38 protein-coding genes (1 of these 38 running past the window's edge) are annotated in these 42,114 nt (G+C 70.1%); 33 read left to right on the forward strand and 5 right to left on the reverse strand.

What is annotated here, in order from left to right:
* The 3 genes in view from miaB to dapF are tightly spaced (at most 9 nt apart) and all read left to right on the forward strand, a layout consistent with a single transcriptional unit that may run on beyond the window.
* A protein-coding gene (gene miaB, locus E3O48_RS06625) for a tRNA (N6-isopentenyl adenosine(37)-C2)-methylthiotransferase MiaB (RefSeq protein WP_134537824.1) crosses the window boundary here: on the forward strand, positions 1-1,457 show its 3' portion. The gene continues 154 nt to the left of window position 1, outside the view; only the last 1,457 of its 1,611 coding nucleotides appear in the window; its start codon lies off the left edge, out of view; it ends in the stop codon at positions 1,455-1,457.
* 4 nt (positions 1,458-1,461) lie between these two features.
* Positions 1,462-2,427 carry a tRNA (adenosine(37)-N6)-dimethylallyltransferase MiaA gene (miaA, locus tag E3O48_RS06630; protein WP_241982431.1) on the forward strand — a complete coding sequence of 322 codons (966 nt, stop codon included), beginning with the start codon at positions 1,462-1,464 and terminating at the stop codon, positions 2,425-2,427.
* 9 nt (positions 2,428-2,436) lie between these two features.
* The gene (dapF, locus tag E3O48_RS06635; protein ID WP_134510500.1) at positions 2,437-3,318 is read left to right on the forward strand and encodes a diaminopimelate epimerase; all 882 of its coding nucleotides are present in this window, start codon (positions 2,437-2,439) and stop codon (positions 3,316-3,318) included.
* Positions 3,319-3,361: 43 nt separating this feature from the next.
* Here dapF and E3O48_RS06640 read toward each other — a convergent pair whose 3' ends face one another.
* The gene (locus E3O48_RS06640; RefSeq protein ID WP_134510501.1) at positions 3,362-3,973 is read right to left on the reverse strand and encodes a class I SAM-dependent methyltransferase; all 612 of its coding nucleotides are present in this window, start codon (positions 3,971-3,973) and stop codon (positions 3,362-3,364) included.
* Between the two features lie 42 nt (positions 3,974-4,015).
* Between E3O48_RS06640 and hflX the strand changes: the two genes are divergently transcribed.
* The 3 genes from hflX to metE all read left to right on the forward strand — a co-directional run bounded on the left by hflX (position 4,016) and on the right by metE (position 9,313).
* The gene (hflX, locus tag E3O48_RS06645; protein WP_134537789.1) at positions 4,016-5,554 is read left to right on the forward strand and encodes a GTPase HflX; all 1,539 of its coding nucleotides are present in this window, start codon (positions 4,016-4,018) and stop codon (positions 5,552-5,554) included.
* Positions 5,555-5,818: 264 nt separating this feature from the next.
* Positions 5,819-6,802: a methylenetetrahydrofolate reductase gene (locus E3O48_RS06650; protein ID WP_134537790.1), complete on the forward strand. Its 984-nt coding sequence runs from the start codon at positions 5,819-5,821 to the stop codon at positions 6,800-6,802.
* A gap of 177 nt (positions 6,803-6,979) precedes the next feature.
* A complete protein-coding gene (gene metE, locus E3O48_RS06655; protein WP_134537791.1) occupies positions 6,980-9,313 on the forward strand; it encodes a 5-methyltetrahydropteroyltriglutamate--homocysteine S-methyltransferase in 2,334 nt (777 codons plus the stop codon).
* Positions 9,314-9,392: 79 nt separating this feature from the next.
* Here the strand turns inward: metE and lexA are convergent, their stop codons facing one another.
* Positions 9,393-10,097 (reverse strand): transcriptional repressor LexA, encoded by a 705-nt coding sequence (lexA, locus tag E3O48_RS06660; protein ID WP_134537792.1) that lies wholly within the window; start codon positions 10,095-10,097, stop codon positions 9,393-9,395.
* A 281-nt stretch (positions 10,098-10,378) separates the two neighbouring features.
* Between lexA and E3O48_RS06665 the strand changes: the two genes are divergently transcribed.
* The 8 genes from E3O48_RS06665 to E3O48_RS06700 all read left to right on the forward strand — a co-directional run bounded on the left by E3O48_RS06665 (position 10,379) and on the right by E3O48_RS06700 (position 20,271).
* Entirely contained in the window at positions 10,379-10,801 is a 423-nt protein-coding gene (locus E3O48_RS06665; protein ID WP_370249346.1) for a LysM peptidoglycan-binding domain-containing protein, read from the forward strand.
* A 64-nt stretch (positions 10,802-10,865) separates the two neighbouring features.
* Positions 10,866-11,975 carry a histidinol-phosphate transaminase gene (locus E3O48_RS06670; RefSeq protein WP_134510506.1) on the forward strand — a complete coding sequence of 370 codons (1,110 nt, stop codon included), beginning with the start codon at positions 10,866-10,868 and terminating at the stop codon, positions 11,973-11,975.
* Positions 11,972-12,595: an imidazoleglycerol-phosphate dehydratase HisB gene (gene hisB / locus E3O48_RS06675; RefSeq protein ID WP_134537793.1), complete on the forward strand. Its 624-nt coding sequence runs from the start codon at positions 11,972-11,974 to the stop codon at positions 12,593-12,595. Before E3O48_RS06670 ends, hisB begins: the two co-directional genes overlap by 4 nt.
* Positions 12,592-13,224, forward strand: a complete 633-nt coding sequence (gene hisH / locus E3O48_RS06680) for an imidazole glycerol phosphate synthase subunit HisH (RefSeq protein ID WP_134510508.1) — start codon at positions 12,592-12,594, stop codon at positions 13,222-13,224. The genes hisB and hisH overlap by 4 nt, the downstream gene beginning before the upstream one ends.
* A gap of 54 nt (positions 13,225-13,278) precedes the next feature.
* The gene (gene priA / locus E3O48_RS06685; protein ID WP_134537794.1) at positions 13,279-14,025 is read left to right on the forward strand and encodes a bifunctional 1-(5-phosphoribosyl)-5-((5-phosphoribosylamino)methylideneamino)imidazole-4-carboxamide isomerase/phosphoribosylanthranilate isomerase PriA; all 747 of its coding nucleotides are present in this window, start codon (positions 13,279-13,281) and stop codon (positions 14,023-14,025) included.
* A complete protein-coding gene (locus tag E3O48_RS06690) occupies positions 14,009-14,803 on the forward strand; it encodes an SseB family protein (protein ID WP_134537795.1) in 795 nt (264 codons plus the stop codon). The genes priA and E3O48_RS06690 overlap by 17 nt, the downstream gene beginning before the upstream one ends.
* 49 nt (positions 14,804-14,852) lie before the next feature.
* Positions 14,853-19,499: an ATP-dependent helicase gene (locus E3O48_RS06695; protein WP_134537796.1), complete on the forward strand. Its 4,647-nt coding sequence runs from the start codon at positions 14,853-14,855 to the stop codon at positions 19,497-19,499.
* On the forward strand, positions 19,492-20,271 hold the full coding sequence (locus E3O48_RS06700; protein ID WP_134537797.1) for a DNA-formamidopyrimidine glycosylase family protein: 780 nt from the start codon (positions 19,492-19,494) through the stop codon (positions 20,269-20,271). The genes E3O48_RS06695 and E3O48_RS06700 overlap by 8 nt, the downstream gene beginning before the upstream one ends.
* Positions 20,272-20,364: 93 nt before the next feature.
* Here E3O48_RS06700 and E3O48_RS06705 read toward each other — a convergent pair whose 3' ends face one another.
* Positions 20,365-20,712: a DUF1844 domain-containing protein gene (locus E3O48_RS06705; protein WP_134523172.1), complete on the reverse strand. Its 348-nt coding sequence runs from the start codon at positions 20,710-20,712 to the stop codon at positions 20,365-20,367.
* A 275-nt stretch (positions 20,713-20,987) separates the two neighbouring features.
* Between E3O48_RS06705 and infC the strand changes: the two genes are divergently transcribed.
* From infC to E3O48_RS06800, 18 genes are all read left to right on the forward strand, one after another.
* Positions 20,988-21,614 carry a translation initiation factor IF-3 gene (infC, locus tag E3O48_RS06710; protein WP_134510514.1) on the forward strand — a complete coding sequence of 209 codons (627 nt, stop codon included), beginning with the start codon at positions 20,988-20,990 and terminating at the stop codon, positions 21,612-21,614.
* A complete protein-coding gene (gene rpmI / locus E3O48_RS06715) occupies positions 21,607-21,801 on the forward strand; it encodes a 50S ribosomal protein L35 (RefSeq protein WP_134364955.1) in 195 nt (64 codons plus the stop codon). Before infC ends, rpmI begins: the two co-directional genes overlap by 8 nt.
* Before the next feature lie 28 nt (positions 21,802-21,829).
* Entirely contained in the window at positions 21,830-22,216 is a 387-nt protein-coding gene (gene rplT / locus E3O48_RS06720) for a 50S ribosomal protein L20 (protein WP_134510515.1), read from the forward strand.
* A gap of 136 nt (positions 22,217-22,352) precedes the next feature.
* A complete protein-coding gene (locus E3O48_RS06725; RefSeq protein WP_134510516.1) occupies positions 22,353-23,153 on the forward strand; it encodes an RNA methyltransferase in 801 nt (266 codons plus the stop codon).
* A gap of 71 nt (positions 23,154-23,224) precedes the next feature.
* Entirely contained in the window at positions 23,225-24,013 is a 789-nt protein-coding gene (locus E3O48_RS06730; protein ID WP_134510517.1) for an amino acid ABC transporter ATP-binding protein, read from the forward strand.
* Between the two features lie 55 nt (positions 24,014-24,068).
* On the forward strand, positions 24,069-24,959 hold the full coding sequence (locus E3O48_RS06735; protein ID WP_134510518.1) for a glutamate ABC transporter substrate-binding protein: 891 nt from the start codon (positions 24,069-24,071) through the stop codon (positions 24,957-24,959).
* Positions 24,960-25,064: 105 nt separating this feature from the next.
* Positions 25,065-25,712 carry an amino acid ABC transporter permease gene (locus E3O48_RS06740; RefSeq protein WP_134510519.1) on the forward strand — a complete coding sequence of 216 codons (648 nt, stop codon included), beginning with the start codon at positions 25,065-25,067 and terminating at the stop codon, positions 25,710-25,712.
* Complete coding sequence (locus E3O48_RS06745) at positions 25,709-26,572, forward strand: amino acid ABC transporter permease (RefSeq protein ID WP_134537798.1); 864 nt, start codon at positions 25,709-25,711, stop codon at positions 26,570-26,572. Before E3O48_RS06740 ends, E3O48_RS06745 begins: the two co-directional genes overlap by 4 nt.
* Positions 26,573-26,618: 46 nt before the next feature.
* The gene (pheS, locus tag E3O48_RS06750; RefSeq protein ID WP_134537799.1) at positions 26,619-27,659 is read left to right on the forward strand and encodes a phenylalanine--tRNA ligase subunit alpha; all 1,041 of its coding nucleotides are present in this window, start codon (positions 26,619-26,621) and stop codon (positions 27,657-27,659) included.
* Complete coding sequence (gene pheT / locus E3O48_RS06755) at positions 27,659-30,193, forward strand: phenylalanine--tRNA ligase subunit beta (protein WP_134537800.1); 2,535 nt, start codon at positions 27,659-27,661, stop codon at positions 30,191-30,193. Before pheS ends, pheT begins: the two co-directional genes overlap by 1 nt.
* A 179-nt stretch (positions 30,194-30,372) precedes the next feature.
* Positions 30,373-31,416, forward strand: coding sequence for an N-acetyl-gamma-glutamyl-phosphate reductase (argC, locus tag E3O48_RS06760; protein ID WP_134537801.1), 1,044 nt, complete (start codon positions 30,373-30,375; stop codon positions 31,414-31,416).
* Entirely contained in the window at positions 31,413-32,585 is a 1,173-nt protein-coding gene (gene argJ, locus E3O48_RS06765) for a bifunctional glutamate N-acetyltransferase/amino-acid acetyltransferase ArgJ (protein WP_134537802.1), read from the forward strand. The genes argC and argJ overlap by 4 nt, the downstream gene beginning before the upstream one ends.
* 116 nt (positions 32,586-32,701) lie before the next feature.
* Positions 32,702-33,547 (forward strand): acetylglutamate kinase, encoded by an 846-nt coding sequence (gene argB / locus E3O48_RS06770; RefSeq protein ID WP_241982432.1) that lies wholly within the window; start codon positions 32,702-32,704, stop codon positions 33,545-33,547.
* Between the two features lie 83 nt (positions 33,548-33,630).
* Positions 33,631-34,857 carry an acetylornithine transaminase gene (locus tag E3O48_RS06780; RefSeq protein ID WP_134537804.1) on the forward strand — a complete coding sequence of 409 codons (1,227 nt, stop codon included), beginning with the start codon at positions 33,631-33,633 and terminating at the stop codon, positions 34,855-34,857.
* 37 nt (positions 34,858-34,894) lie between these two features.
* Positions 34,895-35,827, forward strand: coding sequence for an ornithine carbamoyltransferase (gene argF, locus E3O48_RS06785; RefSeq protein ID WP_134537805.1), 933 nt, complete (start codon positions 34,895-34,897; stop codon positions 35,825-35,827).
* A 39-nt stretch (positions 35,828-35,866) separates the two neighbouring features.
* The gene (locus E3O48_RS06790; RefSeq protein WP_134537806.1) at positions 35,867-37,066 is read left to right on the forward strand and encodes an argininosuccinate synthase; all 1,200 of its coding nucleotides are present in this window, start codon (positions 35,867-35,869) and stop codon (positions 37,064-37,066) included.
* 9 nt (positions 37,067-37,075) lie between these two features.
* A complete protein-coding gene (gene argH, locus E3O48_RS06795) occupies positions 37,076-38,512 on the forward strand; it encodes an argininosuccinate lyase (protein WP_134537807.1) in 1,437 nt (478 codons plus the stop codon).
* Positions 38,509-39,114: a DNA-3-methyladenine glycosylase gene (locus E3O48_RS06800; RefSeq protein WP_134537808.1), complete on the forward strand. Its 606-nt coding sequence runs from the start codon at positions 38,509-38,511 to the stop codon at positions 39,112-39,114. The genes argH and E3O48_RS06800 overlap by 4 nt, the downstream gene beginning before the upstream one ends.
* 89 nt (positions 39,115-39,203) lie before the next feature.
* Here E3O48_RS06800 and E3O48_RS06805 read toward each other — a convergent pair whose 3' ends face one another.
* The gene (locus E3O48_RS06805; RefSeq protein WP_134537809.1) at positions 39,204-39,806 is read right to left on the reverse strand and encodes a hypothetical protein; all 603 of its coding nucleotides are present in this window, start codon (positions 39,804-39,806) and stop codon (positions 39,204-39,206) included.
* Positions 39,803-40,462 (reverse strand): sigma factor-like helix-turn-helix DNA-binding protein, encoded by a 660-nt coding sequence (locus E3O48_RS06810; RefSeq protein WP_134510530.1) that lies wholly within the window; start codon positions 40,460-40,462, stop codon positions 39,803-39,805. Before E3O48_RS06810 ends, E3O48_RS06805 begins: the two co-directional genes overlap by 4 nt.
* A gap of 136 nt (positions 40,463-40,598) precedes the next feature.
* Between E3O48_RS06810 and tyrS the strand changes: the two genes are divergently transcribed.
* The gene (tyrS, locus tag E3O48_RS06815; protein ID WP_134537810.1) at positions 40,599-41,900 is read left to right on the forward strand and encodes a tyrosine--tRNA ligase; all 1,302 of its coding nucleotides are present in this window, start codon (positions 40,599-40,601) and stop codon (positions 41,898-41,900) included.
* Positions 41,901-42,114: the final 214 nt, after the last annotated feature.

Raw genomic sequence — 42,114 nt, forward strand, 5'->3', positions numbered from 1 at the left:
CCGCCGCCGGCGAGGAGGCCGACATCGTCGTGCTCAACACCTGCGCCGTGCGGGAGAACGCAGACAACAAGCTCTACGGCAACCTGGGCCAGCTGGCGTCGGTGAAGCGGCGCCACGAAGGCATGCAGATCGCCGTGGGCGGCTGCCTCGCCCAGAAGGACAAGGACACGATCCTGGCCAAGGCCCCCTGGGTCGACGTCGTGTTCGGCACCCACAACATGGGGTCGCTGCCCAGCCTGCTGGAACGGTCCCGCCACAACGGCGAGGCCCAGCTCGAGATCCTCGAGGCGCTGGAAACCTTCCCGTCCACCCTGCCGACCAAACGCGACTCCAGCTACAGCGGCTGGGTGTCCATTTCGGTCGGTTGCAACAACACCTGCACGTTCTGCATCGTGCCGGCGCTCCGCGGCAAGGAGAAGGACCGCCGTCCCGGCGAGATCCTCGCCGAGATCCAGTCCCTCGTCGACGACGGGGCGATCGAGGTCACCCTGCTCGGCCAGAACGTCAACTCCTACGGCGTCGAATTCGGAGACCGTCTCGCGTTCGGCAAGTTGCTGCGCGCCGCGGGACGGATCGAGGGGCTGGAACGCATCCGGTTCACCAGCCCGCACCCCGCCGCGTTCACCGACGACGTGATCGACGCGATGGCGGAGACCCCGGCGGTCATGCCGCAGCTGCACATGCCCCTGCAATCCGGCTCCGACCGCATCCTCAAGTCGATGCGGCGCTCCTACCGCTCCGCCCGTTTCCTCGGCATCCTCGACCGGGTGCGGGCCCAGATGCCGCACGCGGCGATCAGCACCGACATCATCGTCGGTTTCCCCGGCGAGACCGAGGAGGACTTCCAGGAGACCCTCCGCGTGGTCGAACTGGCCCGGTTCGCGACCGCGTTCACCTTCCAGTACTCGATCCGGCCAGGCACCCCGGCCGCCACCATGGCCGACCAGGTGCCCAAAGAGGTCGTGCAGGACCGCTACGAACGCCTCGCCGCGCTCCAGGAACGCATCTCCTGGGAGGAGAACCAGGCCGTGATCGGCCGAGAGGTCGACCTCCTGGTCGCCAACGGCGAGGGCCGCAAGGATGCCGACACCCACCGGCTGAGCGGGCGCGCCCCCGATAGCCGGCTGGTGCACTTCGACGTCCCGGCAGGGTCCGAACTGCCCCGGCCCGGCGACATCGTCACCGTGACCGTGACCCAGGCCGCGCCGTTCCACCTGATCGCCGACTCGCTCGACGGCTCCCCGCTGCGGATCCGGCGCACCCGTGCCGGCGATGCCTGGGACCTGGCCGAGGCCGAGGCGTGCGGGGTGCCCAGCCACGGCGGTGCAGCCGCGACGGGCGGCGCCGTGTCCCTCGGAATGCCGACCCTGGGCCTGCCCTCCACCGTGCTGCCCGCCGCGGAGCGCAGCACGGTTTCCACGACCCCGATCTACGACGTCACCGACGGGGAGCGCTAACCGGGTGCACGACGTCGACACGGACGCCGGCCCCGGACTGGTGGTCGTGGTCGGGCCGACCGGCACCGGCAAGTCCGAGCTCTCCCTCGACCTCGCGGAACGCCTGGCCGCGCGCGGCCGGGCCGCGGAGATCGTCAACGCGGATGCCATGCAGTTGTACCGCGGAATGGACATCGGCACCGCCAAGCTCTCCGTGGCGGAACGCCGCGGCATCCCGCACCATCTCCTCGACGTGCTGGCGGTGACCGATGAGGCCACTGTCGCGCGGTACCAGGTCGAGGCCAGGGCGGCCATCACCGAGATCATCGGGCGGGGAGCCGTGCCCATCCTCGTCGGCGGCTCCGGGCTGTACGTGTCGTCTGTCGTGTTCGACTTCCAGTTCCCCGGCACCGACCCCGTGCTCCGGGCGCGGCTGGAGGCCGAACTGGTCGAGCAGGGCCCCGGCGCGCTCTACGCCCGGCTCAAAGCCGTCGACCCGGCCGCTGCGGCCCGGATCGGCGCGAGCAACGGCCGCCGGCTCGTGCGCGCGCTCGAGGTCGTCGAAATCACCGGAGCCCCGCACTCCGCGGCGCTGCCCGGTGACCCGGTCTACTGGCGGCCGACCGTGACCGTCGGGCTGCGCACGCCCCGGGACGAGCTGACGCCCCGCCTCGACGCGCGTGTCACCGCGATGTGGGCCGCGGGGCTGCCCGACGAGGTCGAGGCGCTGATCCCGGCGGGAATCGAAACCGGCGTCACGGCCAGCCGGGCCATCGGCTACGCGCAGGCGCTCGGCCAGCTTCGTGGCACCCTCACCCCTGCCGAGGCGATCGAGCAGACCCAGCAGTTCACCCGCCGCTACGCCCGGCGACAGGTCAGCTGGTTCAAGCGCTCCCCGCACACCCACTGGATCGACTCCGCCGCCGCCGACCGGGTGCAGCAGGCCGTCGATCGGATCGACGGCGGGATGCCGGCGACGCCGCTCTCCTAAACTGGACCCATGGGACTGGATCTGAACTTCACCAAGGGCCACGGCACGGGCAACGATTTCGTGTTGTTCGCCGACCCTGACGGCCGCATCGACCTCACCCCCGACCAGATCCGCGCTGTCTGCGACCGCCGGTTCGGCATCGGCGGCGATGGCATCATCCGTGCGGTGCGTTCGCGCAGCCTCGACGCGGGCGGCGCCGCACTGGCCGAGGACGACCAGGCCGAATGGTTCATGGACTATTGGAACGCCGACGGCACCGTCTCGGAAATGTGCGGCAACGGCATCCGCGTGTACACCCGGTTCCTGGTGGAGCAGGGCCTGGCCACGCTCGCCGGCGGCGAGACCCTGAGCATCGGAACGCGCGGGGGAGTGCGCGACGTGCAGCGCGGCGGAACCGGCTACCAGGTCGACCTCGGCCGGTGGAAGCTCGACGGCGGGGAACCGCTCGTGCGGGCCAAGAACCTGCCGGTCGCCCGCCCCGGCCTCGGCATCAACGTGGGCAACCCGCACGTCGTCGTGGCCCTCGCCGACGACGCCGAACTGGAGAACGCCGACCTCACCTTCGTGCCGCAGCTCGACCCGGAGCCGTCGGCCGGCGCGAACATCGAATTCGTGGTGCCCAACGATCCGTTGGTCGTCGACGGCGTCGGCCGCATCCGGATGCGCGTGCACGAGCGCGGCAGCGGCGAAACGTTGTCCTGCGGTACCGGCGCCGCCGCGGCGGCCCTCGCGACCCGGCACTGGGCCGGAGCCGGGGCACCCAACCAGTGGCGGGTCGAAGTGCGGGGCGGCGTGCTGGGCGTGCGGATGTTCCCGACCGAGGACGGCGAGCACGTGTCACTGTCCGGCCCGGCCGACCTGGTCTTCGACGGGGTCTTCCGCCTGGCCTGAGAACGCGCCGGACCGGCTCCGTGTCAGGCGTCGTGCCCGGGAGTCACTCGTGGCGCTTGACGCGGAGCACCCGGAAGCCCTTGCTGATGGCGTGCCGGCTGGTCGTGAACTCGTCGGGCAGGTCGCCGTCGAGCCAGCGCTGCAGCGAGTCGGAGCCGAGGTTGCGCTGCACGACGAGCCAGGCATCCGAGTCGGGCTCCAGGCGCGGCAGCCAGGTGTGCAGGAGGTTGTGCAGCTCGCTCTTGCCCACCCGGATCGGCGGGTTCGACCAGATCGTGCGAAAGCTCAGATGGGCCGGAACCTGGTCGGGCAGCACGGCCGTGACGTTGGTCAGGCCCAGCTTCTCCGCGTTGAGCCGCACGAGGTCGAGCGCGCGCTCGTTCACGTCGACCGCCCAGATGGTGGCCCGGGGCGAGGCGAGGGCCAGGTGCAGGCTGATCGGTCCCCAGCCGCAGCCGAGGTCGAGGAAGTCGCCGCCCGGCGGCGGGGTCGGAGCGTTGCCGAGCAGGACCTGGGTGCCGGTGTCGATGTGGTCGGGGCTGAAGACCGAATTGGCGGTCGTCAACAGCCGGTCCTGGCCGCCCAGCGAAACAGTGATCTGCCTGAGTTTCAGGGCGCTGTCGGGTGCCGGGGTGAAGTAGTGGTCTGAGGCCATAGTAGGGAACCTATCGTGCTTCGAGGAACTAAGGTTAAAGCAATGATTGAGCCAACCGAGCACGACAACGACGACGATGTGGTAGCGCGCGTCCTGGCCAGCGCCGAGAGCAAAGCCGCTGGCTATTCGCTATTCCGGAGCGGTTCCGCCCAGGCCCTGCAGGCCGACTCGTCCACCGCGGAATCCGACGAGGGCCACGACGGGGCGCAGCAGGATCGGGAGGACCGCAACGCGCTCCGCCGCGTGCCCAGCCTCTCCACCGAACTCGAGGACGTCACCGAGGTCGAATACCGGCAACTGCGACTCGAGAACGTCGTGCTGATCGGCCTGTACACCCAGGGCACCGTGGCCGACGCGGAGAACTCCATGCGCGAGCTCGCCGCCCTCGCCGAGACGGCGGGCGCGACCGTGCTCGACGGGCTGATGCAGCGCCGCGCCAAGCCCGACGCGAGCACCTACCTCGGCAAGGGCAAGGCCGAGGAACTCGCCGGCATCGTGAAGGCGATGGGCGCCGACACCGTGATCGCCGACACCGAACTGGCCCCCAGCCAGCGACGCGCACTCGAGGACGTGGTCAAGGTCAAGGTCATCGACCGCACCGCCGTCATCCTCGACATCTTCAGCCAGCACGCCAAGAGCCGCGAGGGCAAGGCGCAGGTCGAACTCGCCCAGCTCGAGTACCTCCTGCCGCGCCTGCGCGGCTGGGGCGACTCGATGTCCCGACAGGCCGGCGGCCAGGTCGGCGGCGCCGGCGCGGGCATGGGCTCCCGCGGCCCCGGTGAAACGAAGATCGAGCTCGACCGGCGCCGCATCCATACCCGGATGTCCCGGCTCCGCAAGCAGATCCTCGAGATGAAACCCGCCCGTGAAGCCAAGCGGGCCAACCGCAAGCGCAACTCCGTGCCATCCGTCGCCATCGTCGGCTACACCAACGCCGGCAAGTCGAGCCTGCTCAACCGGATCACCCGGGCCGGCGTGCTCGTGGAGAACTCCCTCTTCGCCACTCTCGACGCCACCGTGCGCAAGTCGACAACGGCCGACGGGCGCCTGTACACCCTCACCGACACCGTCGGCTTCGTGCGCAACCTGCCTCACCAGCTGGTCGAGGCCTTCCGTTCCACCCTCGAGGAAGTGGCCGACGCCGACGTCATCGTGCACGTCGTCGACGGCTCCCACCCCGATCCGGCCAGCCAGCTCTCCACGGTGCGCGAGGTGATCGGCGAGGTCGGCGCCAGGGACATCCCCGAGATCGTCGTCTTCAACAAGGCCGACCTCGTCGGCGAGGACGACCGGCTGGTGCTGCGGGGGCTGTGGCCGCAGGGCATCTTCGTCTCCGCCCGCACCGGCGAGGGCATCGAGGAGCTTCTCGCGGCCGTCTCCGAGCTCCTGCCGCGCCCCAAGATCGAGCTCAGGCTGCTCATCCCCTACGAGCGCGGCGACCTCATCGCCGCGCTGCACGACCAGGGACAGGTGCTCTCGACGGACTACGTCGAGACCGGCACCGAGGTGACCGCCCTGGTCACCCCCGACATCCAGGCCCAGTTCGGCCCGTTCATCGTTCGGCCCTCCGTCAGCGCCTGAGCCGGATCTGGGCAGGCTCGATCACCGGGGCCGGCTCTCGACAGGTTCGATCACCGCGGCCTGCGCGAAACATAAAGTCACAGTCTGGCGGCCCCCGAGCGGGGTTGCTAGAGTCTCATTCAATCGTTGCCGCCGAGGTTTCACGTCGGGGGCATGGAGCGACAGCCGAGCCCGGCATCCGCCCGCGAACACCCGCCAGGCCTGCCTGGCGGTCCGCGGCCGCCCGGCACCCGCCGGTGCGGGCAACTGTCGAATGAGGTGCACATGCAGAAGACGTCGGACCCGGCCTGTTCCGGTCGAATCCCGTTCTCCTTCGAGCTCTATCCGGCCAGGACGGATGCGGCCGCATCCGCTCTCGAGACGACGATCGAGCGGCTCGCCGCGGCCGGGCCGGACTTCCTCTCGGTCACCTACGGTGCCAACGGGTCCTCCCGCCGTTCCTCGCTCGACGTGCTCAGCCGGATCCTGCGCACCACGAACGTCGAGGCCATGGCCCACCTCACCTGCGTCGGCTCCACCCATGAGGAGGCGAACCGGCTGATCCGTGAGTTCCTCGACGCGGGAGTGCGCAGCTTCCTCGCGCTGCGCGGCGACCCCCCGGCGGGAACGAAGGAGGGCGAGGCGTTCCTCGGCGACTTCGGCAGCGCCGCCGAACTCGTGCAGCTCATCCACCGGGTGCAGGCCGAGAAATCGCCGTACCGGGAGTCGATCATCCCCGGCATCCCGGCCGCCCGCGCCGTGAAGCCCGGGCGCGAGAAGGTGCGCATCGCCGTGGCGGCGTTCCCGAACGGGCACCCGCGCTCCCGGTCCTCGGCGCAGGACATCGACACCCTGCTCGCCAAGCAGGCCGCGGGGGCGAACCTCGGCATCACGCAGCTGTTCTTCCATGCCGACGACTACCTTTGCTTCGCCCAGCGCGCCAGGGAGGCCGGCGTCCTCTTCCCGCTCCTTCCCGGCATCATGCCGGTGACGAGCCCGGCGAGACTGCGCCGCATCATCGAGCTGTCCGGCGAACAAATGCCCTCCGACCTCTCGATCCAGCTCGAGATCGAACCGACCAAGGAAGGCCAGCGTGAGATCGGCATCCAGCACGCCATCGACCTCGCCGGCCAGGTGATCGCCGGCGGGGCTCCCGGGCTGCACCTCTACGCCTTCAACGAGCACGAGACCGTGCTCGAGGTGCTCGGCGGCTGCGGACTGCTCACGGCTCCGGTCTCGGCGCCGACGAAGCTGCCGGCGACCGTGTAGATCGGCCCCGCGGCGGCTCGTCCCCGGCCGTCACCCTCTTCCTTTCCCCTCCCACCGAACGGCCCGCACGCGCCTCGGAGATACCGTCGCGCCCGAAATCGTGCGGGCACAGGCACTGCTCGCACCGAAAAGCCCCGCACCATCCGAGGCACGATCCCACCCCGCAAAGGACACCCCATGACCGCCACCTCCCCATTCCCTGCCGGCACCATCCTCGGCTACCCGCGGATCGGCCCCCGCCGCCAGCTCAAGAAGGCCGTCGAGTCGTTCTGGGCCGGCACGACCAGCGCCGCCGAGCTCGAGGACACCGCGGCCACCCTGCGCCAGGCCACCCGGGAGCGCCTCGTGGCCCTCGGCCTCGGCGCCGACGACTCGTCCATCCCCGGCTCGTTCTCCTTCTACGACCAGGTGCTCGACACCCTCTGCACCGTCGGAGCCGTCCCCGCCCGGTATGCGTCGCTGGTGGGCGCCGACGGGGGGATCGACCTGGCCGGGTACTTCACCCTCGCCCGCGGCGCGGGCGAGAACCTGCCGCTCGAAATGACGAAATGGTTCGACTCCAACTACCACTACCTGGTCCCCGAAATCGGCCCGGAGACCGTGTTCTCGCTCTCCAGCGATCGCATCGTGCGCGAGTTCGTCGAGGCGAAAACGGCCGGCTACCTCACCCGCCCGGTCATCGTCGGCCCGGTCACGTTCCTCCTGCTGAGCAAGGCCAGTGACGAGGCCCCCGCCGGATTCTCGCCGCTGGACCGCCTCGACGACCTGCTCCCCGTCTACACCGCCCTGCTCCAACGACTTGCCGAAGCCGGCGCCGAGTGGGTGCAACTCGACGAGCCGGCTCTGGTCAGCGAGAGCATCGACGCCCCTCGGGACAAGGCACTGACCGCGCTCGGCCGGGCCTACGCCACCCTGGGCCGTCTTGCCGCCCGGCCGGCCATTTTCGTCGCGGCACCCTATGGCAGCCTCGACGACGCCCTTCCCGTGCTCGCCGGCACGCCGGTCGACGCGATCGGACTCGACCTCGTGCGCGGCGCCCTGCCCCAGGACACCCCCGGCCTGGCCGGGAAAACCCTCGTCGCCGGGGTGATCGACGGGCACAACATCTGGCGCGGCGACCTGGCCGGCGCGCTCGAGAAGGCCGAACGGCTTAGCGCCCTCTCCCCGCGGGTAGCCGTGTCCACGTCCACCTCCCTGCTGCACGTTCCCCACGACGTCGACGACGAGTCCGCGCTCGGCGACGAACTGACGTCCTGGCTGGCCTTCGCCGACCAGAAGGTCGGCCAGGTCGCCGCAGTGGCCCGAGGCCTGTCGAAGGGCCGGGAAGCCATCGCGGCCGAGCTGGCGGCAGCATCCGCCGCGCTCGAATCCCGGCGCAGCGCGCCAGGCGTGCGAGACGCCGCGGTGCGGGCCCGCGCCGGGGCGCTCACCGAGGCCGACTTCAGCCGCGGCGACTATCAGACTCGGCTGGCCGCGCAGGATGCCGCCCTCGGGTTGCCCCTGCTGCCGACCACGACCATCGGGTCCTTCCCGCAGACCGGGGAGATCCGCCGGGCCAGGGCCAGGCACCTCGCCGGAACGCTGTCCGCCGACGGCTATCGCACCCTGATGGAGGCGGAGATCGCCCGGGTGGTCGCCTTGCAGGAGGAGATCGGGCTCGACGTGCTCGTGCACGGCGAGCCGGAGCGCAACGACATGGTGCAGTACTTCGCCGAGCAGCTCGAGGGCTTCCAGGTGACCGAGAACGGCTGGGTGCAGTCCTACGGCAGCCGGTGCACCCGGCCGTCGATCCTCTGGGGAGACGTGTCCCGGCCCCGCCCGATCACCGTCGACTGGTCGACCTACACCCAGGGACTGACCAGGAAGCCGGTCAAGGGGATGCTCACCGGACCGGTCACGATCCTCGCCTGGTCGTTCGTGCGCGACGACCAGCCGCTGGGGGACACCGCCCGGCAGGTCGCGTTGGCGCTCCGGGACGAGATCACCGACCTCGAGGCGGCCGGGATCGGCCTCGTCCAGGTCGACGAACCTGCCCTGCGCGAACTCCTCCCATTGAAGAAGAAGGACCACGCCGACTACCTCGACTGGTCGGTCGGCTCCTTCCGCCTCGCCACGGCCGGCGTGGCCGACGCCACCCAGATCCACACCCACCTCTGCTACTCGGAGTTCGGCGTGGTGATCGACGCCATCCGGAACCTCGACGCCGACGTCACCAGCATCGAGGCCGTGCGCTCCCGGATGGAGGTTGTCGCCGACATCGAGGCCGGCGGATTCGACCACGGCATCGGACCGGGCGTGTACGACATCCACTCACCGAGGGTGCCGAGCGTGGCGGAGATCACGGAACTGCTCGACCGGGCCCTCGAATCCATCCCGGAGCGCCAGGTCTGGGTCAACCCGGATTGCGGACTCAAGACCCGCGGCTACGCGGAGACCGCCGAATCGCTGCACAACATGGTGACCGCCACCCGCGCGGTGCGCGCGCGCATCGGTGCCGGCATCCCCGCCTAGCAGCGGCCGCGGCCTGAGCGCCACCCGAACGCAGAACGGCCCTGCCGGAACACCGACAGGGCCGTTCTGCGCGAGAAGATCAGACCGAGCGCAGCACCGCCACGATCTTGCCGAGAATCTCGGCGTGGTCGCCGACGATGGGCTCGAAGTTGGTGTTGCGCGGCAGCAGCCAGATGTGTCCGTCGCGCTGGCGGAAGACCTTGACCGTCGCCTCGCCGTCGAGCATGGCCGCGACGATCTCGCCGTTCTCGGCCGTCTTCTGCTGGCGGACGACGACCCAGTCGCCGTCGCAGATGGCGGCGTCGATCATCGACTCGCCGACGACCTTGAGCATGAAAAGTTCGCCCTTGCCGACCAGCTGGCGCGGGAGCGGGAAGATCTCGTCGATCATCTGGTCGGCCATGATCGGCACGCCGGCCGCGATCCGGCCGACCAGCGGCACCATGGCCGCATCGCCGACCTGCACACCCGACTGGTAGCTCTCCGCACCGCCGGCCGCCACGTCCTCCGGCGACTGCGGAATCTCGATCAGCACCTCGAGCGCCCGAGGCCGGTTCGGGTCGCGCCGGAGGTACCCGCTCAGCTCCAGCTGGTTGAGCTGATGGGTGACGCTCGACAGCGACGAGAGGCCGACCGCGTCCCCGATCTCGCGCATGCTCGGCGGATAGCCGCGCTCACTCACCGAGCGCTGGATCACGTCCAGGATGGCGAGCTGTTTCTCACTGAGGCTCTTGCGCCGCCTGGTTCCGCCCTTGTCGCGGGGACCGCTGCTGTCCTGCGTCACGATGTCGCTCCTCGTCTCGGTGAACCGGTCCTGTCGGCGGTCGAAACCGCCGTCAGACCCGAATGTCGGTGGCGTCTGGTTGATTCAATCCAGACAATCGAAACTGTATCCATCTCGAGCACGATAAACAAACATCTATTCGAGTGTGTCGTCACATTTTTTTGGGAAACAACGGAAATATTGCTTGATTGTTCGAAGAATCGAATATACATTCGGAACATAGGTTCGCATCCGGCTTTCCCGGCCGAGAGCCGGATGCGTTTTTACACAGGAGGTTCGACATGAGCACTGCAATCGGAATGACTGCCCTCGGAAGCAACGGGGCGCTCGACCTGGGCGCCGTCCGATCAGGCACCGTCCAGATGCCCTCCGTCCGCACCCGCCTGCACCTCACCCGACGCGGTCGAGTCGTCTTCACGACGCTCGCAGCGATCCCCCTCGCCGCCGCCGCGCTCGCCCTCGCCCTCAACGGCGGGATCGCAGCGGCGGAGGGCACCAGCGCCGGTGCGGCCACGGTGGCCGACGTCGCAACGGTCTTCGACTACGTCACCATCGCGTCGGGCCAGTCCCTGTGGCAGCTGGCCGAGACCATCGCCCCCACCTCAGACCCGCGCGACGTGATCGCCGAGATCGTCAGCCTGAACCAGCTGCCTTCCGAGAACGTGCAGCCGGGCCAGCGCCTCGCCCTGCCGGCCAGGTTCTGAATCGACTGGGGCGTGATCGGTACCGCCCGGGGGACACCCGGGCATCCCCGGTAGCATTGGGGGAGTGACCAGTCTCAACGACCTGCCCCTCCGCGACAATCTGCGCGGACTCACCCCCTACGGAGCACCACAACTGCACGTGCCCGTCGCGCTCAATGTGAACGAGAACACGCACGGGATCCCCGACGCCGTCGCGGGCGACATCGTCGCCGCGATGGCCGAGGCCATCCGCACCATCAACCGCTACCCCGACCGCGAGTTCACCGAACTGCGGGAGTCGCTGGCCCGGTACCTCGGCCACGGTCTCACCCGGGAGAACATCTGGGCGGCCAACGGCTCGAACGAGGTGTTGCAGCAGGTGCTGCAGGCCTTCGGCGGTCCGGGCCGGTCGGTCCTCGGCTTCGCGCCGACCTACTCGATGTACCCCCTGCTGGCCTCCGGCACCGGAACCCGGTGGATTGCCGGCACCCGCGACACCGACTTCGAGCTCAGCCCGGCCACCGCCAGGAGCTGGGTCGACGCCGAGTCGCCCGACCTCGTCTTCCTCTGCTCCCCGAACAACCCCACCGGCACCCCGCTGTCGCTCGACACGATCGCGGCGGTGTACGACGCGGCCGACGGAATCGTGGTCGTCGACGAGGCCTATGCCGAGTTCGGCCCGTCCGACGCGCCGAGCGCACTCACCCTGCTGCCCGGGCGGGAACGGCTCCTCGTCTCCCGCACCATGAGCAAGGCGTTCGCATTCGCCGGCGCGCGGGTCGGCTATCTTGCGGCCGACCCGGCGGTGACGGATGCCCTCCGCCTGGTGCGCCTGCCCTACCACCTGTCGGCCCTCACCCAGGCCGCGGCGATCGCGGCCCTGGCACACAGCCCCGAGATGCTCGCCATGGTCGACGACATCCGCGGTCAGCGGGACCGCCTCGTCACCGAACTTGCCGTCCTCGGCTACCGGCCACTGCGCAGCGCGAGCAATTTTGTGTTGTTCGGCGGGGTGGACGATCCCCGGGGCACCTTCGAGGCTTTGCTGGCGGAGGGCGTCCTGGTGCGCGACGTCGGAATTCCGGGGCACCTGCGGGTGACGGCGGGCACCGAGGCGGAGACGACCGCGTTCCTCGAGGCACTGGCCGGGCTCGGGCAGCACTCCGCCGCCCGGCCCAATAAACTGTCGGAATGAGCCTGACTCCCACGACCTCCTCGCCCCGCGTCGCCCACCTTCAGCGGGAGACCAGCGAGTCGAGCATCGACCTGACGCTCAACCTGGACGGCACGGGTGTCTCGGACATCCAGACCTCCGTCCCGTTCTACGACCACCTGCTGACCGCGTTCGCCAAGCACTCGCTGACCGACCTGACCGTGCGCGCCCGCGGTGACATCGAGATCGACGTGCACCACACGGTGGAAGACATCGGCATCGTGCTCGGCCAGGCGATCCGCCAGGCGCTCGGCGACAAGTCGGGCATCTCCCGTTACGGCGACGCCCTCGTGCCGCTGGACGAGGCCCTCGTGCAGGCCGTCGTCGACATCTCGGGCCGCCCGTACCTGGTGCACCGCGGCGAGCCGGCCGGTTTCGAGTTCCACCTGATCGGCGGTCACTTCACCGGATCGATGGTGCGGCACGTCTTCGAGGCGATCACGTTCAACGCCGGCCTGACCGTGCACATCACCGTGCAGGGCGGCCGTGACCCGCACCACATCGCCGAGGCCGAGTTCAAGGCCTTCGCGCGCGCTTTCCGTCAGGCGAAGGCGTTCGACCCGCTCGTCTCCGGCATCCCGTCGACCAAGGGTGCGCTGTGAGCCGTGTCGTCGTGTTCGACTATGGCACCGGCAACGTGCACTCGGCCGTCAAGGCGCTCGAATTGGCCGGTGCCGAGGTGACGCTGACCAGCGACCGGAAAACGGCCCTCGAAGCCGACGGTCTCGTGGTTCCGGGGGTCGGCGCGTTCAGCGCGGTGATGGCTGCCCTCAAGGCGGTGCGCGGCGACGAGATCGTCGACCGCAGGATCGCCGGCGGCCGCCCGGTCCTCGGGATCTGCGTGGGGATGCAGGTTCTGTTCGAACACGGCGTCGAACGCGGCGTCGACACCGAGGGCCTGGGCGAATGGCCTGGCACCGTCACCCGACTCGAGGCGCCCATCCTCCCGCACATGGGCTGGAACACCGTCACCCCCGCCGAGGACTCCGTGCTGTTCCGGGACATCGAAGAGGAGCGGTTCTACTTCGTGCACTCCTACGCCGCTCAGGAATGGACCCTCGAGGTGATGCCGCCGTTCCCGAAGCCCCGGCTGACCTGGGCCGAGCACGGCGTCCCGTTCCTCGCCGCGGTCGAGAACGGACCGTTGTCGGCCACCCAATTCCACCCGGAGAAGTCCGGGGAGGCCGGCATCCGCCTGCTCTCCAACTGGCTCGGCTCGCTCCGCGGTTAGCCGGTCCCTTCGCCTGACCCTGGGCCGCGCGCCCACCCCGATCTGAGGACTCCCATGACTGAGCAGCACCCCACCCCGCGTCTCGTACTCCTGCCCGCCGTCGACGTGGCCGGCGGCAAGGCCGTGCGCCTCACCCAGGGCGAGGCCGGCACCGAGACCAACTACGGCGACCCGGTCGACGCGGCCCTCGACTGGGCCAGGCAGGGTGCCGAATGGATCCACCTCGTCGACCTCGACGCGGCGTTCGGCCGTGGCAACAACACCGAGGTGATCAGGAACGTGATCCGCTCGCTGCCAGGCGTTCGGATCGAACTCTCCGGCGGCATCCGCGACGACGCGTCCCTCGCGGCCGCGCTCGGCGCCGGCGTAAGCCGGATCAACCTCGGCACCGCGGCGCTCGAGGATCCCGAGTGGGCGGCCCGGGTGATCACGGAGCACGGCGACGCCGTCGCGGTCGGCCTAGACGTGCGTGGCACGACCCTCGCGGCACGCGGCTGGACCAAGGACGGCGGCGACCTCTGGCAGGTACTCGCCCGGCTGGAAGACGCCGGCTGCGCCCGGTACGTCGTCACCGATGTCACGAAGGACGGCACCCTGCAGGGCCCCAACATCGAGCTGCTCCGCCAGGTGATGGAGCGCACCGACCGCCCCGTCGTGGCGTCGGGCGGCATCTCCAGCCTCGCCGACATCGCCGCGCTGCGCGAGCTCGTCCCGCTCGGCCTCGAGGGCACGATCGTGGGCAAGGCCCTCTACGCGGGCGCCTTCACCCTGGGCGAGGCACTGGATGTCGCCGGCGCGTAACCTCGGTTCGACCGGCGAACCGGCCGGTCCCGCCGATTCCGCCGGGCAGCCGTGGGCCGGCCGGGAATTCGAGGCGAACACCCATGCCGACGACGACGGGGCGGCGCCCGAGGCGCTGCTCGCCGCCCTCGCGCTCTTCCGGGCCCGCGAGACCGGGGAGGAGAGCGTCGTCGACGCCCTCCGCACGGCCCGGCTGCTCATCCCGCTCGTGACCGCGCTCGGCGACGCCGGCGTCGGCCCGACCGGTCTCGTCATCGACAAGACCCAGGAACTCTCGATCATCACCGTGGCCGGCCCCGACGGCCGTGGGGTGCTGCCCGTGTTCTCCTCGGCGGCCGCGATGCGGTCCTGGAACCCCGAGGCCCGTCCCGTCCCGTTCGACGGTGTGCGGGTGGCGCTGGCGGCGGCCCAGGAGAACACCGACCTGGTCGTGCTCGATCCGACCACCGACACCGAATTCGTCATCCGGCGCCCCGCGCTGTGGGCGATTGCCCAGTCGCAACCGTGGACGCCCAGCTATGCGAGCAGGCAGGTGGCGGATGCCTTCGCCGCCTCGATCGCCACCGAGCTGACGGTGCTCGACGCCCGGCTCAGCGCGGGGGACCCGCAGTCCCGGCTGGCCGGCCCCGAACTGGTCGTCCGGCTGGAACTGGTCGACGGGCTCACCCGCACCGAACTGGACGCCACCCTCGCCCGGCTCGCCGCCCGCTGGTCGGCGAGCGACGTCATCGCCACCCAGGTCGATTCCCTCCGGGTGCAACTCAGCGGGTCCGCATAGCCCCCGGTGGAATGCGGCGCCGGTCAGTCATTTCGGGCAAGATGGTGCCATGACCGAGGTGCTGCGACGATTCTCACCGGCCACCCGCGCCTGGTTCGGCGAGGCGTTCGCGGCGCCCACCCCGGCCCAGCTCGGCGCCTGGGACGCCATCTCCCGCGGCTCGCACGCGCTCGTCGTCGCGCCGACCGGCTCAGGCAAGACGCTTGCGGCCTTCCTCTGGGCCATCGACCGGCTGGCCTCCCGGGCCGGTGAACCCGGAGCGGGCGACGCGCCCCCGACGACGACCGTGCTCTACATCTCCCCGCTCAAGGCCCTCGGCGTCGACGTCGAGCGCAACCTCCGCGCGCCGCTCGTCGGCATCAGCCAGGCTGCTCTGCGCCTCGGGCTCGAACCGCCCCGGGTCAGCGTCGGCGTGCGCTCCGGAGACACCCCCGCCGCCGACCGGCGCCGCCTGGTCAAGGTGCCGCCCGACATCCTGATCACCACCCCCGAGTCCCTGTTCCTCATGCTCACCTCGGCGGCGCGGGAATCCCTGCGCGGCATCGACACGATCATCATCGACGAGGTGCACGCCGTCGCCGCCAGCAAACGAGGCGCGCACCTCGCCCTCTCCCTCGAACGGCTCGACGACCTGCTCGCCGCCCCGGCCCAAAGGATCGGACTGTCCGCCACCGTGCGCCCGGCCTCCGAGGTCGCCCGTTTCCTCGGCGGCTCCGCGCCCGTGGAGATCGTCGCCCCGGCCGCCGGCAAACGGTTCGACCTGCGGGTCGTGGTCCCCGTGGACGACATGAGCCAGGTCGGCCCGGTCGAGCCCCGGGAAGGCCAGGCCGCGGCATCCGCACCGCAGCCGGGGTCGATCTGGCCGCACGTGGAGGAGGCGATCGTCGACGAGGTGCTCGCGCACTCCTCCTCGATCGTGTTCGCGAACTCCCGGCGGCTGGCCGAACGCCTCACCGCGCGCTTCAACGAGATCTACGCCGGGCGGCTGCAGGACGCCGAAGCGGGCGAGGACCCGACCGGTCAGGCAGGCAACGACCGGCCGGCGGCACCGGATGCCCGTGCCGCCGCGCCGCCGGCGACCCGCCAACCCGCCGAGCTGATGGGGGCCAGCGGCCGGAGCGAGGGCGCGGAACCCGTGCTCGCCCGGGCGCACCACGGCTCGGTCAGCCGAGAACAGCGGGCCATGATCGAGGACGACCTCAAGAGCGGGCGGCTGCGCTGCGTGGTGGCGACCTCCAGCCTGGAGCTCGGCATCGACATGGGCGCGGTCGACCTTGTCGTGCAGGTCGAGTCGCCGCCGTCTGTCGCGAGCGGGCTGCAGCGGATCGGCCGGGCCGGCCACCAGGTCGGCGAGGTCTCTCGCGGTGTCATCTACCCCAAGCACCGGGCCGACCTCATCCACTCCGCGGTCGCCGCGGAACGGATGGTGGCCGGGCTGATCGAGTCCCTGTCCGTGCCGGCCAACCCGCTCGACATTCTCGCCCAGCAGACCGTGGCCGTCACGGCGCTCGAACCGGTGCAGGTCGAGGACTGGTTCGACACCGTGCGCCGGAGCGCGCCGTTCCACACCCTGCCGCGTTCCGCGTTCGAGGCCACCCTCGACCTGCTCGCCGGGCGCTACCCGTCCGACCAGTTCGCGGAACTCCGGCCCCGGATCGTCTGGGACCGGGAGGCCGGAACCCTCACCGGACGGCCCGGCGCCCAACGGCTGGCCGTGACGAGCGGCGGCACCATCCCCGACCGAGGCCTCTTCGGCGTGTTCATGGTCGGCGGGGAGCAGGCCACCGGCCGCCGGGTCGGCGAACTCGATGAGGAGATGGTGTACGAGTCCCGGGTCGGCGACGTCTTCGCCCTCGGCGCGACCAGCTGGCGCATCCAGGAGATCACCCACGACCGGGTCCTTGTCGTCCCCGCCTTCGGCGAACCCGGCCGGCTGCCGTTCTGGAAGGGCGACGGCCTCGGCCGTCCCGCCGAACTCGGCGAAGCCATCGGCGCCTTCATCCGGGAGGTCTCCGCGCTCCCGGCGGCGGAGGCCAGGGCCCGCTGCTCGGCCGGCGGCCTCGACGACCGCGCGGTCACCAACCTGCTCTCCTTCCTCGGCGACCAGCGCGCCGCGACCAGCCACCTGCCGACCGACCGCACCCTCGTCGTCGAACGGTTCCGCGACGAGCTCGGCGACTGGCGCGTCGTGATGCATTCCCCCTTCGGCATGCAGGTGCATTCGCCCTGGGCGCTCGCCGTCGCCGCCCGGGTGCGGGAGCGGTACGGGATCGACGGGGGCTGCGTCGCCAGCGACGACGGCATCGTCGCCCGCATCCCCGACACCGACTCCGAACCGCCGGGCGCCTCCCTCTTCGTCTTCGACCCCGACGAACTCGAACAGCTCGTCACCGATGAGGTCGGCGGGTCCGCCCTGTTCGCCTCCCGGTTCCGGGAGTGCGCCGCCCGGGCGCTGCTCCTCCCGCGCTACAACCCGGGCACCCGGTCCCCGCTCTGGCAGCAGCGGCAGAAGGCGTCGCAGCTGCTCGAGGTGGCCCGGGCCTTCCCGACCTTCCCGATCATCCTCGAAACCATCCGCGAGTGCCTCCAGGACGTCTACGACCTGCCGGCGCTGGTCGGCCTGGCCCGGCGGATCGCCGACCGGTCGCTGCGGCTGGTGGAGGTGCACACGGACACCGCCAGCCCGTTCGCCAGCACCCTCCTGTTCGGCTACGTCGCGGCCTTCATGTACGAGGGCGACTCCCCGCTGGCCGAACGACGGGCCACCGCCCTCTCGATCGACTCCAGCCTGCTCGCCGAGCTGCTCGGCCGGGTCGAACTGCGCGAGCTGCTCGACCCGGCGGTGATCGAGGCGACCGACCAGGAACTGCAACGGCTCCCCGACGACCGCAAGGCGAAGGGGATCGAGGGGATCGCCGACCTGCTCCGCGGCCTCGGCCCGCTGACCACCGCCGAGGTCGCCGCTCGGCTTGCCGTCGCCCAGGGGCCGGAGGCAACCCAGGGGTCGGGCGCGGCGGAGGGGCTGCTCGAACTCGCCGCCGCCAGGCGGGCGCTCCAGGTCAGTTACGCCGGTCGGGACTGGTGGGCCGGAATCGAAGACGCCGGCCGGCTGCGCGACGCCCTCGGCGTGCCGGTGCCGCTCGGGGTTCCCGCCGCGTTCACCGAGCCCGTGCCCGACCCGCTCGGCGACCTCGTCAGCCGGTACGCTCGCACCCATGGGCCGTTCACCACCGCCGACCTCGCCGAGCGCTTCGGCCTGGGCCCGGCCGTCGTCCTCGGCGCCCTGCGCCGGCTGGCCGGGGCCCGCCGGATCGTCGAGGGCGAGTTCCGTCCGCACGGCACCGGAAGCGAATGGTGCGACGCCGAGGTGCTGCGGCGGTTGCGACGGCGCTCGCTCGCCGCACTCCGGCACGAGGTCGAACCCGTCGACCAGGTCACGGTCGGACGGTTCCTGCCGGTCTGGCAGCATGTCGGCGGCCGGCTGCGCGGAATCGACGGCGTCGCATCCGTCATCGAACAGCTCGAGGGGGCGCGGATCCCCGCCTCGGCCTGGGAATCCCTCGTTCTGCCCGCCCGGGTCGCCGACTACCGGCCGGCGATGCTCGACGAGCTCACCAACTCGGGCGAGGTGCTCTGGGCCGGGGCCGGCACCCTCGCCGGCAACGACGGCTGGATCAGCCTGCACCTGGCCGAGACGGCGCCGCTCACCCTGCCCGCTCCGTCCCCGTTCGAGACGAGCCCGCTGCAACAGGAGATCCTCGGCACGCTCGGCGGCGGGGGAGGGTTCTTCTTCCGCCAGCTCGCCGATGCCGTCGGCAGCCAGGACGACACCGTCCTCACCGTCGCGCTCTGGGACCTGGTCTGGGCCGGGCTCGTCGGCAACGACACCTTCGCCCCGGTGCGCTCGCTCATCGCCGGCGGGCACACCGCCCACTCCACCCGCCGACCGGCCCCGCGGGCCCGGCTGCACGGCGGGCGCATCCTGGCCAGGCCGAGCCTGCCGCAGCGGGGCGGGCCGCCGACCGTCTCCGGCCGCTGGTCGATCGTGCCCGTCGCCGACGACTCGCCCACCCGCCGTGCGCATGCGCTCGGCGAGACCCTGCTCGAACGCTACGGCGTGGTGACCCGCGGGGCCGTGGCCGGGGAGGGGGTGACCGGCGGGTTCGCCCTGGTCTACCGCACCCTGCGCGGCTTCGAGGAGGTCGGCCGCTGCCGCCGCGGCTACTTCATCGAGGGGCTCGGCGCGGCCCAGTTCGCCACCGTCGGCACGATCGATCGGCTGCGTTCCTTCGTCGAACTCGGCCGCGGCGCCGGGGCGCCCGCCGAGCCGGTGGCGGTCACCCTGGCCGCCACCGACCCGGCCAACCCCTACGGCTCCGTGCTGCCCTGGCCGGCCCTGCCGGAGGGCACCAGCCACCGGCCCGGGCGCAAAGCCGGCGCCCTCGTGGTGATCGTCGACGGCGCCCTCGCGCTCTATGTCGAGCGCGGCGGCAAATCCGTGCTCGCCTACGCCGCGGGCGACGCCGTCCTCGCCGCGGCGGCGACCGCCCTGGCCCGCACCATCTCCGCCGGCCGGGTCGTCAAGCTCGGCGTCGAATCCGTCAACGGCCTCTTCGTGATCGGCACCCCGGCCGGGCAGGCGCTGCAGGCCGCCGGGTTCGGCGTCACCCCGAAGGGGCTGAAGCTGCATGCCTGAGGGCGACACCGTCTACCGCGCTGCCCGCACCCTCGACGGCGCCCTGCACGGGGCCACGCTCACCCGGTGCGACCTCCGCGTTCCCCGCTTCGCGACCGTCGACCTGACCGGCGAGACCGTGCACGAGGTGGCCAGCCGGGGAAAGCACCTGTTGATGCGGGTGGGGGAGGCCAGCATCCATTCGCACCTGAAGATGGAGGGTGCCTGGCACCTGTACCGACCGGGGGCGGCCTGGCGGCGGCCCGCGTTCCAGGCCCGCGCCGTGCTCGAGACGGCGGACTGGGTGGCGGTGGGCTTCGACCTCGGCCTGCTCGAGGTGCTCCCGCTGGCCGAGGAATCCGCCCGGCTCGACTATCTGGGGCCCGACCTGCTCGGACCCGATTGGGATGCGGCCGAGGCGGTGCGTCGCCTCCGGTCCCGGCCCGAGCGCGCGGTCGCCGTGGCGCTGGCCGACCAGTCCAACCTCGCCGGGCTCGGCAACGAGTACGTCAACGAACTCTGCTTCCTGCGCGGCCTGCTGCCGACCCGTCCCGTCGGCGAGGTGACGGATGTCCCGGCGCTGGTGGCCCTCGCCCGTCGCCTGATCTTCTTCAACCGCGACCGCACCGAACGGGTCACCACCGGCAACACCCGCCGCGGAGCCCAGGACTGGGTGTTCTCCCGCGCCGGCCTGCCCTGCCGGCGGTGCGGCACCCCGATCGAGCGGGGCCGGCTCGGCCGCAACGCCCTAGAACAACGGGACACCTTCTGGTGCCCGCGCTGCCAGACCTGACCCCGCACCCCCTGTCGCCGAACTGTGACTTCGGCCCCGTTTTTGGGCCGAAAAAGCCGCCGAACTCACAGTTCGGCGGCCTGGACGGGCCGGCTAGTTGACCGGGCCGGTGAACTTCTCGCCCGGGCCCTGGCCGATCGGGTCGGGGATCGCCGACGCCTCGCGGAAGGCGAGCTGCAGCGACCGCAGGCCGTCGCGCAGGCTCCGCGCGTGCATGTCGGAGATGTCGGGGGCGGCGGCGGTGATCAGGCCGGCGAGGGCGGTGATGAGTTTGCGCGCCTCGTCGAGGTCGGTCTGCGTCTCCGGGTCGTCGGCGAGGCCGACCTTGACCGCGGCCGCGCTCATCAGGTGCACGGATGCGGTCGTGATGATCTCGACCGCGGCCACATCGGCGATATCCCGGGTGGCTTGAAGTGCTTCCTGCTCGTTGCTACTCGTCACTGAATTCCTCTGTTAGACTCGACCGGGCTCCGAGATGCAAATCTCGGTACGAAAGTGGATAATCTCCCACCCGCGCATACCGCTTCATCAAGGTTACCGGGTTGTTTACACTCCGCCGTCGCGGCGCTGGATTTCCAGTTCGCGAAGGTAGACAGGGTGTCGTAGACGGTGTTCGAACGAAAAGTTCAGACCCGGATGCGCGATTTTCCTCTCTTCGTCTGCGGGCGACATCCGTCGTCAGTTGCAGTCACGATGCATGAGAAGAGGAGAGACGCATCAGCGATCCCCGTACAAATGACCGTATTCGCGTCCCCGAAGTCCGTCTCGTTGGTCCCAACGGCGAGCAGGTCGGGGTTGTGGCCATCGATGTTGCGCTGCGCCTGGCACAGGAAGCAGATCTCGACCTCGTCGAGGTCGCGCCGACCTCCAAGCCGCCCGTTGCCAAGATCATGGACTACGGCAAGTTCAAGTACGAGGCTGCGCAGAAGGCCAAAGAGGCCCGGCGCAACCAGGCGAACACCATCCTCAAAGAGGTTCGGTTCCGTCTCAAGATTGATAAGCACGACTATGAAACCAAGCGCAAACGCGCCGAAGGCTTCCTGAAGGCCGGCGACAAGGTCAAGGCCATGATTCTGTTCCGTGGCCGTGAGCAGTCCCGACCCGACCAGGGTGTACGTCTGCTTCAAAGATTTGCCGAGGATGTCGCCGAGTTCGGTTCCGTGGAATCGACTCCGATGATCGACGGTCGAAACATGGTCATGGTCATTGGACCTCTGAAGAACAAGTCAGAGGCCAAGGCGGAGGCTAACGCACACAAAGCTGCCGACAAGGCAGAAAAAGTTGCCGATAAGGCTGACAAGGTTGCCGATAAGGCAGCGAAACTGGAGGAAAAAGATGCCTAAGATGAAGACCCACTCCGGGACGAAGAAGCGCTTCAAGGTGACCGGTTCCGGCAAGATCATGAAGCAGCAGGCCGGCCTGCGACACAACCTCGAGGTCAAGAGCACTCAGCGTAAGTCTCGCCTCAACCAGGACCAGGTGCTGGCCAAGGCCGACATCAAGGTCATCAAGAAGCTTCTCGGTCGCTAGACCCCGTACCCCTTAAGGAACCAGAACAATGGCAAGAGTAAAAAGAGCGGTAAACGCTCACAAGAGCCGTCGCGTCATCCTCGAGCGCGCCAAGGGCTACCGCGGCCAGCGCTCGCGTTTGGTCACCAAGGCCAAGGAGCAGCTCACTCACTCCTTCACCTACAGCTACCGTGACCGCCGTGCACGCAAGGGTGACTTCCGTCGCCTGTGGATCCAGCGGATCAACGCTGCGTCCCGCCAGAACGGCCTCACCTACAACCGTCTGATCCAGGGCCTCGCCCTGGCCGGCATTCAGGTTGACCGTCGCATCCTCGCCGACCTCGCGGTCAACGAGGCGGCCACCTTCGCCGCCATCGTCGAGAGCGCCAAGGCAGCACTGCCCGCCGACACGTCGGCGCCGAAGGTTGCCGCGTAGCTTCCACCCCCAGCAACACGCACTCTTCACGGGAGCGGGCCGAGCGCCCGCTCCCGTTCTGCGTGCCCTGGAGCCGAGGCGAGCGCCATCCCGCGCGGCTGCTGCCGCCCGGCAGCGTGGCCGGTAAGCTGGTCTCATGTTAGATAATCCCCGTTCTCCGCGCGTGCGGGCTGTCGCGAAACTGGCGAATCGAGCCGCGCGCTCCGAGACCGGACTGTTCCTCCTCGAGGGTCCGCAGGCCGTCGCCGAGGCCCTCACCTACCGCCCCGAACTCGTCGTGGAGCTGTACGCCACCCCGACCGCCCTCGAGCGCTACACCGACATCGCCGACACGGCCGTCGAAGCCGGCGTCGACGTGGAATTCGTTACCGAACAGGTGCTCGAGACCATGGCCGACACGGTCACCCCGCAGGGTTTCGTGGCCGTCTGCCACCAGTTCCCCACCTCGGTCAAGGACATTTTCGCCAATGAGCCGCGCCTGATCGCCATTCTCGAAGAGGTTCGCGACCCCGGGAACGCGGGCACCATCATCCGTGCCGCAGATGCCGCCGGCGCCGACGCGGTCATCCTCACCGGCCGCAGCGTCGACCTCTACAACCCCAAGGTCGTGCGCTCGTCGACCGGGTCGATCTTCCACCTCCCCGTCGCCGTCGGGGTCACCCTCGAAGACGTGCGCGACCGCGCCCGGGAGGCCGGCCTGCAGCTGTTCGCCGCGGATATCAAGGGAACCGACCTGCTCCAGGCCCGCAACGAGGGGCTGCTCCTCGCCCCGACCGCCTGGCTGTTCGGCAACGAGGCGCGCGGGCTCAGCGACGAAGACCTCGCCAAGGTCGACCGGTCCATCTCGGTGCCGATCTACGGTCACGCCGAGTCGATGAACCTCGCCACGGCGGCCTCCGTCTGCCTTTACGAGAGTGCGTTCGCCCAGCGCAGCTAGCCACGAACGACGACGGCGGTATCACATGACGTGTGGTGGCGTCGTCTTTTTTTCTCCCCTAGGTTGGGGGTATGGAGCCTACTGAGTCAGCGCCGGCTACGTCCAACATCACCGTTCGCCGGGGTGAGCCGCTGGTCGTCGTGAAAGACGTCAACAAGAACTTCGGCGACCTGCACGTTCTCAAGAACATCAACACGGTCGTCACCCGTGGTGAGGTCGTCGTCGTCATCGGGCCGAGTGGGTCGGGCAAGTCGACGCTGTGCCGGGCGATCAACCGGCTTGAGACCATCGACTCCGGCAGCATCACGATCGATGGCCAGGCGCTCCCCGCGGAGGGGAAAGCGCTTGCGCGCCTCCGCGCGGATGTCGGCATGGTGTTCCAGTCGTTCAACCTCTTCGCGCACAAGACCGTGCTCGACAACGTCACCCTCGGCCCGATCAAGGTTCGCGGTCTCTCCAGGGCCGCGGCCGAGGAGAAGGCGATGGCTCTGCTCGAGCGCGTCGGGGTGGCGAACCAGGCCCACAAGATGCCGGCGCAGCTGTCCGGCGGGCAGCAGCAGCGCGTCGCCATCGCGCGGGCCCTGGCGATGAACCCCAAGGTCATCCTGCTCGACGAGCCGACGAGCGCGCTCGACCCCGAGATGATCAACGAGGTGCTCGAGGTGATGATCGACCTGGCCAATGACGGCATGACCATGATCGTCGTGACGCATGAGATGGGATTCGCCCGCAAGGCTGCCAACCGGGTGATCTTCATGGCCGACGGCGAAATCATCGAAGAGACCACCCCGGAGCACTTCTTCACCGACCCCCAGACCGACCGGGCGAAGGACTTCCTGTCCAAACTCATCACGCATTGACCTGAACGACAAATTCCGCGGTGGCGAATTGCCCCGCACCACGAAAGGAATTCACATGCGCAAGAGAATGACTCTCCTCGCCGTGATCGCAGCATCCGCTCTCGCGCTCACCGGCTGTTCCGGGCCCAACCCCGCGGGCGGCGGCGCCTCCGATTCCGCAAGCAAGTCCCCGTTCACGGTTGCCACCGACGTGTCCCTCACCGGCAGCCCCACCTTCGACGCCATGACGAAGCGTGGCACGGTGAAGATCGGGGTGAAGGAAGACCAGCCCGGCCTCGGCTACCTGGACGCCGCCACCGGCGAACGCAGCGGCTTCGACATTGAAATCGCGAAGTGGATCGCCGCGTCCCTCGGATTCTCCGCGGACAAGATCACGTTCGAAGCAATCCCGAGCGCCAACCGCGAGTCCGCGATCGTCAACGGTGACGTCGACTTCTACGTCGGCACCTACTCGATCAACGACAAGCGCAAGGCACAGGTCGACTTCGCGGGCCCCTACTTCGTCACCGGGCAGGGCCTGCTGGTCGCCGCTGACAACAAGACGATCAAGAGCGAGAAGGACCTCGCGGGGACGACGGTGTGCTCGGCGACGGGCTCAACGCCGATCCAGAACATCAAGGCGAACTTCCCCGACACGAAAACCACCGAATTCGACACCTATTCGCAGTGTGTCGAAGCGCTCAAGGACGGTTCGGTCGACGCCGTCACGACGGATGCCGCGATCCTGATCGGCTATGCCGCGCAGGATCCCGACAACCTCAAGGTCGTCGGCGAGCCCTTCACGGTCGAGAAGTACGGCGTGGGCATGCCGAAGGGCGACGACGCACTGCGGGCGTTCACCAATGACATGTTCACCAAGGGTGGGGACACCTGGGCCGCGATCTACGACGACACACTCGGCAAGTCGGGCACCAAAGTCGAGCAGCCCAAGGTCGAAGCGTACTAACCACCAGCTCGCCGGCGCCGCCCGATCCGGGCGGCGCCGGCCGACTGCCCCGGGTCACCCGGGGCGACCACCACTCGCACTCGCAGGAGAAGGGAAGACCAGGTCATGGACACTCTGTTCAACAATCTCGACCTCTTCGCGCTCGGATTCCAGAACACCCTCCTCCTTTTCGCGGTCTCGGCGGTATTCGCCCTCGGCATCGGCATCGTCGTCGGCGCCATGCGGGTGTCGCCCGTGCCGGTCATGCGCGCGTTCGGAACCTTGTACGTCAACCTCGTCCGCAACACGCCGCTGACACTGCTGATGTTCTTCTTCGCGTTCGGCTATCCGAAGCTGCACCTCGTGCAGCTGCCGTACACGACCCTCGCCATCATCGCGCTGAGCATCTACACCGCCACGTACGTTGCCGAGGTGCTGCGCTCCGGTTTCAACACGGTGCCCACCGGCCAGGCCGAGGCAGCACGGGCGATCGGCCTGCCCTTCGCTCAGACGATGACCCTCGTGATCATGCCGCAGGCCTTCCGGGCCGTGATCCCGCCGATGATGAGCGTCTTCATCGCCCTGCTCAAGAACACCACCGTCGCCGCAGGGTTCTCCGTCGCAGAAGCAGGTGCGATCCGGGCCAATCTCTCCGAACGGGGCGAGCCCGCCATCGTCGTCCTCCTCTGGGTGGCGCTCTTCTTCGTCATCCTGGTGGGAGTCCTCTCCGTGCTGCAGCGATACCTCGAGCGCCGATGGAAGGTCCTCCGATGACGAATGTGCTCTACGACGTCCCGGGTCCCCGCGCGATCCTGCGCAACCGCATCCTCGGTGCGATCACGATCGCCCTGGTCGCGGCCGGGATCACCTTCGTCGTCTACCGGCTGGCGGACACCGGGCAGTTCTCGGCCGCGAAATGGAGGGTCTTCACCTTCCCGCTCGTGCAACAGAACATCGGCCTGGCGATTCTCGCCACCCTGAGCGCGTTCGCGGTGGCCGCGGTGGCCAGCCTGCTCCTGGGGCTGGTGCTCTCGATCGGCCGGCTCTCCGACCACGCCTGGCTGCGTGTGCCGTGCACGGTCTTCATCGAACTGTTCCGCGCGGTGCCCGTGCTCATCCTGATGATGATCATGTACTACGGCCTGCCGCCGCTCGGAGTGACCTTCGTCACCCCGTTCGTGGCGGTCGTGACCGGACTGACCCTCTACAACGGGTCCGTTCTCGCGGAGGTGTTCCGGGCGGGAATCGAATCCCTGCCCACCGGCCAGCGGGAGGCCGCCTACGCGATCGGGCTGCGCAAGAGCGCCGTCATGTCGCTGATCCTCTTTCCCCAGGCAATCCGGGCAATGATGCCCGTGATCATCTCCCAGCTGGTTGTCGTGCTCAAGGACACCGCACTGGGCTTCATCGTCACCTTCCACGAACTGCTCTACCTGGCGAAGTTCTACGGCGCGCAGTTCACCTACGGGTCGCCGATCATCCCGGCAACCATCGTGTTCGGCACCATCTACGTGCTCCTCTGCCTCGCCCTCTCGGGCGTGGCCAAGTGGGTCGAGGTGCGCAGCCGGCGCAGTCGCAGGGGGGCGCGGCCCGCGAATGTGGCGGAGACCGAACTGGCGGCGAGCAAGATCTAGCCGGCGGCGAAGGCCGGACAATCGCCACGGACTAAACTTGTGCCTTGTGTCTGATCCCACCGAAATCTCCGAAGAGGTCGTGAGCGCGGCCGTCACCGCAGCGCTCACCGCCATTTCCACCGCCGCCGACTCCGCCGCCCTGCGGGTGGTGCGCACAGAGCACGCGGGGGACGCCTCCCCGCTGGCCCGCCTGAACGCGCTCATGCGCACGGTCCCGAACGACCGGAAGGCCGCCGCCGGCAAGCTCGTCGGCCAGGCCAGGGGCCGCGTCAGCCAGGCCCTGGCCGCCCGCGAGGCCGAGATCGGCGAGGCGGAGGCGCGGGCCCAGCTCGCGGCCGAGACCGTCGACGTGACCGCGGCGGCATCCGCCTGGCGGCCGGGGGCGCGGCATCCGCTCTCCCTGCTGCAGGAGCGCGTGGCCGACGTGTTCGTCGGCATGGGCTGGGAGGTCGCCGAAGGACCGGAACTCGAAAGCGAGTGGTTCAACTTCGACGCCCTCAACTTCGACGAGGACCACCCTGCCCGCGCCATGCAGGACACCTTCTTCGTCGACCCGCCCGAGGCCCACCTCGTGCTGCGCACCCACACCTCCCCGGTGCAGATGCGCGCCCTGCTCTCCCGCGAGCTGCCCGTCTACGTCGTCTCGCCCGGCCGGGTCTTCCGCACCGACGAGCTCGACGCCACCCACACGCCCGTGTTCCACCAGATCGAGGGCATCGCCGTCGACAAGGGCCTGACCATGGCGCACCTGCGCGGCACCCTCGACCACTTCGTCAAGGCCATGTTCGGCCCGGAGGCGAAGGTGCGGCTGCGCCCCAACTACTTCCCGTTCACCGAGCCGAGCGCCGAACTCGACCTCTGGCACCCGACCTTCAAGGAGGGCGCCCGCTGGATCGAATGGGGCGGCTGCGGCATGGTCAACGCCAATGTGCTCCGCTCGGCCGGGATCGACCCCGAGGTGTACTCCGGTTTCGCATTCGGAGTCGGCGTCGAACGGGCCCTGATGTTCAGAAACGATGTGAAGGATATGCACGACATGGTCGAAGGCGACGTCCGGTTCAGCCAGCAGTACGGGATGACCGTCTGATGCGCGTTCCCCTGAGCTGGCTCGGCGAATTCGTCGACCTCGAACCCGGCACCACCCCCGAGGACGTGCACGCCGCGCTGGTGAGCGTCGGCCTCGAGGAAGAAGAGATCCACCGCTTCGACCTGACCGGCCCGATCGTCGTCGGCGAGGTGCTGTCGATCGAACCGGAGGCCCAGACCAACGGCAAGACCATCAACTGGTGCCAGGTGCGGGTCGCGCCCGGCGACGAGGTTGCCGCCGACGGCGGCCCCGCCGTGCACGGCATCGTCTGCGGCGCCCACAACTTCGCCGTCGGCGACAAGGTCGTCGTCACCCTGCCCGGCGCCGTGCTGCCCGGCCCGTTCCCGATCGCACCCCGCAAGACCTACGGCCACGTCTCCGACGGCATGATCGCCTCGGCCCGCGAGCTCGGCCTCGGCGACGAGCACGACGGCATCCTGCGCCTGGCCGCCCTCGGCCTCGACGCCCCCGTCGGAACGGATGCGATCGCCCTCCTCGGCCTCGACGACAGCGCCGTGGAGATCAACGTCACCCCCGACCGCGGTTATGCGTTCTCGATCCGCGGCGTCGCCCGCGAATACGCGCACGCCACCGGGGCGACCTTCCGCGACCCGGCCCTCGCCGTGACCCCCGCGCCGTCCTCGGTCGAGTTCGTCGTCACCATCGACGACCAGGCACCGATCCGCAGCCGGATCGGCGCGAGCGTCTTCGTCACCCGGGCCGTGCGCGGCGTCGACCCGACCCGGCCGTCTCCGGCCTGGCTGATCGCCCGGCTCAAGCTGGCCGGCATCCGTTCGATCTCCCTGATCGTCGACGTGACCAACTATGTGATGATCGAGCTCGGCCAGCCGATCCACGCCTACGACCTCGACGCGCTGGCCGGCGGCCTCACCGTGCGCCGCGCTGCCACCGGCGAGAAGCTCACCACCCTCGACGACGTGACCCGCACCCTCAGCCCGGAAGACCTCCTGATCACCGACGGATCCGGGCCGATAGGCCTGGCCGGCGTGATGGGCGGGCAGACCACTGAGATCGGGGCGGCCACCACCAATGTGCTGGTCGAGGCCGCGAACTTCGACCCGGTCTCGATCGCGCGCACCGCCCGCCGGCACAAGCTGCCCAGTGAGGCATCCCGCCGGTTCGAGCGCGGGGTCGACCCTGCCGTCGCCGCCGTCGCTGCGGCCCGCGTCGTGCAGCTGCTGGTCGAACTCGCCGGGGGAGTGGCCGACGACCTCGGCTCGCTGCACGACGCCACCCCCGCCACCGAACCGATCTTCCTGCCCACCGGGTTCATCTCCGGCCTGATCGGGCTCGAGTACACCGGCGAGGAGGTGCGCACCTCGTTGGCCGAGATCGGCGCGTCGCTCCAGGAGACCGAGGGCGGGCTGTCCGTCACCGCGCCCAGCTGGCGCCCCGACCTGACCGACAAGTGGACCCTGGCCGAGGAGGTCGCCCGCATCGTCGGCTACGACCGGATCCCCTCGGTGCTTCCCGTCGCCCCGCCCGGGCGCGGCCTCACCCGCAGCCAGGTGCTGCGCCGTCAGGTCGCGCAGACCCTCGCCGCCGCCGGCCACACCGAGGTGCTCGCCTACCCGTTCGTCGCCGAGAAGGCCAACAACCTGTTCGGCGCCCCGGCCGGCCCGGTCGTGCCGCAGATGCGGGTCGCGAACCCGCTCGACGGTGAGGCGCCGTTCCTGCGCACCTCGATCCTGCCCGGGCTGCTCCAGATCGCGCACCGCAACCGGTCCCGCGGCCTGACCGACCTGGCCATCTTCGAGCAGGGCCAGGTCTTCCGGCCACTGGCCGGCGCGGTCTACGGCAGCGCGGTCGTGCCGCCCGGCGCCGTACGCCCCAGTGCGCACCTCGAGGCCGAGCTGAACGCGGGCATCCCGCCGCAGCCGTTCTCCGTCGGCGTCGTGCTCACCGGCAACGCCGTCCGGCAGCAGCCGGGCCGCCCGGCAGTGGCCGCCGGCTGGCAGGACGCTCTCGCCGCCGTGCAGCAGGTCGCCCTGGCCACCGGGGTGGCCATCCAGGTGCGCCAGGGCTCGCACCAGGCGATGCACCCCGGGCGCACGGCCGAACTGTTCGTGACGACGGATGCCGGCGCCGCCTCGGTCGGATTCGCCGGCGAGCTGCTCCCGGCCATCGCCCGCGGTTTCGACCTGCCCGCGGTCGTCGCGGTCGCCGAAATCGATCTCAGCGTGGTCTTCGCCCGCGCCGGCGCCGAACTCCAGGCCACCCCGATCCGCACCATGCCTGCCGCCACGCAGGACCTGTCCCTCGTGGTCGACGTCGTCGTCCCGGCCGGGGAGGTGCTCGAGGCCGTGATCGCCGGCTCCGGGTCGCTGCTCGACCACGCCGAGCTCGTCGACGACTACCGCGGGGCGGGCATCCCGTCCGGCCGCAAGTCGCTGACGTTCGCCCTGCGGTTCCGGGCCGCCGACCGCACCCTGACCGCGGCCGAGGCCAGCGACGCCAAGCTGGCGGGGGTGGCCGTCGCGGCCGCCCGCTTCGGAGCGACCCTCCGCGAGTAGCCTCCGCCCAGATCGACCTTTTCGGTCGAGACCGCCCCGCACACCGGTCGGTCTCGACCGAAACGGTAGAACTCGGCGAACACACCTGTCCCGACCGCCCCGCGAATCCGCCCGCGACGCAAGAAAACTGCGTTGACGCCGATTCTCGCCACTGCGGGGCGGCGCGCTAAGTTTGAGGCATGGCTTTTACGGTGGCGGTTGCGGGTGCGAGCGGCTACGCGGGCGGCGAGTTGCTGCGGCTGCTGGCCGCCCATCCCGAATTCGAGGTGCGCACGGTCACCGCGCACAGCAACGCCGGGCAGCGGCTGATCGACGCCCAGCCGCATCTGCGGTCCCTCTCCGGGCTCACCCTCGTCGACACGACGGCGGAAACCCTCGCCGGGCACGACGTGGTCTTCCTGGCCCTGCCGCACGGGGCATCCGGCGCCCTGACGGCCGCGCTGCCGCCCGAGACTCTCGTCGTCGACTGCGGCGCCGACCACCGCCTGGAGAGCGAGGCCGCCTGGGCTGCGTTCTACGGCGGCGACTATTACGGGGCCTGGGCCTACGGCGTGCCCGAACTGCCGGTCGCCGGCGGCAAGCAGCGCAGCCGACTGGTCGGCGCGCGCCGGATCGCCGCGCCGGGCTGCAACGCCAGCACGGTCGCCCTGGCGCTCGCTCCGGGCATCCGTTCCGGCGTGATCGAACCGGAAGACCTCGTCGCGGTGCTCGCGGTCGGCCCGTCCGGCGCCGGCAAGAGCCTCACCCTGCCCAACCTCGCCGCGGAGATCCTCGGTTCGGCGAACCCCTACGCCGTCGGCGGGGTGCACCGGCACATCCCGGAGATCCAGCAGAGCCTGGCCTGGGCCGGGGCCGCGAACCCCACCATCTCCTTCACCCCGGTGATCGTGCCGATGTCCCGGGGCATCCTCTGCACCGCGACGGCCAGGCTGGTGCCGGGCACCACCGACGCCGCCGTGCGCGCCGCCTGGGAGAGCGCCTACGCCGACGAGCCGTTCGTGCACGTGCTGCCGGCGGGCCGGTTCCCCCGCACCAGCGACGTCCTCGGCGCGAACACGGCGCTGATCGGCCTCGCCATCGACCGGGCCGTCGGCCGGGTCGTCACCGTCACCGCCGTCGACAACCTCGCCAAGGGAACCGCCGGCGCCGCCATCCAGTCCGCCAACATCGCCCTGGGCCTCCCGGAGACCCTCGGCCTGAGCACGAATGGAGTTGCCCCGTGAGCGTCACCGCCCCCGCCGGATTCACCGCAGCCGGAGTCACCGCAGGCCTGAAGAAGTCCGGCGGCCTCGACCTCGCCGTCGTGCGGAACCTCGGCCCGCTCACCAGTGCCGCCACCGTCTTCACCACCAACCGCTGCAAGGCGAACCCCGTCATCTGGAGCGAGCAGGTGATGCGCGGCGGGGTGGTCCGCGCCATCGTGCTGAACTCCGGCGGCGCCAACTGCTACACCGGCAGCATCGGCTTCCAGACCACCCACGCCACCGCCGAGGCCGTGGCCGGCCGCCTCGAGATCTCCGCCGGCGAGGTGCTCGTCTGCTCCACCGGCCTGATCGGCGAGCAGCTCGACCTGGGCAAGATCACCGCCGGGGTCTGGGATGCCTCGCTCGCCCTGCACGCCGGCAGCGCGGCATCCGCCGACGCCGGCCTCGCCGCCGCAACGGCGATCATGACCACGGACACGACCCCCAAGCAGTCCGCGCACACCTCGCCGGCCGGCTGGACCATCGGCGGCATGGCCAAGGGCGCCGGGATGCTCGCGCCCGGCCTGGCCACCATGCTCGTCGTGATCACCACCGACGCCGTCCTCGACTCCGGCCAGCTCGACACGGCCCTCCGACAGGCCACCCGGGTCACCTTCGACCGGCTCGACTCCGACGGATGCATGTCGACGAACGACACCGTCACCCTCCTCGGCTCCGGCGCGAGCGGGGTCGCCGCCGACCCGGCCGAGTTCGCGGCCGCGCTCACCGCCGTCTGCCAGGACCTCACCCTGCAACTGCAGGCCGACGCCGAGGGCTCGGCCCACGACGTCGCGATCGTGGTGCAGGGCGCCGACTCGGAGGCCGACGCGGTCACCGTTGCCCGTGCCGTGTCCCGCAGCAATCTGTTCAAGACGGCCATCTTCGGCAACGACCCGAACTGGGGCCGGGTACTCGCCGCGGTCGGCACCACCCAGGCGGTCTTCGACCCCTATGGGATCGACGTCGCGATCAACGGCGTGCAGGTGTGCACGGCGGGGGAACCCGACCAGCCGCGCGAGCTGGTCGACCTCAGCCCGCGGGCGGTCACGGTGCTGATCGACCTGCACGCGGGCGCCGCGACGGCCACCATCTGGACCAACGACCTCACCCACGCCTACGTCGAAGAGAACAGCGCGTACTCGAGTTGATCCCGACGATCCCGGCCCCCGACGACGCCCCCGAAGCCCCTGCGGGCCGTGACGCGGGCGGCGCCCCCGACCGCGAGTCCAACAGCCGGGCCGAGGCGACCGTCAAGGCCGCGACCCTGATCGAATCGCTGCCGTGGCTCAAGCGGTTCCACGACCAGGTCATCGTCGTCAAATTCGGCGGCAACGCCATGGTCAGCGAGGAACTGCAGCGGGCCTTCGCCGAGGACATGGTCTACCTGCGCTATGCCGGCATCCGCCCCGTCGTCGTGCACGGCGGCGGCCCGCAGATCTCCGCCATGCTCGACCGCCTCGGCATCGAGAGCGAGTTCCGCGGCGGCTACCGGGTGACCACTCCCGAGGCGATGGACGTCGTGCGGATGGTGCTCACCGGGCAGATCAACCGCGAGCTGGTCAGCCGCATCAACGAACACGGCCCGCTGTCGGCCGGGCTGTCCGGCGAGGACGCCGGGCTCTTCCAGGGCCGTCGTCGCGGCACCGTGATCGACGGCGAAGAGGTCGACCTCGGCCTCGTCGGCGACGTGATCGGCGTCGACCCCGAGGCGGTGCTAGCCCAGCTCGCCGCCGGCCGCATCCCGGTCGTCTCCTCGATCGCCCCCGACACGGATGTCCCGGGCCAGTCCCTGAACATCAACGCCGACGCCGCCGCGGCGGCCCTGGCCATCGCCCTGAACGCGGCGAAGCTCGTGATCCTCACCGATGTCGCCGGACTGTACAGCGACTGGCCCAACCAGGACTCGCTGGTCTCCGTGATCGACGCCGACTCCCTGCGCCGGCTCCTGCCCGACCTCGAATCGGGCATGATCCCCAAGATGACCGCCTGCCTCGACGCGGTCGACGGCGGCGTCGCCAAGGCCGCGATCATCGACGGACGAGTGCCGCACTCGATCCTGCTCGAGGTCTTCACCGGCAGCGGCATCGGAACCGAAGTGGTCCCCGCATGACCGGTCCAGGCACCAACCCCGGCACCACCAACCCAGGCACCACCAACCCAGGCACCACCAACCCAGGGACGACGATTCCAGGCATGACCCCCGACCAGCAGACCCCGACCCCGACCGGGCAGACCCCGGGCACCGAGCACTGGCAGGAACGCTTCGGCGCCGCCATGATGCGCACCCTCGCCACCCCGCTGGCGATGCTCGTGCGCGGGGAGGGCTGCTACGTCTGGGACGAGAAGGGGAAGAAGTACCTCGACTTCCTCGCCGGCATTGCCGTGAACTCGCTCGGCCACGCGCATCCCGACCTCGTCGCCGCGGTCACCGAGCAGGTGGGCCGCGTCGCCCACGTCTCCAACTACTTCTCCTCGCCGCCGCAGCTCGAACTGGCCGAGCGGCTCAAGCGCATCACCGGGGCAGGGGAGGCCGGCCGGGTCTACTTCTGCAATTCCGGCGCCGAAGCCAACGAGGCCGCGTTCAAGCTGGCCCGGCTCAACACGGGCGGCGGCAAGCGCTCCCGCATCCTGTCGCTGCACGAATCGTTCCACGGCCGCACCATGGGCGCGCTCGCCCTGTCGGGCAAACCCGCCATGCGCAAGGCCTTCCTGCCCGTGCCCGGCGGGGTCGAGCACATCCACACCACCATCAAGGCGCTCGAGGAGGCCATCGACGGCACTGTCGCCGCCCTGTTCCTCGAACCGGTCAAGGGCGAGGCCGGTGTGATCGACCTGCCGGCCGGCTTCCTCCGCCGCGCCCGCGAACTCTGCACCCGGCACGGCGTGCTCCTCATCATCGACGAGGTGCAGACCGGCGCGGGCCGCACCGGCGCCTGGTTCGCGTTCCAGCACGACGGAATCACCCCGGATGCCATCACCATCGCCAAGGGGATCGGCGGCGGCCTGCCGATCGGCGCCCTGGTCACCTACGGCGCCACCTCGGAGCTGTTCAGCCGCGGCCAGCACGGCTCGACCTACGGCGGCAACCCGCTCGTCACCGCAACGTCCAACGCCGTGCTCGGCGTGATCGAACGCGACGGCCTCGTCGCCAACGCCGCACGGCGCGGCGAGCAGCTGCGCGAGATCATCGCCCGCTTCACGTCGCCGCACATCTCCGAGGTGCGCGGCCGCGGCCTGCTGCTCGGCATCGGCCTGGCCGACCCGGTCGCGCTTCCGCTCGCGGCGGCGGCCCTGGCCGAGGGCCTGATCGTGAACGCCGCCAACGAATCGACCATCCGGCTGGCCCCGCCGCTCATCGTCGGCGACGCCGAACTGGCCGATTTCGAGCACCGTTTCGGCCTCGCTCTGGCCAGCCTCTAGAGTTGTTCAATCCCGCAACCCACCGAAAGTGACCTCAGTGACCCGCCATTTCCTGCGCGACGACGACCTCTCACCGGCCGAACAGGCCGAGATCCTCGACCTGGCACTGGTGCTCAAGCGAGATCGATTCGCGGCCAAGCCGCTCGCCGGTCCCCAGACCGTCGCCGTCATCTTCGACAAGTCCTCGACCCGCACCCGGGTGTCCTTCGCGGTCGGCATCGCCGACCTCGGCGGCAGCCCGCTCATCATCACCACCGCGAGCAGCCAGCTCGGCGGCAAGGAGACGGCGTCCGACACGGCCAGGGTGCTCGAACGGCAGGTTGCCGCGATCGTCTGGCGCACCTACGGCCAGGCCGGACTCGAGGAGATGGCCCTCGGCACCACGGTCCCCGTCGTCAACGCGCTCTCCGACGACTTCCACCCCTGCCAGTTGCTCGCCGACCTGCTCACCATCCGCGAGCACCGCGGCGACCTCGCCGGCCAGACCCTCGCCTTCCTCGGCGACGGCGCCTGCAACATGGCCCAGTCCTACCTCCTCGCCGGCGCCACCGCCGGCATGCACGTGCGCATCGCCTCGCCGGCCGGCTACACGCCCCACGCGCAGGTGGTGAAGGATGCCGCGGCGATCGCCGCGCGCACCGGCGGCTCCGTCACGCTCTTCACCGACCCGGCCGAAGCCGTGGCCGGTGTGGACGTGGTCGTCACCGACACCTGGGTGTCGATGGGCAGGGAAGAGGAGAAGGCCGACCGCCTCGCCACACTCGGCGCCTACCGCGTCGACGCCGACCTGCTCGCCCTCGCGCGGCCGGACGCGCATTTCCTGCACTGCCTGCCGGCCGACCGCGGCTTCGAAGTGACCGCCGACGTCATCGACGGCCCGCAGAGCATCATCTGGGACGAGGCGGAGAACCGCCTCCACGCCCAGAAGGCACTCCTCGTCTGGCTCCTCCGCCAGAACGACGCGCACTGACACCGTTAAACTTGAACTGAACAATCTTTAGGGAGAACCATGGCTGAACGTGTTGTGCTCGCATACTCCGGTGGACTTGACACCTCGGTTGGCATCGGCTGGCTGAAGGATGCGACCGGCAAGGAGGTCGTGGCCCTCGCCATCGACGTCGGACAGAGCGGCGAGGACATGGACCTCATCCGCCAGCGCGCCCTGGACTGCGGCGCCGTCGAAGCCATCGTCGTCGACGCGAAGGAAGAATTCGCCAGCGACTACGTCGTTCCGGCCCTCAAGGCCAACGCCCTCTACCAGAAGCGCTACCCGCTCGTCTCCGCGCTCAGCCGCCCGCTGATCGCCAAGTACCTCGCCTCCACCGCCAAAGCGCTCGGCGCCGACAGTGTCGCGCACGGCTGCACCGGCAAGGGCAACGACCAGGTGCGCTTCGAAGCCGCCGTCGCCGCCCTCGCCCCCGAGCTCACCTCGCTCGCCCCGGTCCGCGACTTCGCGCTCACCCGCGACAAGGCCATCGAGTACGCGGCGCTGCACAACCTGCCGATCGCGCAGTCGAAGAAGAGCCCGTACTCGATCGACCAGAACGTCTACGGCCGCGCCGTGGAGACCGGCTTCCTCGAAGACCCGTGGAACGCGCCGATCGAAGACCTCTACACCTACACGCAGGACCCGTCGATTGCGCGCGAGCCCACCGAGGTGGTCGTCTCCTTCGACCAGGGTGTCCCCGTCGCCATCGACGGCGTCGCCGTCACGCCGCTGCAGGCCATCGAAATGATGAACCTGCTCGCCGGCAACCAGGGCGTCGGCCGCATCGACATCGTCGAGGACCGCCTCGTCGGCATCAAGAGCCGCGAGGTCTACGAGGCCCCCGCCGGCATCGCCCTGATCGCCGCGCACGAAGAGCTCGAGAACATGACCGTCGAGCGCGACCTGGCCCGGTACAAGCGCGGCGTCGAGTCCAAGTGGGCCGAGCTCGTCTACGACGGCCTGTGGTTCTCCGGCCTCAAGCGCGCCCTCGACGTCTTCATCGACGAGACGCAGAAGCACGTCACCGGCGACATCCGCCTGAAGCTGCACGCCGGCACCGCCGTCGTCACCGGGCGCAAGTCCGGCGAGAGCCTCTACGACTTCAACCTCGCCACCTACGACACCGGCGACACCTTCGACCAGTCGATGGCCAAGGGCTTCATCGAGCTGTGGTCGCTGCCGAGCAAGATCTCCGCCCGCCGCGACCTCGCCGGCAAGTAGGAGCAACGCGTGGCTGCCGACGAGAACCCGAATCGCGCGGGCAAGGCGGGCGCCCTCTGGGGCGGCCGTTTCGCCGGCGGCCCGTCGCCCGAACTGGCGAAGCTGAGCAAGTCGACCCAGTTCGACTGGCCGCTGGCCCCGTATGACATCCGCGGTTCCCGGGCGCACGCGCGCGCCCTCGCCGCGGCCGGCTACCTCACCGGCGATGAGCTCACCGCCATGGTCGCCGGCCTCGACGAGCTGGCGGATGCCGTCGCCTCCGGCCGGTTCCAGCCGGCCGAGACCGACGAGGACGTCCACTCCTCGCTGGAGCGCGGCCTGATCGACATCGTCGGCGTCGAACTCGGCGGCAAGCTGCGCGCCGGGCGCAGCCGCAACGACCAGGTGGCGACCCTCGTGCGGATGCTGCTGCGGGACAAGGCGGTCACCATCTCCGCCCACGTGATCGACCTGATCGACGCGCTCGCGTCGCAGGCCGAGGCGAACGAGCACGCGATCATGCCCGGCCGCACCCATCTGCAGCACGCCCAGCCGGTGCTCCTCGCGCACCACCTGTTCGCGCACTGCTGGCCGCTCGTGCGCGACCTCGAACGCTTCACCGACTGGAACAAGCGGGCCGATTTCTCGCCCTACGGTTCCGGCGCCCTGGCCGGCAACACCCTGGGCCTCGACGCCCGGCTCGTGGCCACCGACCTGGGCTTCAGCGCCGTGGTGGAGAACTCGATCGACGGCACCGCCAGCCGCGACCTCGTCGCCGAATTCGCGTTCATCACCGCGCAGATCGGCATCGACCTGTCCCGCCTGGCCGAGGAGATCATCCTCTGGAACACGCGCGAGTTCGGGTTCGTCACCCTCGACGACGGCTACTCGACCGGGTCGTCGATCATGCCGCAGAAGAAGAACCCCGACATCGCCGAACTCGCCCGGGGCAAGTCGGGCCGGATGATCGGCAACCTGACCGGCCTGCTCACCACGCTCAAGGGTCTCCCGCTGGCCTACAACCGCGACCTGCAGGAAGACAAGGAGCCCGTCTTCGACTCGATCGAGACGCTCGAGGTGCTCCTGCCCGCGTTCAGCGGAATGATCGCCACGCTCACCTTCCACACCGAGCGGATGGCCGAGCTGGCCCCGGCCGGGTTCTCCCTGGCCACGGATGTCGCCGAGTGGCTGGTCAAGCGGCACGTCAGCTTCCGGGATGCGCACGAGATCACCGGTTCGCTGGTCAAGTTCGCCGAACAGCACGACCTCGACCTGCACGAGGTCGACGACGCGTCCCTGCAGACGATCTCCGCGCACCTCACGCCCGACGTGCGCGAGGTGCTGAGCATCCAGGGCTCGGTCGACCGTCGTGACGGGCAGGCCGGCACCGCGCCCGTGCGGGTCGCCGAGCAGCGTGCCGTGCTGGTGGCGCGGGTGCGCGCGCTCGCCCTGAACCTCCGGATGTGACCTTCGACCGTCGCCTGCTGGAGCGGCCCGCCCTCCTGGTGGCGCCGCTCCTGCTCGGCGCCGTGATCAGCCGGGCCGGGGTGTCGCTCCGCATCACCGAGGTGGAGGCCTACCTCGGCGACGGCACGGATCCCGGCTCGCACGCGTTCCGCGGCCGCACCCCGCGCAACGCGGCGATGTTCGGTCCGGCCGGACACCTGTACGCCTACTTCAGCTACGGCATGCACGTCTGCGCGAACGTCGTCTGCTCGCCGGAGGGCGAGGCCTCCGCGGTGCTCCTGCGGGGCGGGGAGATCGTCGCGGGCGCGGCCGAGGCCCGGCTGCGCCGCAGCACCGCGAAGTCGGACCGGGATCTCGCCCGTGGGCCCGCGAGGCTCACGCTCGCGCTCGGCATCAGCCTGGCCGAGAACGGCGCCGACCTCGCCCTGGACCCGTTCGACCTCACCCTGCCGGCACGCCCGGCCGTGTTCCTGGCCGGGCCGCGCACCGGGGTCAGCGGCGCCGGCGGGGGAGCCGAGTATCCGTGGCGGTTCTGGCTCCCGGACGATCCGTCGGTGTCGCCGTACCGGCGGCATCCGAAACTCGCTCCCGCGACGGGCTGATCGCTCACCTCGCGGCTCACGTTTGCGCACCCGGCGCACGATCTGCCGTGCGCCCGGTTCCGCAACCTGTGCCGCGACGAAGGAACTGCCTACGCGGTGGCGAGCCTGACCAGGGCGGCGCATGCGCAGGCCCAGATCAGGCTGGCGAAGGTTCCGATGATGAACCGCTCCCTGGCCTCGGCCGCGGCCAGTTCGGTGAAGCGCCCGACGCCCTTGATCGCCACGACCACGGCGATCGCCTCGGGGAAGCCGGCCAGGATCGCACCGGCCACGGCCAGTCGCTCGAGGATTCCGATCATCAGGCCGCCGCGCAGCACCTCGTGCGTGCCTCCGGCATCCGCCTGGCCCGGCGCTGCGCCGTCGCCGTCGCCGACGAGGATGCCGCCGTGCGCGCCGGGCGGCACGGAATTGTTCGTGGCCAGCCGGAGGGCGAGCACCGCCATCGGGCCGCCGCCCACCACGGCGAGGGCCAGGGCCACCATGGCCAGCACGATGCCGAACGACCCGGAACCCTCCGGGGCCGGCACCGCGGCGATCACCAGGGCCGCGGCGAGCCCCCCGGCCGACGCGATGGCGTATTGCTGCCTCTGCTGCTTGAACGCGAGCACGGCGAGGGCGAGCGAGCCGCCAGTGACCAGCAGGAGCAGGAGCCAGTACAGGTAGGCCAGAATCTGGAAAGCCTGGAAATTCATGTGGAAGGTCCTGTTCCTGTCGTCGCGTTGTCGAGGTCCTCCAGCAGCCTAACGAGTGCCGGGCGCGCGGACCGGTCGACCTTCCAGAGCGCGCTCCGAAGCCGCTGGCTGACGGCCGCCGTCGAAATGCCCAGGCGGGCGGCGATTTCCACCTGGGTCAGCCCGGTCTCGCGCAGGTCGACCGCGGCCCAGCCCTCGCTCGTGCGGCGCTGGCGCAGGAGCAGAAACGTCGCGATCAGGGCCTCGACCTGCTCGCCGTCGAGCACGGGGCGGTGCTGTCGCGCTCCGGCCGGGCCGGCCGGGCCGACCGGCTCGGCCGTGAGCCCGAACCGGGTGTCCGCCTTCTTCGCCCGGGTGACCGCGTCGCGGGCGCCGACGAACGCCTCCCCGGATGCCTGGCGGGCGGAGTCGGGCAGGGGAGTGCGCACCGTGCCGACGCCGAGGCCGATGCTCCAGTGCCCCGACCGGTGGAGGGCCAGGACCAGATCGAGGCTGGTGCGGGCATCCGCCAGCAGCATCTGGATCTCGTCGCCGGCCGTCTGGTCGGGCGGCAGGGTGAAGACATCGCCGAACTCCGCCACGAGCCCGGCGATCATCTCGCCGGCCCGGTCGCGGTCATTGCGGCTGTCGATCTGGTCCGCGGTGATCACGAACACGAGCGCACCTCCCTGTCGAACTAGACGTAAGGTTGGAAGCTAAATATAACACAATTCATTCCCTGCACTTAATATCGGCCGATCAAGGTTGGAGCGTGGCTCCCGGGCCGCACCGGCACGCTGGTAATCTGGACCCGTGTCAGACCCCGCAATCCTCACCCAACAGGCCAACGATCTCACCTTCGACGACGTCTGGGAGGAGATCTCCTGGCGAGGCCTGGTTCAGGTCTCCACCGATCCGACCGAACTCCGCGAGCTGCTGGCCGGCGATCCGATCACCTTCTACTGCGGCTTCGACCCCACGGCGCCCAGCCTGCACCTCGGCAACCTCGTGCAGTTGCTGCTCATGCGGCGCCTCCAGCTTGCCGGGCACCACCCGCTCGGCCTGGTCGGCGGGTCGACCGGCCTGATCGGCGACCCGAGGCCGACGGCGGAACGCACCCTCAACACGAAGGATGTCGTCGGCCAGTGGGTGGGCTACCTCCAGGCCCAGGTCTCGCGATTCCTCAGTGGGGAGGGAGAGAACGCCGTCACCCTGGTGAACAACCTCGACTGGACCGCGCCGCTGAGCGCCATCGACTTCCTGCGCGACATCGGCAAGTACTTCCGGGTGGGCACCATGCTCAAGAAGGATGCCGTGAGCGCCCGGCTCAATTCCGACGCCGGCATCAGCTACACCGAATTCAGCTACCAGGTGCTCCAGGGCATGGACTTCCTCGAGCTCTACCGCAGCTACGACTGCGTGCTGCAGACCGGCGGCAGCGACCAGTGGGGCAACCTCACCAGCGGCACCGACCTCATCCGCAAGGCGGAGGGGGAGAGCGTGCACGCGATCGGCACACCGCTGATCACCAACAGCGACGGCACGAAGTTCGGCAAGAGCGAGGGCAACGCGGTCTGGCTCGACCCCACCCTGACCAGCCCGTATGCCTTCTACCAGTTCTGGCTCAACACCGACGACGCCGACGTGATCTCCCGCCTCAAGGTGTTCACCTTCCTGACCAGGGCCGAAATCGAGGAGCTCGAGGCGGCGGTGGCGACCGAGCCGTTCAAGCGCCTCGCCCAGCGCACCCTCGCCGTGGCGGTGACCGGGCTCGTGCACGGCCTGCCGGCGACGGAGGGCGCGATCCAGGCCGCGCACGCCCTGTTCGGCCAGGGGGACCTGGCCGACCTCGACGAGGCCACCCTCGAGGCGGCGCTCCGCGAGCTCCCGAACACGACGACGGCCCCGCACGCGAGCGTGGTTCAGCTCCTCGTCGACACCGGCCTCACCGGCAGCCTGAGCGAGGCCCGGCGTGCGATCAGCCAGGGTGGCGTCTACCTGAACAACGTGAAGGTCTCCGATGAGGCCGAGACGATCGAGAACGCTGTCCTGCCCGGGGGAGTGGCGGTTCTCCGCCGCGGCAAGAAGACCCTGGCCGGCGTCTTCGTCGAATAGCCCCGCCCGCGTTCACAGGTCGCGCGCCCGCATCCGTTCTCGCTGAGCGGATGCGGGCGCGTCGTCGTTGTGCCCTCGCGGGTGGGGTGACGGATGCTGGGGTGGGGGTGAGGGTGTGGGGGTGACACGCCCGGGCGGGGGCGGGTTTTGACGGGGTGGGCGGGGGGCCGTAATGTCTTCACGTACCCCAAAGGTGCGGAAAGCCGCAGAGCTT

It is taken from the genome of Cryobacterium sp. HLT2-28, from assembly GCF_004402495.1.
Taxonomy (GTDB): domain Bacteria; phylum Actinomycetota; class Actinomycetes; order Actinomycetales; family Microbacteriaceae; genus Cryobacterium; species Cryobacterium mannosilyticum.

Excerpts from the sequence above, each read along its gene's own strand:
- dapF (WP_134510500.1), top strand. The coding sequence starts at position 2,437 with ATGGGACTGGATCTGAACTTCACCAAGGGCCACGGCACGGGCAACGAT.
- E3O48_RS06640 (WP_134510501.1), bottom strand. The coding sequence starts at position 3,973 with ATGGCCTCAGACCACTACTTCACCCCGGCACCCGACAGCGCCCTGAAA.
- hflX (WP_134537789.1), top strand. The coding sequence starts at position 4,016 with ATGATTGAGCCAACCGAGCACGACAACGACGACGATGTGGTAGCGCGC.
- E3O48_RS06650 (WP_134537790.1), top strand. The coding sequence starts at position 5,819 with ATGCAGAAGACGTCGGACCCGGCCTGTTCCGGTCGAATCCCGTTCTCC.
- metE (WP_134537791.1), top strand. The coding sequence starts at position 6,980 with ATGACCGCCACCTCCCCATTCCCTGCCGGCACCATCCTCGGCTACCCG.
- E3O48_RS06665 (WP_370249346.1), top strand. The coding sequence starts at position 10,379 with ATGAGCACTGCAATCGGAATGACTGCCCTCGGAAGCAACGGGGCGCTC.
- hisB (WP_134537793.1), top strand. The coding sequence starts at position 11,972 with ATGAGCCTGACTCCCACGACCTCCTCGCCCCGCGTCGCCCACCTTCAG.
- priA (WP_134537794.1), top strand. The coding sequence starts at position 13,279 with ATGACTGAGCAGCACCCCACCCCGCGTCTCGTACTCCTGCCCGCCGTC.
- E3O48_RS06690 (WP_134537795.1), top strand. The coding sequence starts at position 14,009 with ATGTCGCCGGCGCGTAACCTCGGTTCGACCGGCGAACCGGCCGGTCCC.
- E3O48_RS06695 (WP_134537796.1), top strand. The coding sequence starts at position 14,853 with ATGACCGAGGTGCTGCGACGATTCTCACCGGCCACCCGCGCCTGGTTC.
- E3O48_RS06700 (WP_134537797.1), top strand. The coding sequence starts at position 19,492 with ATGCCTGAGGGCGACACCGTCTACCGCGCTGCCCGCACCCTCGACGGC.
- rpmI (WP_134364955.1), top strand. The coding sequence starts at position 21,607 with ATGCCTAAGATGAAGACCCACTCCGGGACGAAGAAGCGCTTCAAGGTG.
- rplT (WP_134510515.1), top strand. The coding sequence starts at position 21,830 with ATGGCAAGAGTAAAAAGAGCGGTAAACGCTCACAAGAGCCGTCGCGTC.
- E3O48_RS06725 (WP_134510516.1), top strand. The coding sequence starts at position 22,353 with ATGTTAGATAATCCCCGTTCTCCGCGCGTGCGGGCTGTCGCGAAACTG.
- E3O48_RS06730 (WP_134510517.1), top strand. The coding sequence starts at position 23,225 with ATGGAGCCTACTGAGTCAGCGCCGGCTACGTCCAACATCACCGTTCGC.
- E3O48_RS06735 (WP_134510518.1), top strand. The coding sequence starts at position 24,069 with ATGCGCAAGAGAATGACTCTCCTCGCCGTGATCGCAGCATCCGCTCTC.
- E3O48_RS06740 (WP_134510519.1), top strand. The coding sequence starts at position 25,065 with ATGGACACTCTGTTCAACAATCTCGACCTCTTCGCGCTCGGATTCCAG.
- E3O48_RS06745 (WP_134537798.1), top strand. The coding sequence starts at position 25,709 with ATGACGAATGTGCTCTACGACGTCCCGGGTCCCCGCGCGATCCTGCGC.
- pheT (WP_134537800.1), top strand. The coding sequence starts at position 27,659 with ATGCGCGTTCCCCTGAGCTGGCTCGGCGAATTCGTCGACCTCGAACCC.
- argC (WP_134537801.1), top strand. The coding sequence starts at position 30,373 with ATGGCTTTTACGGTGGCGGTTGCGGGTGCGAGCGGCTACGCGGGCGGC.
- E3O48_RS06780 (WP_134537804.1), top strand. The coding sequence starts at position 33,631 with ATGACCCCCGACCAGCAGACCCCGACCCCGACCGGGCAGACCCCGGGC.
- E3O48_RS06790 (WP_134537806.1), top strand. The coding sequence starts at position 35,867 with ATGGCTGAACGTGTTGTGCTCGCATACTCCGGTGGACTTGACACCTCG.
- E3O48_RS06805 (WP_134537809.1), bottom strand. The coding sequence starts at position 39,806 with ATGAATTTCCAGGCTTTCCAGATTCTGGCCTACCTGTACTGGCTCCTG.